The organism is Pseudomonadota bacterium (assembly GCA_018823135.1).
Lineage (GTDB): Bacteria > Desulfobacterota > Desulfobulbia > Desulfobulbales > CALZHT01 > JAHJJF01.
This window is the reverse complement of record JAHJJF010000041.1, coordinates 1-57,671: the sequence shown is the minus strand read 5'-3', so window position 1 is coordinate 57,671 and position 57,671 is coordinate 1. Positions and strand designations below refer to the sequence as shown.

The following is a 57,671-nucleotide window of genomic DNA, read 5'->3' as shown; positions in this document are numbered from 1 at the left end:
AAAACCTGTACGGCCCAGTCGACAACCCCTTCAGCCAGGACAAGGCACTGATCACCGTCAACAATATTACCGTTTCTGCGGATATCGATCTGCTGACTTGAAACCATTGACACCACCATCATTGAAACCAGCGCGGTGATTAACAGCACGGTGATCAGCGCAACACCGCGCTTATTTGCCAATGATCCACTCAAAGAAACCATTTCAGCCGCCACTCTCTGGATTTCCGGCACTGCCGGAGCCAACGGAACTTCCATCACCCGAGGCTATGAGAAAAATCCTTTTAAGCTCTCCCCAACCCCCAACATCCACTGCTATTGCCACCGCCCCCGGCAACATGGCTCTTTGCTGGACGATTGAAATTGAAGCGCTTACAGCCGGAGGCCAGACCTCATGCCAGCTGTCGGCACGGAAGAAACTGACTTGAAAGGCATCAACTCCCTCCAGGACAACCCTTTCAATCGCAGCAGTATCCTGAACCCGGTCAAGTACCGGCCAGTGATAGCGGATTAAATTATTTTCCCGGATACCATAGGCGACTCTCTGCAGATTACTCCGTGCACTGCCGGTTGGATTTCGCCAGCCGTTGCGGGTGAATTCCAGAACCGGCTCAACCGAGTCGCCGCGTAAAAGCATGGCGGGCTGAAACTCTCCCAATTCATCACGGATCGAACGAGATACCGCCTGTTCAACATCCCTTTCCATAATACTGAAAGCTCGCTGCAATTGGGCGAGTCGCGCTGATTCACCGGCGACCGCCACCCTGGTATCAATAATTGAATTGAGCCCACCGTAGGCAATCGTCGCAAGCACAGCAAAAACAGCAAATGCAACCAGGAGCTCAAGAAGTGTAAAACCCTTGTTATCCATAACTCAACTTTCTGACTTGCTTTATCATATTATAATTACAAGACAATCCAATTTTTTCAGTCAGAATTCAGGAGTCAGCATTCAGAAAAAATGAAAAAAAATCAGTTATTCTGACTCCTGAATTCTGGCTCCTGGCTTCTACAAGAAATAAATAAATAAATGACAACACCCTCTTAAAACCACAGAAATTCAGTAACATATAATAACTCGGAACGTTGAGCAATAATCATGTACTTGGCCGTCCGATAAAAAGGTTTAACACGGCCAGGGGCGATTTCAGCGCCTCAGGCCGGCCTACGACTATGGCCGCCCGGCGCATATCAGGGTCAGGGGTCTCGACCACGGTTACCTGCCACTGCCAGCTATTATCGGCAAAATTCACTTCTCCAGCGGTTACTCCGGGGGCAATCCAGCTTTTTGCCAGACGCAGATCAGCTGCCTTATTCATTGCAACCCAGTGGGCAAGGGTTCTGTCCCTGAGATACGCTGCGTTGGTAACCGAAGTGCCGCTGCTTTTTAGCGCCGCCGCCATGATGATACTGAGAATTGCCAGTGCAACCAGTATTTCCAGCAGGGTAAAGGCCTTATCTGATCGGCTGATTTCTCGCATTAGCCTGAATATTTCACGAGTTGAGATCGCTGAAGATCCGCGAAAAAGACCTTTTCACTATAATAGTTTATGTGGAAAGATCGATGACAAAGGAGATTCAGCGATATCGGCTCGCCCTTGAGGTGAATAATTTCGATTAAATAACCTCTATCCTGTCCTGCACAATTTGTTTTTTCAAACATTAAACCATTCCAACACATGTCATGAAATATTCAGGCTGTCGCCTCACCGCACAAGTTGGTTCAAATCGAGAATCGGCAATAAAATGGCCAGGACAATACCCAGAACGATCAAGCCCATCACCAGAATCAAAACCGGTTCAAAAATACCCATTGCCGCGGCAATCAGGGTCTCAATTTCCCGTTCCTGGGCATGGGCCGCACGCTCAAGCATTTCTTCAAGATTGGCGCTGGCCTCGCCGCTGGCAATCAGATGAATGGTTATGGGCGGGAAATAGCCGCTTTTAGCCAATGTGCGATGCAGACTCTCGCCTTCCCGCACCCGGCCTGCGGCCTCTTCAACTGCCCGCCGCATCGGGAGGTTGCCGATCACCTGCGCCGACAATCGCATGCCTTCAAGCACTGAAACTCCGCTTGCGGTAAGAATACTGAATGACCGCGCAAAACGGGCGGCGTTGAGTATCTTGACAAATCTTGAAACCATGGGGGTTGCCAACTGCAGGCGGTGGAACCTGAAAAGCACTTTCTCATTGCGCAACAGTATCTTGATTCCCACCGCGGCGACAATAAATAAGACCAGACATAACAGTCCGTAACTTTTAACAAAACCACTTGTGGCGATCAACCAGCGGGTCAAAACGGGCAATTCCTGACCGACATTTTCAAAAACCGAAACAACCTGCGGCACCACATAGGCAAGGAGAGCGCTCACCACCAGGACAGCAACCACGGTCAAAAAAGCCGGATACAACAGGGCAAGCATGGTTTTCTGCCTGATCTGCTGCCTGAATTCGGTATAGTCGGCAAGCCTTTCAAAAACAACGTCCAGATGCCCGGCCTGCTCGCCTGCCTCAACTGTGGCGCAATACAATGCCGGAAAAATCGAAGGAAAATCCGCAAATGCCCGCGCAAGAGTATACCCTTCAAGAATCTTTGAGCGTACAGCGGCAATCACACTTTTAATCCGCGCCTTGTCAGTCTGATCGACCACAGCTCGCAAGGCCTCTTCCAAAACGGTTCCTGAGCGGACAAGGGTTGCAAGCTGCCTGGTGACGAGAGCAAGGTCTGTAGGGCTGATACTTCTGCCGCGCATGATACTCTTTGATTGTCGGGTTTCGCCTCCAGAGACCCCTTCAACGCTTACCGGCGACAATCCTTTATCCCGCAACAACTGCCTTACCTGACGGGCGGTATCGCCCTCAAGCACCCCTTTTTTCAGGCGTCCGGAAGTATCAAGCGCTGAATACTCAAAAGCCCCCATGATTCACCACTCCGGCAATGCCGGAATTAAAAATTGACAGTTGATAATTGTAAATTACCGCAGTTGAGGTCTTAGCCGTTGCGCTATTCTTCACGAAAATCCTCACGAGTTACCCTGACTACTTCCTCAATGCTCGTATCACCATCAAGTATCCGGCGCAGGCCGTCCCCCCGAATACTCCCCGTCTTGGTTCGTGCATAAGCCTCCATTTCATGCTCCCCTGCCCCGGCATGAATCATCTGCCGGAGGGTGTCATCCACTTGAACCAGTTCATAGATTCCCGTACGCCCGCTGTATCCCTGATTATTGCAGTGATCACAACCAGCCGTCTTAAAAATTTCCGGCGGCGCTTCCTTTGCAAAACCCAGGGCCATACATTCACTGGCCGTCGGTTGATAGGGCACCCGGCAATCCCGGCAGAGAAGCCGCACAAGTCTCTGAGCAAGAATACCCACCAGGGTGGATGAAAGAAGGAAGGGCTCAACCCCCATATCTCTGAGACGGGTCACCGCCCCCACCGCTGTATTGGTATGAAGTGTGGAAAAAACAAGATGCCCGGTCAAGCTTGCCTGCACGGCGATCTCCGCAGTTTCAAGATCGCGGATCTCGCCGATCATCACCACATCCGGATCCTGACGAAGAATGGCCCGCAAGCCACGGGCAAAGGTCATATTAACTTTGGTGCTCACCTGAGTCTGACCGATGCCGTCAAGATAATATTCGATGGGATCCTCAACGGTCATGATATTGCGGCTTTTGTCATTCAACCGGGTCACAGCCGCATACAATGTCGTTGTTTTTCCGGAGCCGGTTGGCCCGGTTACCAGAATAATTCCGTTAGGCCTGTGGATAATCACATCCATGCGCGACATGGTTTCCGCCGCCATGCCAAGCTGACCCAGATCCAGGCGTCCGGCCTGTTTATCCAGAAGCCGCAACACGACCCGCTCCCCATGGCCGCCGGGAATTGTCGACACCCGCACATCAACCGGTCGGCCGGCAATCCGCAAAGAGATCCGTCCATCCTGGGGAAGACGCTTCTCAGCAATATCCAACCGCGCCATAACCTTGATCCGCGAAACAATCAAAGGCGCCAATACCTTTGAAGGTTGGAGAATTTCGCGTAAAACCCCATCAACCCGAAACCTGATTCTCAGACGATTTTCAAAGGGTTCAACGTGAATATCCGAGGCGTTTTCTTTCACCGCTTCGGTAAGCAGACCATTAATAAGTCGGATTATCGGCGCATCGTCTTCGCTTTCAAGGAGGTCTTCGGGTTCGGACAACTGCTGGGCAATGCTGTGCAGATCAATATCTTCGCCAAGATCATCGGCGATCTGCATGGTATCGCTGGAACCGCTCTCATACACCCGCTGCAGGAGTGCCTCAAAGGCGTCGACGCTCACCACCTGAAGATCAAGAGGCCGGTTCAATCGCCGCCTGATTTCAATCACCGGCAAGGAATTTATTTTTTCCCGACAAACCACGGTTACCCTTCCGTCTTTTTCCCCGGACACAACCACTCCATTGCGCCTGGCAAAAGAAAAAGGCAATTGTGCGGCAAAATGAACATTTTCACTGGGCATCGACATTCTGTCCTGATTCCTCAAGCAACTGATCATCGGTATGATGTGCTGATCCTTCAAGCTCAGGAAGCACCGGCACAACCTCCCCGGGCATTAAGTTGACACCGTCTTCCTGGAACTCCTGCTGGCGGCGTCTCATATAATCGTATCTGTCAAAGGTGATTCGACTGCTGGTTTCCTCATCCTTCAAGATCACCGGCCGCAAAAAAACCATGAGATTCTTTTTTTCATGCTTTGAATAGGAATAGCGGAACAGGGCGCCGATAAACGGGATATCTCCCAGCAATGGCACCTTGACAACATTTTCCTGAACATCATCACTGATCAGGCCCCCCAATACCAGAATCTTACCGTCTTCTACAATCACCGTTGTTTTGATCGAGCGGGTATCAGTGCTCTGCAGGCCGGTGGATGCGGCGCTCTGAATAACCTTTGAAACTTCCTGCTCAAGCTCAAGGCGGACGGTATTCCCCTCGTTGATCTGCGGTTTGATTTTGAGTTTCACCCCGACATCCTTGCGCTCATAGGTGGTAAAAGGATTCTGGGGATTATTGTTGCCGGTGGAGGTATAACTCCCGGTGGCAAAAGGAACGTTCTCGCCGACAATAATCTCCGCTTCCTGATTATCAAGGGTCACCAGGGTCGGCGTCGAAAGGATATTCGTATCGCCGTCGGAAGACAAGGCGCTGATCAATCCCCCGAGATTAAGGATCTCAGTGCCGAAAATAGTGGTGGTGCCATTAAAAAATCCCAGGTTGAAGCCCCCTGAAAGCCCAAGGGGGTTGACGGCAAGGGAATTAATTCCGGAACCGGGGTTATTGGGATTTGGGTTTGTAAAATCAGTGCCGCCGATAAACCCTGAGCCATCCGTACCTGCTGTGGAACGCCATTGAACGCCAAGATCAGCGGTTTTGCCCGTGGTGACTTCCGCCACCACCGCCTCGATTAACACCTGCGGTCTGCGGATATCAAGTTTGTGGACAATAGACAGAAGGGTTTTCATCGCGGTTTGCTGGGCGGTTATTATCAAGGAATTTGTCGCTTCATCAGCCTGAATGATAACATCAGCCCTTCCTCCCCTTGCCGCGCCTTTGACATTGGGCTGCCCCCCCTGCTGCTCGGTTTTCATACCGCTCAAGATCGGCATCAGGTCTTTTGCCTGGGCATAACGCAGAAATACCACCTGGGTATCTCCCTCGGTTGCAACCGGCGTATCCAGATGGGCAATCAACACCTTGGCCCGCAGAATAAGCCTTTCCGCACCGCTCAACAGAATGCTGTTGGTCCGCTCATCAGCTATGAGGCGAATCTGTTGCGCCTCTGCATTTCCTTTCTGGGCCTTGACGTCAAGCCCTTCAACAACCGATACAACATCACGGGCATCGGCATGCTGCAACTTGACGACCTCGAGCTCCGCTGTCTTGCCCTGGTCGATTTTTGTTATAATTTCAACAAGTCGTTTAACATTCGCCGCATTATCAGAAATGATGATGGTATTGCTATCCTGGTGGGCGGCAAGATAACTCTTGGGATTCATCAATGGACGGAGGATGGGCACTAACTTGTCGGACTCAACAAATTCAAGCCGATGCAAAAAGGTGATGAATTTATCACTTTCAAGAGTTTCGCCCTCGTTGATGATTGGCGAATTATCCTGCTTTGCCTGGTCGTGGGGGATTATCTTGACAATCTGACCGGCCTCGATGGCTGAAAAATTATGGACCTGAAGAATGGAAAGAAATACACCGTACACTTCATCAGCCGACATCGCCTGAGAGGACACAATGGTCACCTTACCCTTGACCCCCGGGTCAAGGATGAAATTCTTTCCGGTGATCTTTGCAACGCTTTTGATTATCGTTCGGATATCCACGTCATGAAAATTAAAGATCATTTCTTCATCAGCCGCAGGTTCAGCAGCATGAACGCCGCCGGGAGACAAAAAAACCACCAATAGCATCGTCACCAATAAAAATTTCATCCGTTCCATAAAAAGACTCATTAAATTTTGTCGGTCTCGTAAAAAGCCACGAGACGGACGTTATGGGGGGTATAACTTATTGAAATCACTATCCCGTAACTTGTCGCTTTCGACTTTTTACGGCGCCATTAAATTTTGGTTAATTGCATCTGAATGCGTGTTGAAAATAATCAAACACTTTTATACGTAATTATTCTATTCGTTAAGGCTGTAGACTGAAGGACGATAGTTTTTTCAATAATATGAAATAAGTCGTTTAAAATTTCCCTCTATCACCCCTATTTCATATCCTTGTAGACTAAACGCATACAGTCTAAAAACAATTACCGAACGCTCACGAACATAACGCTTCAGTCAAATCGGTTAAAAGATGGCTAATTAACGGAGTATACCAGATCCTTTTTCTCACCATTTCTTTCAATTACCAGCCTGATTTCTGATGCGTCACGTATCTTCTGGTAAGCGGTAAGCCCTCGATGGGCATCAATCAGACTGATACCGTTCACCTCAATGAGCGCGTCTCCCGGCTTAAGCCCCATGCTTGTCAATAAGCTGCTGCCTTTTGCCGAAACAAGCTTATAGCCTTTCTGTCTGCCCCCTTCTTTATAGACATCCAGGCCCACTTCCTTGGCCAGGGAAGGAATATCGGCAAGACGTCCCTTGAAATATTGCTCGTCGATGTCCCAGTGCATGCCGTCACCCCGGTTTCGCACCCCGGCACCGGCTGAAGCAACGCTTGCGGTCTTCACGGACGGCGAGCCCTGGTCATCCTCTTCTTCAAGAAGCAGTGTCTCAAGTTTTCCGGAACGCAGAAGAATTACCCTGTCGAAGTAAATTTCCTTAACTTCGGCGTTTCCCGGAACATTGTCGCCCAACGCATAGATGCCATCTTCATCCTTGCCGCTCTTGCTATTGATGAATGCCAGAGCCATCTTCATGTCCGAGGCGCCGATCACTCCCTTGAGAACAAGACTGAGCGTTGTCTTGGGGATATCTTCCTGGGCTTTTTCCTGAGGGGCAGAAGATACTCGCTGCGCCTGCCCGAAAAGAGGCAACACGGCTTTCCTGATTTGCGAAGATACTGTTTTCTCGGAATCTTTCATGCCGAAATCCGTTGGCAAAGTTTGGGGGATAAAACGAGATTTGCCGGTGGAACTAACAATTTTCCAGGTGAGCTCAGCGGCTGGTTTGGCGGCAGCGGCAAGCAGAACAATCACCAGAGAGGCGCGGACAATGACCATTGCCCTCCCCTCGGTGGAGAAAAATTTGGTTATCCTGCTGAAAGTGTTTGCCGTATCCAAGTTTATTCTCCAAAATTGACTCTCTAATACTACAAGAGCCACTGTTCAATAAATCGCCCCCAGCTCTGTCGACTACAGGATAACCGTTTTTCGTATGTAGTTGACAATTTCATCCGGATCATCCATGAGAGAAAATATCAACAGATCCTCCTGGTCGATACTTCCCGCGCTGAGCATCTTTTCCTTGATCCATTCGATCAGACCCGACCAGAATTCGGTACCCACCAGAATTATCGGAAACCCCTTGATCCGCTTGGTCTGCATAAGGGTGATCGCCTCAAAAAGTTCATCCAGGGTGCCGAATCCGCCGGGCATGCAGATAAAAGCCATGGCATATTTGATGAACATTACCTTCCGAACAAAAAAGTATTTGAAATCAAGGGGGAGATTGGCATAAGGATTCGGCTCCTGCTCAAAGGGCAGATTTATATTGAGGCCGATGGAGATGCCGTTTTTGGCGGCGGCTCCTTTGTTGGCGGCCTGCATTATCCCGGGCCCCCCCCCGGTTATTACCGCATACCCCGCCTCGGCCAAGCCTTCGGCAACCGTTGTTGCAAGCTTATAATACGGATTATCCGCAGAAGTCCGAGCCGAGCCGAATATGGATACTGCCGGTCGGTTAATACTCGACAACGCATCAAAACCGTCAACAAACTCGGACAGAATCCGGAAAAGTCGCCAGGAATCCCCGACAGAGAAGCTATCCAGCCGGTATTGTTGCCTTTCATCAATAGAGCCGTTTCCAGGCCATGTTTTCTTCATTATCTATAACTCCTTTTCCTGCCCATCGGTTATTTAATTTAAATCCCAACCATTATTTTGAAATCTCAACGGCTTGCTGCAGGTCGTCTCAATCGTCGTGCCCTTGTGTTGCTCGAACATATCGAACCAGGTATTACCTGTTCCAAATCCATTAAGGGCTGATACAATCATACCCCATTCTGCATTCAAATTCCCGCATCAGGCCTTGGCCAACTTCTTTAAAGATTGTTTCGCCTGTTTATGCGCAGGATCAAGCCTCAGGACTTTCATAAACATTTTTTGTGCTTTACTGTGCTGCCCGGATTTTCGATACACTTCACCAAGCACGACAGATGCTTCAATGTTTTTTCGATGCAGCCTGAGACTTTCCTTGAGAGACTCTTTGGCATCTATTGTATTTCCCTGGTGGAACTGAATTTTGCCGAGACGATACCAGTATTCCCAACGACTGCTGTCAAGCTCAACCGCCTGCCTAGAGAGTGCCGTGGCGATTTCAGCGCCTTGTTTTTCCAGATCGTATAGTTCACCGAGCAGACTCAATGCAGATGCGTCCCTTGGATTATGATTGCAAGCCCTCTGGAGGCTTGCCATGGCTTTTTTATTCTTGCCTGAAGCCATATAAGCCTCGCCGAGATAACGATGCAGCGCGCCGCGACCGACATCCCGTCCGCTTCCGGTATTGCCCTTGCCTTCCCCCTGCTTGAGCACCATGACCGCTTCATCATACCTTTTGCTCTGACAATACAGCCTGCCAAGCTGCAGGATTAAATCAAAGTTATGAGGATCAACCTTGTAGGCTCTTTCAAAATAGGGAATTACCGCATCATTCCGGTTCAATGCCAGCAGAGCCAGCCCCATGTTAAAAAGGGCCATGAAATCATCATTATCTTTTCCAAGGGCTTTTTCAAAATAAGGAATCGCATCTCGATAACGATTCATCTGCGCCCAGGTAACCCCCATGCTGTTCAAAAGATTGACATTGTCCGGGTCAACTTCAAGACCTTTCTTATACTCTTTGGCAGCTGCGGCAAGGTCCCCTTCATTATAGTAAATATCGCCGCTGATATTCAGACTTATGCCATCAAAAACCGTCACTGTGTCGGGCCCGAAAAAATTGGTGTGGAGCAATGCCTTTCTGGCATTAAGCAGCATCTCCGACTTTCTGAAATCATGGTCCGGGAAAAGCGCCACGCCCATGGAAAAGCTGCCCATGTCTTTTCCAAGTTTTTTCTTGAATGATTGTATCCAGTCAAGGGCTCGTTGCTGGTCGGCACCGGCAATAAAAACAAATGCTTCGCGGGGGTTGACCGGCACCAGGGGAGTATCAATGAGCAAGGAACGAACCCGGCCGGAAAATTGTGCGCCTTCAGCATCCTGATCCTGCTGGAGTAAAATGACCGCAAACGCATCAACCCCCGGCAATAGCTTCCGGAAATATGCCGTAACCCTGGCCGGCAAAGGCTTTAAAGGATGCTGTTCAGCATTGATAAGCGCCGAAGAGCTGCAAAGCCCATAAGGACCCCGCTTTCTCGCGGTTTCAAGGGCATGCCAGGCCTGTTCGACAACTCCGGCGGCATCTTTTCCCTCATGCATGGTTTGATCATTGACCGGTGCAAGGCCTATTCGGATCCGGGGAAAGTTCTCCCTTTTCAACCAGTTGAGCACTGCATTTCCTACCTTGATAGCCCCTTCGGAATCAAGCTCTTCCCATATGAGGCCGAACACCCCAGACCCCAGGTGGTGGAGTGCCACCCTGTCCTCAAGAGAACCAAGGCACGATGCCGCTCTTGCAATATATTGCCTGGCCTGATCGGCATCCTTTATGGCTGGACAGATTTCGATCAAGGCCAGCACAAATCCATGCATCCCAGCATTGGTCGGGCCGGAACCTTCCACCATCCGGCAGGTCAATTCCTCCAGGAGATGGCGTTTATTCAGCAACCCGGTAAGAGGATCAAGGGAAAGCTGTTTCCCGAACTCAAATTCCCGGGAGATAAAACGGCTCCTTTCAAGAAGCCACGGACCGTCTGCCTCCAGCACCTTACTGCTGCAATCACCCAGAACTGCCGTGGCAATAAGCTCGTCAACGCGCCATATGGGAAGATACAGCACGCCATTCTCGCCAATACAGGGAATCCGTCTTTTCTGAACCGACTTGACTCCCGGGGGAAGGGGCGCTGATTCATCAACATTTACCGGAATGAAATCCACCCGGCTGCAGGACAGAAAATACTTGATGGTTTCAGAAAATACTCTTTTGAACCGGTTCAGATCTTCAATGGATATCCGGCCGTTTTGAGCAAACAAAGGGGATGTCATTATTTCGCAACTCCGAACACTTCGCAGATAGCCGTGCCGAGATCGGCAACTTCTTTATCAGCCACAGTCCGCATATCCAGCAGGTAACGGTCTTCTTCCACCCGCCCGATAACCGGTATTTCACGCTTCCGGAACAGCTTCTCAAGAGAATTTATGGTAATCTTCAGTGGATTCAATGAAACAGCACAACTTGCCAATGGCTGCTCCGGCAATGCACCGCCGCCAACCCTTGATTCGGTTTCAACAATTTCCACATCACATTTTGATTTAACTGACTTCTTGATTTTTTCCACAAGCTTACGGGCCCGGGCCTGAATCTTTTCAAGGGGCATGGATAGCATTGCCAGGGTGGGGATGGTTTCCAGGGCTTTCTGTTCATCAAGATACAATCGCAGAATGGCTTCAAGGGCCGCCAGTGTAAACTTGTCAATGCGCAGCGCCCGATTCATGGGATTTTTCTTCACCCGCTCAATCACCTGTTTTTTGCCGAGAATAATTCCTGCCTGGGGTCCGCCCAGAAGCTTATCTCCACTGAAAGTAACAACATCAACCCCGGCTTTCACGGTTTCCTGCACCGTGGGCTCTTTATCGAGCCCGAAACGCGACAGATCAACAAAACAGCCGCTGCCCAGATCCTCCATGACCGGAATCCCATGTTGTCCTCCAAGCCCGACAAGCTCTGCAAGATCCACTTCCCTGGTAAAGCCGATAATTTTAAAATTGCTGGTATGGACTTTGAGAAGCAGCGCGGTTTCTCCAGTAATTGCCGTTTCGTAATCCTTGAGATGCGTGCGGTTGGTGGCCCCCACCTCAACGAGTCTCGCACCGCTCTTCGCCATCACGTCCGGAATCCTGAAAGAACCACCGATTTCAACAAGCTGACCGCGGGAGACGATCACCTCACGGCCCGCGGCCATGGTCTCAAGCACCAACAGGACTGCAGCGGCATTGTTATTGACCACCAGGGCCGCCTCGGCACCGGTGAGCTCGCAGAGCAATTCCTCAACCAGGCTGTACCGGCTGCCACGCTTACCGGTTTTCAGATCATACTCCAGATTAGAATACCCGGCACCGACCCTGAGAATGCTTTCCATGGCTATATCAGGAAGCACGGATCGGCCCAGGTTGGTATGTACCACGACTCCGGTGGCATTGATGACTTTTACAAAATTCGGCGCAAGTTTCTGTTTGAGTAATTTGTTAAACAGGGGAACCAGGGCTTTCCGGGAAAGATCGATCTTTTTTACAGGTTTTCCGGCCAGAATGGCCCGGCGTTTTTCATCAAGAACTTCACGTACAGCTTTCTTGATCAATAATAATGGCGTCTCGGGGGGATTTCCCACCCATTGCAGAAATTCATCAACCTTAGGAATTGAACGCAGTAATTCTTTGTTTTTATTATCTTTTCCCAAAACAGACTTCACCTTGCCAGCCATTCTCGCCTCATCGTCTATGGTAAATGTCGCAGCATTTTAACGGAAAACAACAGAAAAGACCATAACCTACTGAAAAGACTTACCGTTTTTCACGGAAAGTGTCAAGGAAGGGGATGAAAATAGGCTGATGAAATCAGACAGCCAGGCGGAGGATCTCGGCAATTACTCCGGGTGTATAGACATCATCAATTCCCCAACGTCTTGCAAGAGTGTTGGCGTTTTCAGCAATGCTGTCAATATCGCTGGCCGGGATACCTGCATCATCAAGACGTATGGGAGCGCCGATCTTCTCAAACCAGTCCTCAAGGGCATCAATGCCTTGTTCCCCGGTTTCAAGGCCGAATATTTCCTGTGCAAAACGACGGAATTTATCGCGTTTCAGCGGCTGGTACCATCGCATCCAGGCCGGAATAACGATTGCCAGCCCCGCACCGTGGGCAATATTAAACATGGCACTCAAGGCATGTTCGATCATATGATTCGGAAAACTGTACGCACCGATGCCTGCCGGCGGCAAACCGTTCAAAGCAAGGGTCGCGGCCCACATGAACTCTGCGCGGGCATTATAGTTATCAGGTTCCCTGGCAATAACATTCTGAGTGTCGATCACCGTCCTGATAATGTTTTCCACCAATCTGTCCTGAATGGCCGGCCCGCCGAGTCTGGAGGTGAAATATCCCTCTATCACATGGGCGATGGCATCAACCGCGCCGTAAGCAGAATACTCAGGTGAGACGGAAAAGGTCAGTTCCGGGTTGAGAATAGAAACTTTTGGGTAAACATGGGCAGAGCCGATATTATACTTTTGTTGTGTCTCTTCACGGGTGATCACGGCATTACCATTCATTTCACTGCCGGTGGCCGCCAGAGTAAGGATTGTGAAAACCGGCAAGGCCCTGGTGACTTGCTCACCGATAAAATACTCCCATACGTCCTTATCCGAAACCGCGCCCACGGCGATCGCCTTGCTTTCATCGATCACCGAGCCGCCACCCACAGCAAGCACCGCCTGGACCTTCGCTTGCATGGCAAGCCTTACTCCCCGGTGCGTATGTGAAAGAATCGGGTTTGATGAGACCCCGGAAAATTCCGTAAAATGTATACCGCTCTGATTAAGGCTTTCAACAACCCGGTCATACAGCCCGGATGCCTTTATCGAAGATTTACCGAAAACAAAAAGAACCTTGCTGATGCCAGCGTTTTTCAGCTCACTGCCGATCTGTACTTCAGTGTTACGTCCGAAAATTATTTTTGTGGGATTATGGAAGGTAAAATCATACATTTTTCGCCTCCTTAAATTAACTTTGAACTCTAAACAAAAGGGACAACTATTCACAAGCGCAGGGGAAATGCCGACACTGACCATGAGCAAGATCATCTCCCGGGGAAACACCAAGTGTAACAATCAATAAGGAACCATGTCCTTCTTAATTTACACAACGCCAAAGCAAATAATACAAGGAGAAATTTCAGATACAACACATTTCAGTCGCTGATCCCGATGAGCTTTAATAGCCTCTTTCACAAATAAAGCTTAAACAAATCGCCTTTTACCGCTAACAATCCAGAGGGTCGATTCACGCTTTTATTTGATTTTTCAAATTGATGAGGAGGATCATCCCAAAATCATGGCACTGACCTGTACTTTTGGTTTTCAGAATCAATGAATGCTTGCGTGGAATAAATTAGATTGATAGGTGGCATAAGTTGAAAGCTTCCAATCCCCTTTCAGAACCCCTCATATCGCAAATCAAAATATTATCGTTTTTCGCATTTCCTGACAAATTAGTTCGTGTTTCCGGAATTGTATTCCAGGCGCACTAGTTCATCATGAAATACTAATACTCCTAACCACTTAATTTTGTTTAAATAAAAATTTATTGCCCCTGGAAGCTGCAATTGGCACATAATTTGCTAACACTTTATATGCTTTGAAATATTTTAGTTAATTCTGTAATTGCTAAATAATCACATCAAGAAAGGAGGAAAAGTGAAAAAGAAACTTTTAGCAGGATTGGTAACAGGGCTGTTCTTATCGGTTGCAGGTGTTGCAAGTGCTGTACCCCTGGCAGTAAATGCCTACACACCCTTGTCTGGCACAACGGTAGGGGTTAATCCAAACTTAGCAGGAACTATTATTGTTGATGATTTGGTCGAATTTTCCTTTTCTGGTTATGGCGGTACTGTTTCAGGTGATGTCCAGTTCCGAGTTGTTCGAGCTATCGACAATACGTATGATTTTTATTGGCGTGTCTTTAATGATAGTGACTCCGCTGGTGCAATTGGTGATTTTCGTATTGGTAATTTTATTACATCTATTTATGACGCAGATTTTCGAATTGATGGCCTTGGTGATATTGGCCCGAATTACGCATATCTTTTTGGTGACCCATTTCCTGGGTATGTGAACTTTAGTTTTAGTGCAGGATTGCAGGCAGGTATGAATTCTAAGTTTTTCTTTTTAGATACTGACGCAACTTCTTTTGATCGAACTTTAATATATGATCTTACAACCGTGGGGCAAAGCGAGCATTCAGATAGATACTCCTTAGGTTATGCACCCTCGGCCTCAGTCCCAGAACCAGCTACTATGCTTCTCTTCAGCACTGGGTTAGTCGGCCTTGCTGGCTTAAGAAGAAAGAAAAAGTAACTCCCTCTCCATCTGCAGATTTTAGGAAGGCAGGGCCAGCAACGGCGCTGCCTTTTTTGCGTTCCAATAACTGCTATCATCCTAAAAAAGCCCTGGCAACCACCGGGGCTTTCATTTTCAATATAAATGTGCATATCCGAGGTGTCAGAATTTATCCAAGCCTTCTATTATTAGTGTCAGATTGATTTTGCATTTTCATACTTAATGCACTCCCCTAACCTTATTTACCGCCAATTGTCTTGAAAGATACGAGCCCGTCAGTGCATCGATATTCGCAGTGAGCTCCTCAAGCCGCAATTCTTTTTCGATCCGGTCGTTGATATCCATATTTTCGTCTATCATAATCTGCACCTGCAACCGCCTTCTTTCAAAATATATCCGGGTTACTTCATTGAGCACATCGTCCCGCAGTTGGACCATCAGCCGCGACCTCGTATCAATGGAAGTCTGATCGCTGCTCCAGATAATATCGCCAAGATCCCATGAAAGCGAAACCGACCAGCCACTGTCAGTGCCTTCGGTAGTATCGTCGTCTGTATATTTCTCGGATGAAGTGCTGTAAAAATAAGTGCTGGTTTGAAAATCTTCATTTTCATCATATGCCACCCGCAATTCCGGCAGCCATGCCTTGCGGGCCGCGGCTTTTCTCCAGTGGTTGATTTTATCCGGACTCACCTCCGCATATTGAATCGCCGCATCCCTGATTTCCTCAATAGAAGGTTCCTGCGCAAATCTGTTCAAGATCTCTCTGGTGGTCAACTGTCGTTTCTTACTTTCAGCATAATCAACTTTGGGGACTGCTTTAAAGACCCCTTTTCCAGTGGCCGCCCAAAGGATTTGATTGGTATTCCAGTTACCCGATAAAGTGGCCAGAAAATTAATATCCCTGGCAATCATGCCTTCATAAAGCTCATCCCATTTATCTTTCTTTCTGGAGTAAATAAAAACACCCTTGTCGGTTGCGGCATACAAATTACTTCCATCAGGACTTAATACGATATGACGGATATCAGGGCTTGTCAGGCCTATACCGCTCATCATTTTCCACTCAAAGCCGCCATTATCACTCTTTAAAAGCCCATTGGCGGTACCCACATAAACAGCTCGTTCTTTTGAATTATCAACCACCACCCCACGAAAAAATGATTTTTCTGCGTCTTGCCCTGTATATGCCGAACCATTTTCATCAAAAACCATTTCATCCAGATCATAACCTTCCTGGTCAAGGAGATTCGATACAGTCGTTTCTTCCTTTGAGGAATACATTCCATAGGTTCGGACCCATGAAACTCCGCTATCCACACTTTTATAAATTCCTTTGTCGGTAGCGCCAAACAGATTGTTTGCCTCCACAGGGTCAAAGACAATTGAAAACACACATATATCATGGGGCAGATTCCGGCTTCTCTGCCAATTTTCACCGCGATTACTTGAAAAATATACACCTGATCTTGTGCCGATCAGCAATTCATCTTCATCCTGAGCATTTATAGCTATGGACAGAACAGACTTCTGCTGCTCAGCCAATCCATCATAAATTTTTTCCCACCCGGCTCCGGCATCTCTGCTTGCATATAACCCTTGGTCCGCGCCCACATAAATATGGTTTGCATTGCCCGGCGCAAGTGAGACAGCATGTATACTATTTTCGGTCCCTCTGAATGACAGGATCTCAACCCAATCCTCTCCAGCGTTTATAGTTTTATAAATTGCCTTTGCAGAGCCTACATATACCTGGTCAGGATTCTTCGGGTTTATGGCAACCGTGCTTACCTCAAGCTCCCTGATGCCGTTGTTAACCGGTTGCCAACGGGTATCGCCAATATCCTCCATTGCAAATGCCGGATCATTCACACATGTAAATACACATACCCAAAAAGCAGTAATAATCGCCAACCTGCCCATAATTCGCTCCTGTATTGGTTAGAGTTTTATACTCTGCGTCGTCGGCCTTTTTTCATGGATTTGGAGGCACGATCCTTTCGCAGAACCGCAAAAAATCCTGCTTGCCCCATAAAAAAGGCGCAGTAATCCGCCGCAAGAAAATTGCAATACTATTCTTTAACGTCTAAGGGGGTGATTCATGAATGCGTTAGAGTCGCAGAAAACCTAACAACTATTTTGGGAGATGTAAACAGCTTTTTTTTGATAGATAAAAAATTATTCTATCTCAATTTCTGAATAAAAAAAACGGGGTCACCATTCCGGACTTGGTTTTCAACTCCTGCCAGAAAGAATGGATGTCCCCGTTTTGCATGCCCTCGGCAATAAACGCTCTATTTCCTCACTACATATGCAGCAATTTTGTCTGCGGCATTTCTGTTCAGCGCCTGGGCGCAATAGGTGCCGCCCTTGGTGGAACCCTGGGAATCATCCCATGCAAGAACGATTTTACCATTTGAGTCGACCAGATCATAATGGACGCTTAAAATATCAGCACCTGCCATCATGCCACCCAACATCCGGGCGCCCTTGGGGATCATCTTATGTTTGGTGATTGAAATTTTAAGGAGAAGACTGTTGCCGGCGCCGGTGAAAGCCTTTTCATCCTGGATCTGGGCCGAGTTAAAGCCTTTTTTATTAAGGGTCTGAACCAGATTTCTATCCATCCAGTCCAGATTCCGCTGCAAGAGGTCAACCTGATCGTCACTGAGTCCGGTGGTGTCCGCTCCCAGGGAAAGCACGGCAATATCACTTGATGCGCCGGCAGGCAACGCTACTCTTTTTGTTCCTCCGCCGCACCCGGCCATAAAACCTATAAGTAATAGGGTCGACAGTATCAGTACAAAACGTTTCATTGCTTTCTCCTTGATGTGATTTTGATCCCCGTTATCGGAACAATTCCTTACTTATCCCCGTCCAAAAAACCTGAGTGGCAAAAACGGATTATCCTCCATAAGCCGGCTTCTATTAAACCCTTGAGCAGTAACTCTTTCAAGCAAAAATCTGTTTACTCAAAAATATCCTTAAGAAAATCCGTAAACCGTTTCCAGGATTTTTTATCGGCATCTTCACGATAGCCTATGGAGCCGAATACAGTAAAGGCGTGGGGCGCTCCGCCGTAAGTAATCATCTCGTACGGGACATATTTTGCCTCCATTTCCCTGGCAAGATCGGCAAACTGATCCATGGTGATATTTGTGTCAGCGCTGCCGTGCATGATCAGCAGCTTGCCCTTGGTTTTGGTGTAGTCCTGCCCTTCCGGAGTTTGCAAGCCGCCATGAAAGGTGACAAAGCCCTTGAGGTCTGCTCCTGACCTGGCAAGCTCAAGCACCGCAGCACCTCCAAAGCAGTATCCCATTGCCACGGCATTAAGCGAATCAGCTCCAAGGGATTGGGCCATTTTCAATGCCACCTGCATCAGAAAAAGCATTTTCTCCCGGTCTTTATAAAGCTCACCGGTGTGCTGGCGTTTATCTTCAATTGTGGTGGGGCGGACGCCGGCGCCGAACAGATCAGCGGCAAAAACCGCATACCCGAGACCCGCAAGCATCTCGGCCCGTTTCACTTCATATTCGGTGAGCCCGTCCCAGTCGTGGATAAGCAGCACCAACGGCGCTTTTGGAGACGGGCTGACAAAATATCCTTCATAGGGTTGCCCGTTAACCTCGTAGGAAACTGTCTTGCCAGCGGCCCATGCATTGGATGAAACAGCCAGTATCAATAAAAACGCCAATATATATTTCATATATCCTTCCTCCTTTTAATAATTCTCCGGCAAATCCGGTTAGACAATGAACAAATAATAGCTGTATTTTCCTGATATTGCTGGGGGAATGATTGTCATGTCAAGGATAATCATCTGAGACCTTCTTCTCTGCTGACTAGCCCTGATATTTCACGAGATGAGCTGGTTGAAGATTCGAGGTTCAATGGGAATTGCTATACTCATGCATGCAAGGCCCTTTGAACCGGAGGAGATTCAGCCTGATCGACTCGCCCACCGGGTGAGTATGCATAAAAGAAAAGTTTGATATCAATGGTCCAAAATGTACTTTCTGGAAAGGCAACGCATCACTCAATAAACCTTTTAAATTCAGAAAGTTATGCAATATATCCATCTCACTAATGAACTATTTGGGCTAGATTGTTCAACCATTATAACACCAGGACAGTTAACCAAATATTGAAAAAAAACAAGCTGGTTTTGTTTTGCGCAAATCAACTCGAGAGGATGATATCTGCAAGCACTGCAAGGGCGGAGAAAATGAAGATGAAGAGATAATTATAATTTTCCCGGGATTTACGGATGGAGGACAACAGATAGATGACAACGTCACGGTCCTGGTCATCCAGACAGGAGTTTTCCTGTAACTTCTCGATGAGCCCGAACTGCTCGATGGCCTTCTTTCTTTTTTCGGATATGACATACCGGTAGAAAAAAAAGAAAATATAGCCGATCACTCCCACATACCACAGGGGCCGGAAGAGCGCCGGATCAAAATGATTCACCACGATCAGCGCCCGGAAAGCAATTGCCGAGAGAACGCCGATGCAAAAAAACAGGTTGATGACCCATTTGGCCAAGGTATGCGGGGTATGTGAATTATTCACGATTATTTCCTAAATTGAGCGATTGTTGAGCTTGCTGAAGATGTGCGGAAGCCCCTGTTTCGCTAGACTATGGTATGCGAAACAGTTGCTGAAAGATAGCGCAGACTTCGAAGCAGATTCAGTAAAAGCAACTGTCGCATTGAAGTCAAAATTCTTCGATCCGCTGCCTGAACCATCGTATAAGATGATCTTTGATCTCATCCATCTTCAGATGATAAATACTTTCCGGAAACAACAGCTCGGCAACCCCGGAATCAAAAATCCGCCGCACCTCATATTCGTCATGGGAGACGTCCCGCTGGTACATATAATTGAGATACGACTCATGGGTATGAACAATGAACTCCACCCGCATGCCCCCCAACCGTGCAAAAAACTTGAACATCGGCGTGCTTGACGAACTGCCGATACTGGAACTGTTATACCGTGAGCCGGTGAGGGTATTTGACACCTCCTCAAGGGTCATCAGCGACCCTGCCCTGCTGGCGCTTCGGGTCAGATGTTTCTGGAAATTCTTCACGTCCATCACTGATTCCACCACGCCCATAAGCCCCAGTTCGTCGTCAACGGCGACGGCCGGATTTTCCTCACCCTTGCGCAGAAGTTTCAATACCTTGGCCTCCGGTGGTTTTTTTCTGATCGACACATAGATCGGCACTTCCAGGCCGTTCATCCGGAATCTCCGGCGCTTGATCATGGTGAGCTTCTGGCCGGATTTGAGTTTTATGTTCCGGCGATCTTCCTGGCCGATGACCTTCACGCTGGTACAGGAAAAATCATCCTTATCATGTTCACTCAGAAGAAAAGCAATTTCCAGCTGGCCGATAAGCAGATCCTTGCTCCAGACATGATCATTTAAGAATTCGAGAAACTGGGCGAATTTCTGCTCCACATCGGTTTCTCTTTCCCGCTGGTCAATGGAACCTGCAAGGGTAAGGAGGATGAGCTTGCGCTTGGCCTCAAACCGCGCCTTCTTGTGATACCGCCGGTCAAAGATGATCAACAGCAACTGCGCCGGGCTGTTGATCACATCTATTTCATTGGTCATCTCGATATAGGAGGAATAATTGGACAGCACCTTGCCCTTGAGATAACGGACCACCGCATCGGCAATCCGGGAATAGCTGTTCACCTTGGAAACAATTTCCCTTTCATTGCCTTCAAGACCGAACATATTGCCAAGCATCCGGTAGGCGCGGCTCTCAACTTCACGCCGTTTTTTTTGATCAGGGATCAGCTCCTTTATCTCCTGGAAGGAATGAACATCCAGAAGCTCATAGATTTGATTGCGGACGATACGGTACTTGGTGAGCATGTCGGCCGCCTGCAGTGTTCTGACCCAGGTTTTGGTTTCCCGGGAAAACGGCGCCGACAGCGGCGGCAGGAGGCCGGTTGCAAAGGGCCCACCCTGCTCAAGCATGGAAAATATATTGTCCTTATGGTTCTGTGGCATGGCAACCGCCTTTCTTGAAAATTTATGAAGCCAATGACTGGAATATATTAAACCACCCGCTATCAGAGAAGTCTGATAAAATTATTAAACAGGATATCAAAATCCTGCTCCATATTTTTTTCAAGTAATTTTGCCATGGACAGGATCATTGTCGGATTCACCTCTCTGTCCGGTGCCGAAAAAATCCACTGACGATCTTTTTCAAGCCATAACGCGATGTCTTTTCTGCTTGCCGAATGATTATCAAATTGAAGACCAATAATATGCGGCCGGCCGGGAACCGATATCGCTTCAACCTGGCACTCTTCGGAGGTAATGAGAATTGAAATGTTTTTACGCACCGGGGTTTTAACGGATTGACCGTGCCATTTGAATAATGGAAATTCCACCGGCAGATTCTGAAAAACCGGGTGCTCGCGACCGTCGTGGGTCAAATGCCCCTGGGTATAGCCGATGCTTGTGCAAAAATTAGGCCCAACTTCCGCCCCAAGCACATGGGCCAGCAGTTGATGCCCCAGACAGAATCCCAGATACGGCATATCCAGGTCAAGGGCCTTGCGAATAACTGTTTTTTCCTGAACCAGAAAGGGATACATCTCTTCCTGGTCAACATTCGGCCCGCCGCCGAGAACTATCAGCGCGCTATACTCTGAAAAATTATCAGGAACGGGCTGCTCCCATATTCTGACGATATCATGACTGATTCCGTGTTTGTCAAGACAACGCAGCAGGAACTTTCCAGGACCTTCCCATTCCATGTGTTGAAACATCAGAAATTTTTTCATTGTTCACTCCACTCTCAGATGGAATCTGCAAACAAAACCGGGGAGACCGGGATTGCCGGCCTCCCCGCTTCCAGGAAGAACGAAGGGGGGAGGTCTCCCTGGCCCGGACATTTCATGAGTAATTTCGATTTATTATTGCAACTTACTGACTTGTTGTTCTTTTTTATTACATAACCTTATGTTTCTGAAAGTACAATTTTGCCAATGGTGCCTTTCTCTTCTTATTTGTAATTACTCACCCGAAGGGCGAGCCGATATCGCTGAATCTCCTTTGTCATCAGCCTTTACACATAAACAATTATAGTGAAAAGGCTTCTTTCGCGGATATTCAGCGATCTCAACTCGTGAAAAATCCGAGCTAGAAGGCAAAGCTTGCGGAAATTCCGCCGTAGATGAAACTGTCGTCACCGTCGCTGTCCTGTAGAAGCGTCTCAGCCTCGCTGGAAAGCGCCATGGAGTAATATACCTGTGGCGTGACCGTCACATACTCGCCCAGAGGAATAGTCACTGAGGCTGAAATCAGCCCGTCCAGGAGATCGCTGTACTTGCCCCCGGTGCTGTCGGCATAATCGGCTTCATCATCGGAAAGCAGATACCCGGCATGTGCTCCGAGGTCCAGGGAGATATCCTTGGCAATTTCAAAGGAATGGGAAACCGCCAGCAGAATGTAATAACTCGGAAACGTATCAAAATCCTTATAAACGGTCAGCGCCGGGCTGAGTATTGTATCAATGCTCACTCCGGCGTACACTTCCTGAGTATCAGTGCCTTCGATGGCATAGTAAATATACCCCAATGAGTAACCGAGTTTTCCCGCTGATCCATCATAGGATATGGTCATATCGGTCTCATTGAATTCCTGGGAGTCGGCTGCCGTATTGTCCGTATCAAGATTTCCCCAGAGATTGAATGCAAATCCTTTATAACCGACAGTCATCGACGGCTGAATGACCATATTGTCGTCACTCAATGCAAATCCTCTCCAGACATATTTGCTGTAAATACCAACGGTAAGATCTGCTTCCGGTTTGTCTTCTGCCGCGGCTATTCCGTTTGAGAGAAGTAAAGCGGCAAGTCCAAGGCTTATTGTTCCTAAAGTTCTTTTCATCATTTTGTTCATGTCCTTTCTCCTAAAATTGTATTTTGTTTTGTATGTTTTTTATTAAAGGGAGGCAGCCGCAGCCGCCTCCCGACGATCACTCTTACATATTCTTGTGTACCTGGAAATCAGGGTATGCATCAGCACCATGTTCTGCCCGATCAACACCCATCATCTCTTCTTCTTCACTGATTCTGAGACCGATTGTCATATCGATCAATTTGAACAGAATGAATGCCGCGCCAAAGGACCAGACAAATGCCGCGCCTATTCCTATTGCCTGTACTCCGATGATTTTAGCGGTTGTACCGCCCATGTTAAAGAGTCCGGCAGCCAGGGTTCCCCAGGCACCGCATACTCCGTGTACCGATACTGCACCCACCGGATCATCCACATGAATCCGATCAAAGAAAACCACTGATAAGACAACTATCACCCCGGCGATGGCACCGATAGCCAGAGAACTCGTAGGGCTGACATTTGCGCATCCGGCAGTGATACCGACCAGACCGGCCAAGGCACCGTTCAAGCTCATACCGACATCAGGCTTCTTGAACATAATCCAGGAGGTTATCATCGCCAGCACTGCACCGGCCGCAGCAGCAAGGTTGGTATTTACAAATATCATGGCGATATCTTTAGTTGCAGCGGTGGTGGATCCGGGATTGAATCCGAACCAGCCAAACCAGAGGATAAAAACACCCAGGGCGGCCATGGGAATATTATGACCGGGGATAGCCTTGACCTTACCGTCTTTGCCGTATTTGCCCAGACGAGGTCCAAGAACGAGAGTCCCGGCAAGGGCTGCCCAGCCACCGATGGAATGCACCACCGTTGATCCGGCAAAGTCGATAAATCCTAGTCCTTCAAGCCAGCCGTTGCCGTTTAAAAGACTGCCCCATGCCCAACTGCCGAATACCGGGTAAATTAGAGCGCAAAGCACCGCACTGTATACAAGGTAGCCGACAAACTTGGTGCGCTCGGCAACCGCTCCGGAAACTATGGTCGCAGCTGTTGCAGCGAATACACATTGAAACATCCAGAAAGCAAGGACCCAGGGGTCACCGCCCGGCGTCCAGTCACTTAAGAAAAATCCCGTGGTGCCGAACCAGCCGGTCTTGGTTGTTCCGAACATGATTCCGAAACCGATGGCCCAGAAGAAAATTGAGCCCATGGAAAAATCCATCAGATTCTTCATCATGATATTCACCGCACTTTTCGCCCTGGTAAAACCGGATTCCACCATGGCAAAACCGGCCTGCATAAAAAAGACCAGTGCAGCGGCGATCAGAGTCCATACATAATCGGCATGGGTCTGTACCAGGCTGATGGCATCCGCATTTGATGCGATGGTTGGCGGATCCTCACCGGCAATAGCTAGAACCGGCAGGACCAAAAATAACGCTGTTAATACAATTTTTTTCATGACGAACCTCCAAAATATTCATTATGTCCTGCGTTGTTAGATAGCATCTTTACCTTTTTCACCGGTGCGGATCCGGCAAACGGAGTCAACCGGCAATACAAATATTTTGCCGTCGCCGATTTTACCGGTACCCACACTCTTAAGAATCGCCTCGACAACTCTTTCAACCATCTCCGAACCAACAACAATTTCGACTTTTACCTTGGGAACAAAATCAATGACATATTCCGCGCCACGATAAATTTCCGTATGCCCCTTTTGTCGACCAAACCCCTTGACCTCTGTGACCGTCATGCCCTGTACGCCGAGTTCGTGCATCGCCTCCTTCAAATCGTCCAGCTTGAACGGCTTGATAATCGCCTCTATTTTTTTCATTGTGCACCTCCTGTAAAAATTTATATTTACAATCGCCCGTTATCAATCAGCGTGCCCTTTGCAATACTTGTATATCAATAAGCGTGCCACCTTTTGCCAAACACCGCCGAGACAACGCTAACATGACGTAAATACTGGAATAATTACCTGTCATGAAAGTTATTCACAGACGAAACCAACACCAGGCCTAATGACATTATTGCAAAATTGTAAATATATAACTTGCAATAATGTCACATTTTCCGCGTATCAATGTCGGGTTATTAGGCGTCGGATAATATGGAAGGGAAACTCAACTTTTTATGCGTACTGAAAAATAAGATTCACTAATAACGGCCACCTGCTATGATTAAGGACATCAATGGCAGGAATAATCAGAACACCACGGGGAGAAACCATGGCAAATTACGATTTTGATATCGGGGTGATCGGCGGCGGCGCGGCAGGCCTCACCGTCACTGCCGGCGCAGCGCAACTGGGCGCCAAAACCCTGCTCATCGAACGCGAAAAAAAACTCGGAGGCGATTGCCTGCATTACGGCTGCGTGCCAAGCAAAACCCTGATCAAAACCGCGTCGGTGTATCATCAGCTGAAAAACCTCCACAAATACGGCCTGCCGCAGATGGAATACAAACCCGTGGACTTCAGAGATGTGTCCAAAAGGATCCGCTCGGTAATCGACACGATTCAACAGCATGATTCAGTTGAACGTTTTTGTAAGCTCGGCGCCAAAGTGGAATTCGGTCAGGCGGCATTCATTGATGAGCACTCGGTTCAGGTCAACGGCAAAAGATATTCCGCGGACAAATGGGTTATTGCCAGCGGCTCATCCCCTGCCGTCCCTCCAGTGGAAGGCCTTGACAAAATCGCCTTTCTTACCAACAAGGAAATCTTCTATCTTGACACCCTCCCCAGATCGTTGATTGTGCTCGGGGCCGGGCCCATCGCCATTGAGATGGCCCAGGCCTTTAACCGTTTGGGGGCAGAGGTACATGTGATTCAGCGCAGCGACCAGATCCTCAGCAAGGAAGACAAGGATATGGCGGACATCTCAAGGGCCGTGCTGCAAGAAGAGGGTGTAATCTTTCATCTCAACGCCGCCGTCCAGAAGGCCGGGGAGACCAACGGTCTGAAAAAAATCACCTATAAGGATGCTGACGGGAATGTTGTGACGATTCAAGCAGAAGAACTTCTTGTCGCCCTGGGCAGGAGCCCAAACATCCGGGATATGGGGCTCGATTCCATCGGAGTTGAATACGACGGCAAAGGCATAAAGGTCGATAAACGCTTGCGGACCAACCATAAACATATCTATGCCGCCGGCGACATCAACGGCATGTTTCAATTCACTCATGCAGCGGGCTATGAAGGCGGTATAGTGGTATCAAATGCTGTTTTCCGCCTGCCCCGCAAAGTCAATTATACCTGGATGCCCTGGTGCACATACATGGACCCGGAGCTTGCCTCCATCGGCATGAACGAGAAAGCCGCCCAGGCCGCAGGAATCAAATATTCCGTGTGGATGGAAGAATTTAAAGACAACGACAGAAGTCTTGCCCAGGGAGAAAGAGTCGGCAAAATAAAATTATTGCTCAATGACAGCAACAAACCCATTGGGGTTCAGATTCTCGGTCCCCATGCCGGAGAATTGTTAAGCGAATGGGTGGCGATCCTCAACGGCGGGGTCAGACTTTCAACCATTGCCTCGGCAATCCATCCGTATCCAACCCTGGGTGAGATCAACAAACGGGTAGCCGGTGCATACTTTTCAAAAAAACTCTTTTCGAAAAAGGTGCGCAAAGCCCTGTCATTCTTTTTTAATCTCAAGGGCCGGGCCTGTGAGTTGTGAGACGTGATAGTGCTGAGTGCTGAGTGCTGAGTGCTGAGTGCTGAGTGCTGAGTGCTGAGTGCTGAGTGCTGAGTGACGGATAGTACAAAATTGATTATAGTTGTCAACAGATAGTCCATCGTTATAAACTGTTTTTTACTCTTTACTCATAACTCAGCTCTCAGCACTCATAACTATACATAATGCCTGTTTTCCAGCTCACTGATTCACCGTTTTTTCCGCCACCGCATCTTGCCCGCGAAGACGGCCTGATTGCTGTGGGAGGCGACCTTTCACCAGAACGGATCCTCGTCGCCTACCAGATGGGGATTTTCCCTTGGTATTCCCAAGGAGAACCCATTCTCTGGTGGGCCCCCGATCCTCGCCTGGTGCTCTTTCCGGATGAACTGCGGATTTCAAAAAGGCTTGCCAGGACTATCCGCAAAAAGCCATTCCGGATCACCATGGATTCCGCCTTCCGGCAGGTTATTGAATCCTGTGCAAAGTTTCCCCGCCCCGGCCAGGAAGAGGCCGGCACCTGGATTGTTGAAGAGATGATTGAGGCATATTGCACCCTGCACGACCTTGGCTTTGCCCATTCCGTTGAGTGCTGGGACGGCGATGAACTTGTCGGCGGCCTGTACGGATTGGCAATCGGCGCCATATATTATGGCGAATCCATGTTCAGCAAGGCAAGCGACGCATCAAAAATCGGCATGGCCTTTCTGGTGGAAAAACTGGCCGGTTGGGGATTTGAAATGATCGACTGCCAGATAGCAACAGATCACCTCAAAAGAATGGGGGCACGGGAAATTCCCGCGGATGATTTCTACGACAGACTCAACATTGCCTTAAGCAAACCAACAAGGCAGGGCAAATGGGGATGAGGGGCTGATGCAACACAGCTTAATTGCTGAAATACTGGCTAAAGTCCATACCAATGACTTGCCGGCCTTATCCGAGCATGCAAATGAAATCCGTTCGCTGACTCAAAATCAGCACGCAACCACTGCTTCCTTGGTTTCGGTATTTATGAAGGATTTCGCCCTGGCATGCAGAATTCTGCGAACCGCCAACTCGCCCTATTACAAACGTCCGGCACCCCTGGCTTCCGTATCCATTGCCGTCAACTCTCTCGGGCACGAGGACCTGAAGACCCTTGCCACAAACACCATGGTCCTTGAAGAATATGTCAAAGCCGGCATGGAACAGGACCTGGCCCTTGAAACCATTACTTTATCGCTGGTCAGCGCCACCCTCGCCAAACAAATCTGCACGGAGGCCAAAATACCGATCAACCCGGAAGAAGCCTTTATAAGTACGATGCTCCGCGACCTGGGTAAGGTGACGGTTCTTCTGTACTTCCCGGAAAGCTATCATGAGATTTCTCAAATGATTGCCAGGGGCGCATCCGAAACCGATGCCGCCTGGGTTGCCTTAAGAGGGATGACCTTGTCACGACTGGGAATGGAAATCGCCCGCTCCTGGCATTTCCCGGAACACGTTGTTCAGGCAATTAATGATAAAAAGCTGAAAATTGAACAGGCCGGCAGTGAAGCATATTACCACAACAACCTGGCGGCCTTTTGTAATGAATTTGTCCTGGCGGTCCGCAGAAATCAGAACGCAAACAAAATTCTCGGCGATTACCGAGATCTGCTCAAACTTGACAAGGAAGAAGCCCTGCACTGTCTCAACAAAAGCCTGGAGTCCACCAAAAATGCATCCGACACCTATCGCCTGGCGCTGCGCAATATCCAGATCCAAAGCGCCGTGAACCTGCTGCTCAAGACCGCTTCATCAGGTTCAATAAAGATATCAAGAGATATGCTGCCGGCTAAAAATGGCAGACCCCGCGACAAAGCAGACCACCAATTACCGGACACAACATTTATCGACACCCCCTATGATCTACAGCCCGATTCGCTGAACGATTACCTGTATCTTTTCCGTAAAGGCTGTTTTAAAAAATTCGACCTGAAACAATCGCTGATAATGCTTCTCACCGGCATGCACCGAGGCCTCCAGGCCGACCGGGTCATCATCATGCAGCTTGTTGCCGGGCAGGAAAAAGGCAAAATACTCACCGGCGGCCTGGGCCTTGGAGAATATCCGGCTGGAAAACTGGTTGTTTTTGATGAGAATCCGGCCGAATCCCGCCATGTTGTAATCCAATCCTTAAAAGACGGCAAAGACCGAATTTTCGCATCCGAACAAACCGCTGACCAATTCCCCAGGAACCTCGCGTCACTGGTCAAGGGTCGCAAATGTTATTTCATGCCGCTGATGACCGAGAAGCGTCCGGTGGGACTGATCTATCTAGACATAAAGGGCGACCGGAAACCGCTTTCCAAAAACCAGTTTGAAGGGCTGCAGTTCTGCCGCGATCTCATGGTTCAGGCCATACATAAAGACAAAAGAACCTTTACAAATCTTATTACCCTGAAAACATGAAAAAGATGCCAATTTAAAAAAGAGATAATCAATTCTGTACCCTGGGATCTCTCACCTTGGGGAATTTTTTGTTGATGACATTCCAGTATCATAAAAGTAGTAGTGAATGGAGAACATCCATTCACACTAATAATTGCAACTGACTTCTTCGCGGAAAACCACACCACTATGCCAAATGAAACCCCAAAAAGTTTATTACAACCAGAAAAGCTCCTTTATGCTTTGGAAGCCAGTGAAATGGGCCTATGGGAAGTCAACATTCAGACCGGCAAAGGAAATGTTGATAAACGATGTGCGGAAATGCTCGGGTACCAGCTTGATGAAATCGATTCAAGCATGGAATTCTGGAATGAAATAGTTCATCCGGAAGATAAAGATCGTATTCTTAAAGAATTGGAAGCCTACTTAAGTGACAAAGCAGAATCATACAGCTCGGAATATCGTCTGCTCACAAAAGAAGGCCACTGGAAATGGGTTCTGGACAAGGGGAAAATCATTGATTGGGATGAAGACGGAAAGCCATTAATACTTGTCGGCACCCATAGAGACATTCAGGAAAGGAAAACCGCAGAAGAAAGTCTGATCCAGGAAAAGAATAAGCTGGAGGCGGTTATTGCGGCTTTGGGTGACGGCCTCACCGTCCAGGACAGGAACTTCAAAATTCTCTACCAGAACGCAATCCAGAAAGAGCGGCAGGGAGAGCACGTAGGAGATTATTGCTATACCGCCTATCAGGGTAAAAATGAGGTCTGTGACGGATGCCTTGTTGCCAAATGCTTTGACGACGGGCAGGTTCACCGAAGAGAGACTTCTGCAACTACTCATGAAGGGAAAGACATATTCATGGAGGTCTCAGCAAGCCCGGTAAGGGATTCGCAGGGCAAGATCTTTGCGGCTGTTGAAACAGTGAGAGATATTACCCAGAGGAAAGCCCTGGAAGCACAATTGCAGCAATCCCAAAAACTGGAGGCAATCGGAACCTTGGCCGGGGGCATAGCCCATGATTTCAACAATATCCTGGCTGCCATTTTTGGATACGCAGAACTGGTTCAATCAAACCTGTCAAAAGACAGCGAGCTCTGGGCATTCCAGGAAGAGGTGATTAAGGCCAGTCATCGCGCCAAAGAACTGGTTAAACAGATTCTTGCATTCAGCCGCAAAGAAAATCAGGAATTAAAACCGTTACAATTATCCGGGATAATACAAGAATCCCTGAAAATGCTGCGAGCTTCAATCCCCACTACAATTGAGATTAAAGAGGACATAAATTCTCAAGCTGGGATAATCCTTGCCGATCCGACACAAATTCATCAAGTCATCATGAATCTTTGTACAAATGCCTATCATGCAATGAGAGAAACCGGCGGTGTTCTGTCCATAGGCTTAGACAAAACAGATATTGATGAGATGAGTCGGTTCAAGATACCTCCTGGATCATATGTCTGGTTAACAGTGAGTGACACCGGACATGGAATGAACAAACAGATACAGGAGCGGATTTTCGATCCTTATTATACAACAAAGCAAACAGGGGAAGGAACCGGCCTTGGTTTAGCTGTGGTTCATGGCATTATCACCAGCTATGGTGGCCATATCAAAGTAAACAGTGCTCCACAAAAAGGTACTTCCTTCAATGTCTTTCTGCCATGGATTGACTTACCTTCCTATGACCAGGAGGATCAGACGACAGACATCCTACCTCACGGAAACGAGCGGATTCTTGTTGTTGATGATGAGGAGACAATTGCCACTCTTGAAGAACGAATCCTTAACGGCCTTGGCTATCAGGTTACCAGCACAACAAGCAGTGAAAAAGCCCTGCAAATATTCTCATCCTCACCTCATGAATTTGATTTAATTATTACCGACATGACTATGCCGGCAATCAACGGCGCGGAATTGTCTGGAAAAATACTTGCTCTTCGTCCCGACATTCCTATTCTCCTCTGCACAGGATATAGCGACCTGATCGACCATGAAAAAGCCAGTACTCTTGGTATCAGCAGGTTACTCATGAAACCTGTAGCAAGAAAAGAACTGGCAGGGGTTGTGAGAGAAATCCTTGATAAATAATCGCTTTCAAACTTCCTGTTGTATTTTCTAGAATTAATCATATAATTTTTTATTGAGGCCTTGAATTACTCGTAACAACACAAAAAATACTTATATTCCGGAGGAACAAATAATGGAAAAATTGTATGGATTCAGAAAGCTACTGAACATGATTGTTGTATTGGCTTTTATCTTCTCCCCGTTATCAGTTCTGGCTGATGAATCGGAAAGCACCAAAACAGGGGTGGTGAAAGAAACCGGTTTAACAGGATTTATTCTCGTGGCAACCGGTGAAACCGACGGAATCAAGTATAATCCCGGGCGCGAGACTGTATACGATCCTGCTGATTACCGGCCACAGACAGGAGATACGGTTACGGTCAATTTCTATAAAAAGGCGATGCGTGATGGCAGAACGATTCTTGCCGTATCCGATTTGAAGCTCGTCAAAAAAGACCCGAATCGCAAGGAGTTGAGCAATCCGGCAACCGGCACCATAACAGAGGTTGGAAGAAAAAGAATTGAATTCGAATTCCCGGAGACCGGGCAAATCATTGCCATGGATAAAAAAAGGGGTATGCAATCCGTCCCTGATGGCTGGGTGCCCTCTCCCGGCGAAAAGGTCAATGTCACGTACGAACAAGTGCCGTCGCGTTTTACCGGCGGGATGGTTTACGTCATAACGGCGATTGAAAAAGTTCAATAGAATTTTCGGGAAAGAAAAACCCGCTGTCGATCATCTCGGCAGCGGGTTAAATTTTTCTGGAGTTCTGCGATAAAACTCAAATATGCCTTGTCGTTCTCTAAACAAAAAAGGGTTGGCCGCCTCTTTTAAGACTTGATGTATCCTTCGCCGAAATCAGGATTTCCAACCCACTGATCTGCTGATCAGGCCGTCTTTTCCTACCACCAGACACTCACAGCCGGGCTGACCGTTGATGAAACTTACCCCGGCGCTGGGCTGCATGACGAAAACGCTGGTCGATAAAGCATCGGCATCCATTACCGTTCCGGCCTTGACCGTTACACTGGCAGACAATTCAGGTGAAAGACCGGTGCGGCTGTTAACGATATGGTGGAACATCTTCTCGCGATCGTAGAAGATCTCGTAGTTTCCGGAAGTGGCAATGGCCCCGCTGGTCATCCGGATCAAATCCGGGTATTCTTTCTGCTTGGCCGGGTCCTGGATGGCCACAGTCCATGGCTTGCCATTGGCGGCAGCCCCGCTGGTTCTAATATCCCCGCCAGCGTTGATCAGGTGATTGGCTACCCCCTTTCCCGCCAGGATTTCCGAAGCCCGGTCAACTATATAGCCCTTGGCGATGCCATCGAGGGTGATGCCCATGTTTTCACGCTCAAAGCGGATATTGCCTCCCTCAAAACGCAGATGCTCAGCACCAACTCCCTGCAAAACGGCCTGCACTTCCGCCTCGGCCGGACTGTGCCCTGATTTGAAACTATCCTTATAGAGATCGACCAGTGGTTTCACGGTAACATCAAAAGCGCCATTGGTCTGGCGATTGTAATAGATCGACCTGGCCACCAGTTCAAGAACCTCCTGGGGGGCCGAGTTCAGGTAGCCGACACTGTTGAGGTCGCTGACCGGCGAACTGCTTTCATAGCGACTAAGAATCCGGCTCAAACGATCCATCTCTTCAAAGGCCAGGCCGATGGCGTTCTCGGCTTCATCCCGGGAGGAATGAATAGCGGTCATTGACACATAGGTCCCCATCGCCAGTCCGGTCCTGGAGACTTTATATTCCTTCTTGCCGAAGAGAACCGCCTCGGCCTGCGCAACCGACAACAGGCTAGCGGTAGCAGCCCCGAGTCCGAGGAGGCCGGAAAGTTTCAGGAAGGATCTTCTCTTCTCGTCACAGGTTGCTTGGTTCTTTGTCGAAATCTTCATCATCTTCCTCTTGTGGAAATAAAATAACCAATTTGGGTGAACTTGAAAAGATCCACCATTCCGATCTGGATGGCTATGATGCCATCTTAAGGCCAACGGCTTTTCTGGAGATCACCTGGCGGCCATCATATTTTCTGAATATCTTGCGGGGGCATTTCGCCACACATATTTCTTCACAACTTGCGCCGTACTCGAGGCATTTCTGGTTATCGATCCTGATGATGCCGCCGTCTGAGCTGACTGCCTCGGCCGGACAGACCTTGACACATTTCTGACAGGAAATGCAGCCGACCCCACAGACCTTCATAACATTCTTGCCAAGATCTTTGGTGCTGCAAGGCACAAACACTCTCGCCGCCAGAGACATCAGTTCAATCACCTTTTTGGGACAGGCTTTCACGCAGATCCCGCAACTCACGCATTTATCCGGATTGATCACTGGAAAGCTCTCGACCATGGTGATGGCGTCAAAGGGGCAGACCTGGGCGCACTCACCAAGGCCGATGCATGAATAGTTACAGGCGGACGGACCACCGAAACCGAGATTGGCAGCCGTACATGAAGCAAAACCGATATATTCATGCTTATGGCTGACCCGCCCTTCGATCCGTGAACAGCGGACCGTGGCGATCATGTCTTCCATTGCCGCCATCTTCTTGCCGGTAAGATCGGCAACCCGCGCGGCAACCTTCTCCTTGCCGGGAAAGCAGAGATTGGGCGGCACTTCCGGGTCGTTGACCACCGCAAGGGCATAGCCCTCGCAGCCGGCATAACCACAACCGCCGCACTGAGCCCCGGCCAGAGACTCGAGCACCTCTTCGACCAGAGGATTGACCTCCACGGCAAATTTGTGAGCCGCCATGGCCAGACCGATGCCGAAGAAAAGCCCGATACAAACGAGCATCGCAACACCGCCCAGGGCTATTTTAACTAATACTGGATCCATATTTCACCTGCTTGCAACCTACTAAAAAAGTGACAGCCCGGAAAAACCGAGGAAAGCCAGGGCAAACTGCCCGGCTACGACAAAGGCGATCGGGATGCCCTTGAAGGTCGGGGGAATATTGGCGAACTCCATCCGCTCGCGCACCGAACTCATCAGGTAAAGGGCCAGCAGAAAACCGCCGCCCGCCCCAAGAGAGAGCATCAAAGACTCAAAGAAATTATATTCATAATCGGCCAGGATCAGCGGCACTGCAATAATGATACAGTTGGCGATGACCAGGACCAGATAAACCCCGAAGGCGTTAAAGAGGATCGGGTTGACCTTGCGGAGAATGGTATCGACCGCCTGGACGGTAAGGGATACCAGGCCGATGAAGACGACGATCTGCAGGAAATCAAGATGGAACGGCTTCATGACAAACTGATAGAAGAACCAGCTCATGATCGCGCTGACCACAATAACGAAGGTAAAGGTAAGCCCCATGCCCTTGGCCGTGTCCTTACGTTTGGAGGTCCCGAAAAATACACAGAGGCCGAGATATTTGGTGAAAACAAAGTTGTTGATCAGCAATGCCCCGATCAGAATGGAGAGCAGGTAGCCGATATAGGACTTGCTGACCTTGAACGATTCAACGGTCGGGCCAATATCACGCACCGAAACAATATGGGTCTGGGTAGTATTGAGCGGCTCGGTAAAAACCAGAGTCGCCGAGCGGGCATCTTCACTGACCAATACCTTCTCAAGGTTAAGACGAATATCCGGGTCCGGCTCTTCGTAAACGATGTAATTGGCCGGATCAGCAGCGGCAGCAGGATTTACCGCAGCTGAGAAGCTGACGATGATCTCGTTCTCGTCTCCGAAGCTCTTGCCGCTGATCAGTTCCGCCTGAGCCATTGCCGGCAGGACAAGCAAAAGCAGCAGAGCTGCCAGCGATCTTTTAATTATGGTCATGGTCTTCATATCTCAACCCTTTTTTCTCTGGCTCGTTTATAAACGATCTCGATATAGTTGAAAAATGCCATCATCAGACCGACAACAAAAAAACCGGCAAATGGCAGGACAAAGAACAACAGAGGTTTGAAACCGAGGACATCATAGCCCAGCAAAGTACCGAGACCGAGCAGCTCCCGGACAAAACCGAGGGCCATCATTCCGAACAGAAAGCCAAATCCCATGCCGAGACCATCCCAGAAGGAAGCGGTCACACTCTCCTTGCAGGCAAACATCTCAAGCCGCATGGTGATAATGGCGAAGGCGACGATCAGCTTCACGAAGATACCCATCTTGGCGTACGCTTCAGGGAGGTAGGCGGCCAGCACCATGTCGATGATCGTCACCCAGGTGGCAATAGTCAGGGTATAGGTGGGGATCCTGATGCGCGGATGAATCAGGTCCTTGATCAGGGAAATGGTGACGCTGGAAAAGACCTGAACAAAGAGCACGGCAATGCCGAGCAGAAAGCCGTTCATCACCGTCGTGCTGATCCCGACCGCCGGGCACATCGAGAGAACCAGCCGAAAGATCGGGTTCTCGTTTAATATGCCGCTTATTACCAGCTGGAAATTTGATTTGTCAGTAGCCACAATACTCCTCCGGGAAAATCACCGTCCCCTCAAAAGGGGACCGCTATCTGCTGTTTGTCGAGAACCCGGTCAAGGACCGACATCCGGTAAGCGAATTTTTTAACGATGCCTTTGACGCCGTTGGTCACCGACCGGCTGGAGATGGTGGCGCCGGTCAGGGCGTAGATATCCTTGTCACTGTAAAGGGCCCTGATCCTGGCGACCTCTGCCTCGTTTAAGCCGTTCTTGTCAGCCTCAAGAGCCTGCTGATACTCATCCGGTAGAGGTAGCTTCGCCACCTTGATCTTCTTGATGGTCGCGAAGTCTTTGCCGGTGAACTGGCCCTTGAAATAATCCTGGACTATCTCGCCGCCAAGACCGGGATCCTCTTCGTGCTCCATGATCTCAAGACCCATAACGGCAAAATCCTGATCGACGGCCAGAATCACCTTGATGAAGGTCTTGAAACCGGTAAACTCACCGGGCAGCAGGTAGGCCTGCCGCTTGCCGCCGTTGGTCACCACAATAGTCTGATCGGCAAAACGGATCGACTTGCCGGGGCCGAGCGCCGCTATAATAGCGGTATCACGGTCACCGCCCTTGAGCACCTGCTCTTCGGAAATGGCCACCGGATGCCGGCTCAGGAATCTACCGTCCAGACCAATGTTGACAAAGGTAAAACCATTATTCGCCGGCAGCAGATATGCCACCGACAGATTCTCGCCTTCGGATACCACATAACGATAGATCTCGTGAAGCGCCATGGCCTGCGGGGCCGGATTGCTTTTTGAATAACCAAGAAGGCTGAGCATCACCCGCTGCTCATTTTTATGCTCGTTATCCTGCTTGGCCTTATTGGTCAGCACAAAACCGCCACCCATGATCACCCCGGCGACCAGACAGGTGACGGTCAGCCGGAAAACTATGGTGAGAATATCTTTCATTTCTCACCTCCCTGCAGGGGAAGCGGCGGCGCGAAACGCTGGGGTTTGAACCAGTTATCGAAAACCGAACTTACCGGATTCATCAGAAGGATCGCATAACAGATCCCCTCTGGATAGCCGCCCTTGAGACGGATCAGCACAGTAAGAACCCCGATACCAATCCCATAAATCAGCTGACCCTTCTTGTTGGTCGGACAGGTAACATAATCATTGGCCATGAAAAAAGCACCCAGCAGGATACCACCGGAAAGAACGGCCAGGATCGGATCGCCACTAAACAGGGTCTCGCCGCCGAAAGCCCAGGACAGCAGGGCTACACTGCCGATAACCGAAACCGGAATATGCCAGGTGATATAACCACGATAAAGCAGATAGAGGCCGCCAAGAACGATCAGCAGACCGGAAGTCTCGCCGATACAGCCGGGACGCCAGCCCAGAAAAAAATCGGTGTAGAAATTGGGCGCCGCGCCATACTGGGCGGTGAAGGCGGCCATTCCCTGTTCCTTGATAAGGGCCAGTGGCGTGGCAGTTGTGATAGCATCAAGCGGCGTGCCAAGATAGGAAAAGATCGCCATATCCTGCAGCGGCGGTAGCCAGGCCGAAGTCATGGCGACCGGGAAGGTGGCAACCATAAAAGCCCGGGCCAGCAAGGCCGGATTAAAGATATTGTAGCCGATCCCGCCCAGCAGATGTTTGCCGATGTAGATCGCCATTACGGCGCCCAGTACCGGCAGCAGATAGTTAACTCCGGGCGGGATCACAAAAGCGATCAGCATGCCGGTGATCACCGCACTGCCATCCCGGACCGTGATCTTGCGGCCAAGGCATTTCTGGCTGATAGCTTCAACCGCCACACAGCTGATCACGCTCACCACGGTGATGATCAGGGTCTGAATCCCGAAAATGAACACCGACAGAACTAGAGGCGGTACCAGGCAGGCCACCACGGTCCACATGATCTTCTCAACCGACTCGTTGCTCCGAACGTGGGGGGAAACGGAAACCTTCCATAATCCCCTCAGCAAAGTCTGGGGCTGATTATCCGATTCTTGCTGTTTAATGACTCTTCTCCTTAAAGACAGATGATATTTAGTGCTTCGCTTTCATTTTAGCCAGCCGGATAAACTGCACCAGCGGCCGTTTGGCCGGGCAGACATAGGCGCAGCAACCACACTCGAAACACTCAAAAACCCCGAACTGGCCGGTACCCTCGGGCCTGCCGGCTTCGACATGAATGGCTATTTCCTTGGGCTCAAGCCCCATCGGGCAAGCCTCCAGGCACCAACCGCAGCGAATGCACTGGGAATGCGGACTGGTATCGATCTCTTCCTCGCTGAGGAACAGGATTGATGAAGTAGTCTTGGTAACCGGAATATCAAGGGACGATACGGCGAAACCCATCATCGGGCCGCCCATGATGATCTTGGAAAGTTCAGGGGTGACTCCGCCGAGATAATCAACGATATCGCTGATCCTGGTCCCGACCTTCACCCTTAGATTGGCCGGCCGCTTGATGCCCTTGCCGGAGATGGTGACGATTTTTTCGTAAAGGGGTTTGCCGAGTACGATCGCGTCATAGATGGCCTTGGTGGTGCTGACGTTGTGGACCACCACTCCGACCGCCGAAGGCAGGGCGAAAGCCGGGACCTTGCGGCCGGTCAGGGTCTGGATCAGCTGTTTCTCGGAGCCTTGCGGATACTTGACCTGCAGGGTCTGGACAGATATCTGATATTCAGTGGTCGCAGCCGCCGCAGCCGCCGCAGTCATTCTCTTGATCGCTTCCGGCTTGTTGTTCTCGATCCCGATCAGGCATTTTTTGATGCCAAGGATTTTCAGGATTATCTTGGCGCCCTCAACGATCTCGGCCCCGGCTTCAAGCATCTGCCGGTAATCGGCCGTGATATAGGGCTCACATTCAGCGCCGTTTAAGATCAGGGTATCAACCGGATTATTCGGCGGAGGATTCAGTTTGACATGGGTCGGAAAACCGGCTCCACCAACCCCGACGATGCCGGCACCATGGACTTTTTTGAGCAACTCTTCAGCGCTTAAAGGTTGCCAGTCGCTTTTTTCGTATTGGCGGGGAAAAGCATCCGGGTCTGTTTTAATGGTAATGGATGGAGCGCTGACCCGCATGGGATGTGCGGACATTCCAAAAGACTTGATGGTGCCGGCAGCCGGCGCATGCAGCGGGACACCAAGACCCTTGACCACCTCACCGATCATGGCGCCTTCTGCAACGTGATCCTTGAGCAGAACAGTCGGAGTGCAGGGAGCACCGATATGCTGACCGAGGATGATCTCCAGTTCAGCAGAAACAACCATCTCCTCAACCGGGAGATCGGCAGTCAGTTCTTTTGCTTCCGGCGGATGCACCCCGCCTTTGGGAAATGTCAGTAAAGATTCCATAGATCAACTTAGGAGGTCCGCCGATAATAACGACGGCGGACAGGTTTAGTCAGATTTTTTTTCCCGCGCCTTATACCGGAGAAAACCCCATCCTGGCGGGCCGGCAAGACCAATTCTTGAGCCGGCAAAATAACACTATTAAACATATAATGGTAGGTCAATAAAATATCTAAAAACCAAACTGGTTTTTTCAGCATTAGGTAAAATTCAAGTTCCGCCGGTGATCCACCAATCAGGCTTCCGCTCTCCTGCCTACAGACTCCCGCAATTTATTGATCCGGTCGTCCATTTCGGTAAAATTGAAAAACCTCTCATACTCTATCATCCCGGCCAGGGCTCGGGAACCGACCTTTACCCCGGTCTCCTCCAAGGTCGCGGCCGGATTAAGCCCACCGATAACGATCGCCCCGATCCGGCCTTCATTGACCGGCACCTCCAGCAACGGTTGCCCCGGCCAACCGATCAGCATAAAACCACCAAGACCAGCCTTTTCCAGTTTGCCGTTGAGCTTAAGCACATGAGCGCGACTGTCGGCCGGAAGCTCACGAAAACCCACGCCGATCCGGCCGTTGCCGCTCTCGATCGCCCCCAGCACATTGGTCATCCCGCCCTTGATAAAAATCTCCAGGGGGTCAAGACTGGTTCCTTCATATTTGATGATCTCCACGAATCTTGCCGGCTTACCGCCACGTATTTCAAGGAGTCCGCCAAATTTCGAATGGGCCGGCACGCCCTGCGCCAGCAAAACCCCGTTCAAAGTAATGGAACAGACCGTCGCCATCCCGATCATCCCCGGCGGAACCTCAATCCCTCCCGGTCGCTCCCCCGGCCCGAACAGGGCCATCATCCTGCCCAATCCATAACCGCTTGCATACACTCGCTGGATCTGTCCGACCAACCTGTGCAACAGATCAGCATCAACGATACTGATATTAGCAATGACCGTCCCGCTCTTTCTGGCCAGATCAAAACTCATTCTGTAGGTCAATTGGTCTATCCGACCCGAAAGAAAACCTACCTTGTCAAAAACCCTGGCGGAACCCAGCTCATTCCGGCCGAATTCGGTGATCTTCCTGCCCCGTTTGCCTAAATTTTCTGTAAGCCCCCTGCTGTCCAGTTCCTTGCAATAATGCCGGGTCGTCCTCTCGCTGACTTCAAATCCCATGGTCTTGAGGCTCTCCGTCAACCTTGAACTGGTCAAGGGAGAATCCGATTTTTCCAACAGACGCAAGATAGCCAGTTCCTTCTTTTCAATTTTTTCGTTCATAAAATGAGATTTGATTACTGGCAATATTGCCACAAAAAGTACCACAGTAAAATCAAAACGGCCAAGGAGTAACGCCTGCACAAATGTCCGGCAACCGTTTAATACTTTGCCGAAAGCCCAAACCTAAAGCCAATATCGACGCATAGCAGACAACAATTTCCGGCAAAACTGCCGCTCCGCAAACAACAACTCGAGAACAACCTCGCCACACCCTTTGAAAGTACGGGGAAATAGTTATTGAAAAACCAAATCGACCTGCTATATTGGCAAGTCGTTGCCACCATAACACAAAATAAACTGGCCAACAACAACTAGTGCATATAAAAGTATTTACATTTTCGATAAATGTATAGCAATATGACAACAACACCCCCAAATTTATGGTTATGCAACATGCCTGCAACGATTTTTTTAGGCGGAACCCAAACCAGGGACACATTTTGCGTTTCGCTTGCGTACCCGGTTGCCTCGAACATAATTTATCTTTTCACCAAAAAAACAAGGAATAAAACATGACCAAAAACGACATCCTTAAAATCGTTAAAGAGCAGAACGTCAAGATTATCAGGCTGCAGTTCGTCGATGTCCTGGGCCACATGAAAAACATCGCCCTCCCGATCAGTCAGATAGAAAAAGCCCTGGACGGCAAAATGATGTTCGATGGTTCGTCCATCGACGGTTTCGCCAGAATCGAAGAATCCGATATGTACCTGTCCCCCGACTATGACACTTTTGTATTACTCCCTTGGAGGAACAAAGAAGGCAAAGCCGCCGCCCGGATTATCTGTGATATCCACAAAACCGATGGCACCCCCTTTGAAGGCTGTCCGAGGGTGAACCTGAAAAGGGTCCTGGCCGAAGCCAAAAAAATGGGTTACACCATGAATGTCGGCACCGAGGCCGAATTCTTTCTCTTCAACCGCAATCCGGACGGCACCTCCAGCACGGTCACTAACGATGTCGCCGGGTACTTCAGTGTCGACCCGGAAGACACCGGCATCGACTGCCGCCGCGAGATCATCGAGACCCTGGAGATCATGGGCTTCGAGATTGAGGCCTCCCATCACGAGGTTGCTGAAGGCCAGCACGAGGTCAACTTCAAGTATGCCGATGCCCTGACCTGCGCCGACAACACCATTACCTTTAAATGGGTCGTCAAAACCATCGCCAGAAAATACAACCTGCACGCGACCTTCATGCCCAAACCGGTTTTCGGTATCAATGGTTCCGGCATGCACACCAACCAGTCCCTGTTCGATCTCAAAGGCAACAACGCTTTCTTCGATCCCAAAGGCAAACTTCAGCTCAGCAAAACCGCCTACCAGTACATCGCCGGCCTGAGCAAACATGCTCGTGGCTTTGCGGCGATTACCAACCCGCTGGTCAACTCCTACAAGCGGCTGGTTCCCGGCTACGAAGCTCCGGTTTACATAGCCTGGTCCGCCTCCAACCGGAGTTCCCTGATAAGGATCCCCGCCTCCCGCGGCATGGGAACCAGACTCGAACTCCGCTGCCCGGATCCTGCCTGCAACCCTTACCTCGCTTTTGCCATGATGCTGAACTCCGGTCTCGACGGGATCAAGAACAACCTGACCCCGCCTCCCTCGACTGATGTCAATATTTACCACATGACCACCAACCAGATGCGACGCGCCAACATCAAGAGCTTGCCGGCGTCCCTGCTTGAAGCCTTGGACGAACTCAAGAAAAACAAACTCACCAGGGCAACCCTCGGAGATCATATTTTTGAGAAGTATGTGATCAGCAAAGAGAAAGAATGGGATTCTTTCCGGATTTCCGTAACCGACTGGGAGCTCAAAAACTACCTGAACATCTACTAAACAAGCATTAGCCAATATAAAAAATTTACAACCCTTGAAAGGAGAAAGTCATGCAGAGCGTAAAAGAATTTATGGCTGGAGTTATTCGTAAAAACCCCGGTGAACTGGAATTTCACCAGGCGGTTGAAGAAGTGCTTCAATCGGTTACCCCGTATTTGAAAAAAAACCCCCAATATGCGAAAGCTAAAGTTTTAGACAGAATGATTATCCCGGAACGGACTGTTATTTTCAGGGTACCCTGGATTGATGACAAACAAGAGGTTCAAGTAAATACCGGGTACCGAATTGAGATGAACAGCGCTATCGGTCCTTATAAAGGTGGGTTGCGGTTCCACCCCAGCGTCAACCTTGGCATCCTTAAATTTCTGGCATTTGAACAGGTATTCAAAAACAGCCTGACCACGTTACCGATGGGCGGCGGCAAAGGCGGCTCTGATTTCGATCCTAAGGGGAAATCAGACATGGAGGTCATGAAATTCTGCCAGAGTTTCATGTCCGAACTTTTCAGGCATATCGGTGCAAACACGGATGTCCCGGCCGGCGATATAGGCGTTGGATCACGCGAGATTGGCTACATGTTCGGTCAGTACAAAAAACTCAAAAACGAGTTTACCGGCGTACTTACCGGCAAGGGTGTTAACTGGGGCGGCAGCCTGATCCGACCCGAAGCCACAGGTTACGGCTGCGTTTATTTTGTCCATGAAATGCTGAAAACCAGGGGACAAGATTTTGGCGGAAAAGTATGCACAGTATCAGGTTCCGGTAATGTGGCGCAGTATACCGTTGAAAAACTTCTCGAACTTGGCGCCAAGGTGGTAACGCTGTCTGACTCTAACGGTTTTATCCATAAACCCGATGGTCTGACCGAAAAAGACCTCCAGTATGTAATTGAACTTAAAAATGTTAAACGCGGCCGGATCAGTGAATGTGCCAAGGCTCTCAAGGGCTGCAAATATATCGAAGGGAAAAGGCCGTGGAGTGTTCCATGCGATATCGCCTTCCCCAGCGCCACCCAGAATGAAATTGACGAAAAAGACGCACAAACTCTGGTCAAGAACGGTTGTTTAGCCATCGGCGAAGGTGCAAACATGCCGACAGTACCGGATGGCGTTAAAGTATTCCAGAAAGCCAAAATCCTGTATGCTCCCGGCAAGGCCGCCAATGCCGGCGGTGTTTCAACATCCGGACTCGAGATGAGCCAGAACAGCATCAGAAGCGCCTGGACCCGCGAAGAAGTTGACCAGAAACTTCGCCAGATCAAGATAAATATTCACGAGAGCTGCGTAAAGTACGGTAAACAGAAAGACGGCTATATCAATTATGTAGACGGTGCCAATATCGCAGGTTTTGTGAAGGTGGCGGATGCCATGCTTGACCAGGGAGTCGTGTAAACTTCTTACAGAAACCGGCTTGAACAATTGAAACAACCATCCTGCCACTTGCGTGGCAGGATGGTTGTTTTTGATGTTTTATGTCTTCCTTAACAATAACGCTATTGCTAACAACCTTTTAAAACCATGGTTACAATTACAAAAGAACTGCTTTTCAGTTCCGGAATCGAGGCTCTTGACGAGATCCTGCAGGGGATACTCCCTGGTGACAATGTTGTCTGGCAGGTTGATGCCATCGAGGATCAGCTTCCATTCGTACACTCGTTCTGCAGATGCGTCCATCTCGACGGGAAAAAACTGGTGTATTTCAGATTCGCATCCCATGGTCCGCTCGTGCCGGAGGAATTTAAAGCTGAAGTGCACACCCTGAATCCCAAGGCCGGGTTCGAACAATTCATCACTAAAATCCTGAACGTAATCAACGAGAGTGGCAAGGGCGCCTGCTACGTGTTTGACTGCCTGTCTACGCTGGCAGTGGATTGGTACAGCGACCGGGTTCTTGGTAATTTTTTCAAACTGGCCTGTCCCTATCTGTACTCGGCACAAACGGTTGCATACTTCGCATTGTTGCGAAATTCACACACGCCTCACTCAATCAATGCTATCCACTCAACGGCCCAAATCGTCCTCGACTTGTACAGAATTAAAGAAAAAGACTACATCCTGCCCTTGAAAGTAAAGGGGCGCCATACACCCACCATGTATATGTTTCATGCCCTGGAGAGAGGCAATCTCAACCCGGTTACCAGTAGTACCACAGTTTCTGAAATACTGGCCAATATACCACAAGCATGGATTGACAGCAGCCTGGCTCATCACGACACCTGGACAGAGATTCTGAATGAGGCACAGGCGGCGTGCGCAACGCATGACAAACGAAATTCTACAAAACACAAGGCTATCCGTAAACAACTGATAAAAATGATGATCACTCGCGACAAGACAGTCTCACAACTGTGCGAGGATCATTTTGAACTTTCCGATCTTGTATCCATCGGCAAACGCATGATCGGCACCGGCTTCATTGGTGGGAAATCGACCGGAATGCTTCTGGCCCGGGCTATCCTGAAAAAAAACGACCCAAAATGGGAGGAACGCCTGGAGGTTCACGACTCTTTTTTTATCGGCTCCGACGTCTTCTATTCATTTGTGATCAATAACAAATGCTGGTGGGAACGACACCAGATGAAAATGTCAGATGCCCCTTATGCTGACGCTGAAAAAATCAGGGAGAAACTCCTGCGCGGAAAATTCCCGAGGGATATAGTCGCCCAGTTCAAGGAAATACTGAACTATTTTGGCCAATCACCATTAATTGTGCGTTCCAGCAGCCTACTGGAAGATGCGTATGGCAATGCGTTTTCCGGTAAATACAAAAGCATTTTCTGTGTAAACCAGGGAACCCCTAGTGAACGACTGGAACAGTTCAAGGATGCAGTGCGCGTGGTCTACGCAAGTTCGATGAGCCGTGATGTCCTGACCTACCGCTCGCACCGGGGACTGTGGAACCGATACGAGGAAATGGGCCTGCTGGTGCAGAGAGTGTCCGGCGATTTCTATGGCAACTTCTACCTGCCGCAGCTCGCCGGAGTAGGTTACTCATTCAACCCCTTTGTCTGGGACCCGGAGATTGATCCATCAGAAGGGGTTCTGCGACTGGTCTTTGGCCTGGGCACCCGTGCCGTGGACAGGCATGATGACGATTACACCCGGATTGTGGCGCTCAATGCCCCTCTGAAACGTCCGGAAGTCAGCAAGGATGATGTCCACAGGTACAGCCAGCATACTGTTGATGTTCTTAACCTGAAAAACAACACCATCGAGAGCACAGGATTTGAAACCGTTGCCAAATCAACCCCCGGACTTCCCCTTGAACTCTTTGCGGTGCGTGATAACGAAATGGAAAATCGGGCCCGGAAATACAATATTCAAAACGTGTTTTCCTGGATGCTGACCTTCAAAAATGTCTTCACCAAGACAGCTTTGATTGACGACATGAGGGATATGCTCAGCACTATTGCCAGGGCCTATGAATATCCGGTTGATATAGAGTTCGCCGTAAACTTCTCCAGTGATAATTCCTACCGGATCAACCTTCTGCAGTGCAGGCCATTTCAGGTCAAGATAGAAACAGGAGCTGCGAAACTCCCTAAAAACATTAAGGGAATAGATACTTTTCTCAAGAGCTCGGGACCAATCATAGGGCAGGCAGTTGCCAGGAAAATTGACCGAATCGTCTACATTATACCGGCAAAATACAGCAGACTGACGACTTCAGAACGTTTTTCGGTGGCCAGGCTGATCGGTGATTTAACCAACGAACTTCCTGGCGGCAAAAACACCATGATGGTCGGACCGGGACGCTGGGGCAGCAAAATGCCGGAGCTGGGTATTCCCGTTTCCTTCAGTGACATCAGAAACACCTCGGTTCTCTGTGAACTTGTCACCATGCATGAAAACCTGACTCCCGACATTTCTCTCGGCACCCATTTTTTTAATGACATTGTCGAAATGGGAATTGTCTATATGGGTATCTATCCGAATGATGACAGATACACATTTAATGAAAAACTGCTTCTGCAGGGATCTAATCTCCTGTCAAAAGTGTATAAAAAAGCAGACCGTATTGCCGAGGCAATTCATGTTGTAGATATTGATGATGCCGTAACAACGGTATTTGTCCACGCAAATACCGTCAACCAGGAGGGCATTGTTTTCCAGACAAACCATTCAAAAACCTGAGTAGTACCAATTACCATCGTAATATTTCTTTACGATTACAATCCATGGAGTGACCAATATGTGCCGATTAGCGTTAAAAACTGCAACCACCCCATTTTCCCCGTACTGTGTCCTGCAGGCAATGGAGACCATGCAGGAAGGATATGACGGCAGCGGACTGGGTCTGCTGCTTCGAGGTGTCGAATTCAAGGATTTTTCTTATCGAAGTCCTGACCCGATACTTTCGGGTGTCGCGCATACAGAAGAAGCATTGAACCGTCTCGACCAGTATATGCTGCAAAAAAAAGGTTTTACAAAAAAATATGAACACGAGTTTCAAGTTGATCTCTCAGAGATAGCGGCCACAGACCGCTATAAATATTTCACCCGCGTTTATCAGATACCAAGGCACTGGAATGCCTACAGCAAGGAGCTTATCGAACATGAATTGATGATGACCAGCCTTCATTTAAGAAAGGATGGCGCAGACCATGGCGAGGATCTCTCCATTTTTTCCTTCTGGCCGGATGTGGTCATGATCAAGGAAATAGATTGGCCCCTTGCGGTGGGCAGAGCTCTTTCTCTCGATGACGGCAGGATCAAAGCACGTGTAATCATGGCTCAGGGGCGACAGAACACCAATTATGGTGTCAACCTGCACGCCTGTCACCCTTTTTTCCTGCAGGGCATCGCCACCATGACAAACGGTGAAAACACAGCCTTCCTGCCAATCAAGGAATGGCTTGAAGGCCGGGATTTTCCGGGATATACCGGCTATCAATCTGATTCCGAGGTTTTTGCCCATATCCTGCATTATGTGATCAGGCAGCTGAAACTACCGCTGCAGACTTATAAACATGTAATTACGCCACTCAATAACAAAGAACTGGCAGCACACCCCCAGGGCGAGTTTCTCCGCGGCCTGCGCGATGTCTGCCGCCGCCTGATCATCGACGGCCCCAACGCCGTGATCGGCACCTTGCCTGACGAAACCTGCCTCCTGGTGATGGATGCCAAAAAGATGCGCCCCGCTACAGTAGGTGGCAAGCCCGGCGAATGGGCCATCGCCTCCGAGATGTGCGGAGTCGATGCCCTGGTCCCAGATCGGGATCGTTCGAAAGATTTTCAGCCCATGCGTGAACACACGATTATTATTCCTCCCGACAGACAGGAGCTAGAGATATGGTCCCAATTCGATCAGTTACCTCAGACCCAGGCAGCCTGAGCCCCAACGACCTGCCCTGGATCATTGAGCACAATGAAGACAGGTGTACCCTTTGCGGAAAATGTGCTGCCGTCTGCCCGGTCAACACCTTAAAACTTTCCTATATGCGCAAGCGGATGCCGAAGATTGTTCTCTCATCCAGCGAGCGGGGCAGTTCATACAAAACCTTCGTCGGCATCCGCCAGAACACCGATGTCGGCCAACGCTGCATCGGCTGTGGCTCATGTGCGATGGTCTGTCCCAACGCGGCGATCCACCCGATCCACAACAAGACCGATCGCTACCGGTTTCAGAATACCAAGAAAGGTGAGGCACCCACCCGTGGCGGCCGCCGCAACGAACCGGGTCCCAGTCTGCTGGATCAGATCTCTTTCAACCGGATATCAATGCTCACCGACCCGGCGCTCGATGCCGGCCGCCATGAGTTTTCCTTAAACACCCTGCTTGGCCGGGTACTGCCGCCTGAAGAATTTATCCGCCGCCAAACCACCGGCGAGTGGACCCCGCCAATCCGGGAAATCTTCCCGTTCATCATCGGCTCCATGTCTTTCGGAGCCCTGTCGCCGAATATGTGGCTGGGCCTTCTGCAGGGTGTTGCCTATTGTAATGAAGTGCTTGGTATTCCGGTAGTCATGGCCACCGGTGAGGGCGGCTGCCCACCATGGGTTTTGAAAAGCCCCTTTCTGAAATACATCATCCTGCAGATCGCCTCCGGTTATTTCGGTTGGGACGAAATCATCCGTGCCATTCCGGAGATGCAATGTGATCCGGCCGCCATCGAGATCAAATACGGTCAGGGCGCCAAGCCCGGTGATGGCGGCCTGTTGATGTGGTACAAGGTCAGCAAGCTGATTGCCCGTCTTCGTGGCGTTCCGGAAGGGGTTGATTTGCCTTCGCCGCCGGTCCACCAGACCCTTTACTCCATTGAAGAGTCGGTCATGAAGATGATCCAGACCATGTCGATGGCCTTTAACTTCAAGGTGCCAGTTTATCCGAAAATCTCCGGTTCCAACTCCGCCAAATCGGTTTTGAACAACCTGGTTAGAAACCCCTATGCCTCTGCACTGATGATCGACGGGATTGACGGCGGTACCGGCGCGGCCTACAACATCAGTATGGATGCCACCGGGCACCCGATCGCTTCCAATTTACGAGAGTGTTACCTGGACCTCTGTGCCCAGGGCAAACAGAACGAAATTCCACTGTTCGCAGCCGGTGGGGTCGGCAAAAACGGCAATGTCACCCAAAATGGTATGGCCCTGATCATGCTCGGCGCCAGCGGCGTGCATATGGGTAAATACATCATGCAGTCTGCCGCCGGCTGCCTGGGCAACGAACAAAACCGTTGTAACGCCTGTAATCTCGGGATCTGCCCGAAAGGTATCACCAGCCAGAACCCGAAAATCTACCGTCGCCTCGACCCGGATCGGGTTGCCGAGCGCGTGGCTGAGACCTTTATGTCCATCAAGACCGAGATGAAGAAAGTCATGGCGCCACTTGGTCGGTCACAAAGTCTGCCAATCGGCATGTCCGATGCCTTGGGTATCGGCAACAAGGATGCGGCTGAGCGTTTGAACATCAGATACGTGTGTTAAGAGGAACATGATATGAGTAAAGCATTAATAGTAAAAGGGCTTGATGAAAACGGCCAGCGTATCAGCTCCAAAGACTTCGAAGAGTTGATCCAGAAGGCCTTTGCCAAATCAAACAACCTGAAGCTTGAAACATATGGTCAGCACAATGTAGCCGGCCGGCTTAAAAGCGATGGCAAGCCGGTATATATCGAGATCAACGGCCCTTGTGGCCAGCGCCTCGGCAGTATGGGTATGCCCGGCACCAAGATCGTCTGCAACAATTCAGCCTCCGACGATGTCGGTTACCTGAATATCGGCGCAGAGATCACCATCAAGGGTGATGCCACCAATGGCGTCTGCAACGCCATGGCCGAAGGTAAGGTCTATATCGGCGGTTCCATCGGCGCCCGTGGCCTGACCATGACCAAATGGAATCCAGAATACAAAAAACCCGAGCTCTGGGTCCTTGGCTCGGTGGGTGACACCTTTGCTGAATTCAACTGCGGCGGCATCGGCATTATCTGCGGCATTGAGGCGAAAAACCCGCACAACGTTCTCGGTTACCGCCCCTGTGTCGGAATGGTGGGCGGCGAAATCTACTACCGCGGCAAAACCGATGATTCATACTCACGAACCAATGTCAAAGATATGGAACCGGATGACAGGCAGTGGCAATGGCTCATGGACAGGATGCCTGGTTATCTTGAAACCATCGGCAGAAAAAATCTCCTGAAAAAGCTTTCCGTGCGCAAGGAATGGAAAGTCTTAAAGGCGATTACTCCCCAGGAAAGGGCCCTGATGTTTTCAGGCCCCATGCCCATGAGCGAGTTCCGGATCAAAGTCTGGGATAAGGCTTTCGGCGGCGACCCACTCCGGGACCTGGCACCGGGTCTTGACCGGAGCCCCATCGGCCTCATCGAAACCGATGAACTGAGGCGGCGAAGACCATTCTGGGCAAATCACGAGTCCTCAGCGCCCTGCACATTTTATTGTCCGGTACACATACCCACCATTGACCGGTTACGCCTTATCCGTGACGGAAAAATGGATGAGGCCTATGAAATGATCCTCCGGCATACGCCGCTGCCCGGTTCCGTTTGCGGCGCTATCTGCCCGAATCTCTGCATGGAAAACTGCTCACGGCAAACCATTGATTCAAGCATTAATGTGGCCATGCTCGGCCGTTCGGTAAAGGACGTCCCTGCCCCCAAAGTTGCGAAAAGCCTGAATAAAAAGGTGGCGATCATCGGCGGCGGACCTGCCGGAATGAACGCTGCCTGGCAACTTGCCCAGGCCGGCGTTGAAGCACATATTTTTGAAAAGGATGACAAGCTCGGCGGTAAACTTGCCCAGGTTATTCCCTGGGACAGGCTGCCCAAGGCAACCTGGGATGCGGAAATCGACCGCTTCCTCAATATGCCAAATATAAAAGTGCATTTCGGCGTCACCATGACAAAATCGAAATTCACCGATCTCAAGAAAAAATATGATTATGTAATTATCGGCGTGGGAACCCATGAGCCCCGCAGAATTCCGTTCCCGGGTCACGAAAAAGTTATCACCGCCCTTGATTTTCTCAAATCAGCTAAATCCGACAACCCCATTAAAGTCGGCAAAAAAGTAGTTATCATCGGCGCCGGCAATGTAGGGTGCGACGTTGCCTGTGATGCCTATAAACTCGGGGCGGAACAAGTGACCCTGGTTGACATCCAGAAGCCTCTTGCATTCGGCAAGGAGAAAGCTGCAGCCGAGGCGCTGGGCGCCACTTTCCGCTGGCCGGTTATGACCAAAGAGGTAACCGACAAGGGACTGGTCACCTCCACCGGTGAATTGATTCCGGCGGATACCGTGCTCATTTCCATCGGCGATATCCCAGCCCTTTCATTTCTATCGGAGAAAATTGAGACCATCTTCGTTGGCGGCGCCCAGTGGATCAAGGCTAATGAGGCCGGCCAGACCTCGGATGAAAAAATCTTTGCAGTGGGCGATGTTGAACGTCCAGGCCTTGCAACCAATGCACTTGGCAGCGGTAAAAAAGCCGCAGCCTTCATCATTGCAACCATCAGGGGCGAAAAGTGGAAGCCCTTTGATAAAAAAGTCATTAATCTCAAGAATCTTACCCTGGAGCACTATTGCCCTGAACCCTCTTCAAACTCCGTCGAAGCCGAAGCGGACCGCTGCTTGAGTTGCGGAAAATGCCGTGACTGTCATCTCTGCGAAACCATCTGCCCGACAAACGCCATTTCCCGCCGTGAGGTTCCAACCGATGTCGGCTATGAATATTCATCCGATGCCGGCAAATGCATTGCCTGCGGATTCTGTCGCGACACCTGCCCTTGCGGCATCTGGGTCATGCAGCCCTTTTAATAACTACCCAGAAAATATTCATACAAACGCCAGCCTGAGACTGAGAATCGGGCTGGCGTTTGTTTATTTGTGAGCCCGCAGACTTCCACTCCCCGCCCCCCCCAATCCTGACAACAACGTTACCCGGCACAAGCATCTTGTTATTCAAGAGAATACTGGCCTTTTGCCGATTTTTTTTTTACTATAGGATCATTATTAAGGTGTGATCTGCACATTCATGGTAAAAATTGTTCTATATGCTTGATTACAAACTAAAAAAAGAATCCACAAAAGTTTGGCATTATGCCTTGGCTATGGCTTTAGGCTGGTCGATAATTGTTGTCGCGTCTCTTGTCTGGAATCTGAAACTGTACACCGCGGAAAACCTGCAGATTGCCTTGAATGTTGCCCGCACCCATCTTGAAAAAGACCTCCTCTACCGAAAATGGAACACCCAGCACGGCGGCGTATACGTTCCAATCACCACCAAAACACCCCCCAACCCCTATATGGATGACCAGCCCAACCGGGACATCAAAACCTCAGACGGCCAAAGCCTTACCCTGATGAATCCTGCCTACATGACCCGCCAGGTTTATGAACTGGGCATGGTGAAGCATCAGGTTGACGGACACATTACAAGCCTTAACCCTCTCCGTCCGGAAAACATTGCCGATCCATGGGAAGCGGAAGCACTCAGGGCCTTTGAAGCCGGAGCCAAGGAGTTTCACGCGGTAACAAAATTTAACGACAAAGATGTAATGCGCCTGATGATTCCCTTGCGTACCGAAGAGGATTGCCTGAGTTGTCACGCGGAGCAGGGATACGATGAAGGCGACATCCGCGGCGGGATCAGCGTCACCGTCCCCATGGAACCTTTCTGGACCGCGAAACAACAAACCACCAGAAACATCTGGACTGGGCACGTTCTTTTCTGGCTCCTGGGACTGCTGGGCGCCGGGCTGAATTTCATCAGCCTGAACAAACGCATTGCCGAACGAAAAGATTCAGAAATTGCCCTGGAAAACAGCGAGGCACGCTTCCGGGAACTTTTCGACCGGATGAGCAGCGGCGTTGCGGTCTTTAATGCAATAAATAATGCCGAAGATTTTATTTTTGTGGATATCAATAAGGCCTCTGAACATATCGAAAGACTTTCCCGTGAAGAGGTGATTGGAAAAAGTGTCGTGGAGGTTTTTCCAAGCATCAAAGAATTCGGCCTGTTTGAAGTTCTGCAAAAGGTATGGCGGACTGGTGAGACGGCCCAACACGGCGCTAAGGAGTATAAAGACAACCGAATCAGAGGCTGGCGGGAAAACTTTGTCTACAAACTTCCCTCCGGGGAGGTTGTTTCCATTTACAGAGACATGACCCGGGCCAAGCTTGCTGAAGAAAATCTCCAGCAGGCACAGAAGATGGAGGCCATCGGCACCCTGGCCGGCGGTGTTGCGCACGATTTCAACAATATCCTTACCGCAATTATCGGCTACGCGGAGCTTTCACTGATCAGCACCCCGCAGGAAAGCAATATTCATGGCCATCTTGAAAAAATCGTCAAATCAGGAAAACGCGCCACCGATCTGGTAAAACAAATCCTTACCTTCAGCAGACAGACCGACCAGGAACGAAGGGTGCTGCTTTTACAACCGGCAATAAAAGAAGCGCTCAAGCTGCTCCGGGGAACGCTTCCGACAACCATTGAAATTCATCAGGAGATTGAGACTGACTGCGATCCAGTGCTGGCTGACGTAACCCAGATCCATCAGGTTATCATGAATCTCTGCACCAACGCCTATCATGCCATGCGTGAAAAAGGCGGCGTCCTTTCCGTAAAACTCAAAGAAGTAAAGTTTGACGAGAATCACCCTTCAAAGCATCCGGAACTGGGGCCTGGGAAATATGCGCAGATCTCGGTCAGGGACACCGGGCACGGAATGGATAAAGAGACCTTGTTGCGTATCTTCGATCCTTATTTCACCACTAAAAAACACGGCGAGGGGACAGGCCTGGGGTTGGCCACGGTGCACGGAATAATAAAAAACCATGAAGGTGTTATCGATGTTGTAAGTGCTCCGGATAAAGGAACAACATTTACCTTGTATTTTCCCATTGTCGAAGATAAAAACCGTTACGAGCACATAATAACTTCCAAACCTTCTTTATCAAAAATTGCCGGGAGAATCCTGCTTGTTGATGATGAAGAGTCTATTTCCCAGCTGGGAGAAAAAATCCTTCGCCTGATCGGCTGCAATGTCTCTGCGTTTACCGACAGCCTTGAAGCCTTCGAAGCTTTTAAGGCCGAACCGGATAATTTCGACATTATCATGACCGACCAGACCATGCCCGGACTCACCGGAATCGAACTCTCACGGAAAATCCTTGAGATGCGGCCGGACATCCCGATCATTCTCTGTACAGGCTTCAGCGAAATAGTCAACGAACAGCAAGCCAAGGAACAAGGGGTTGCCGAATTCATCATGAAACCACTGACTATCCATTCCATTACCGAAGCAGTCAGAAGGGCGCAACAGAAAATCAAGGCATAGATGCCGGCACATGATTCACGCCGCACCATCCCTCCTCTGACAACAACGCTATCCAGGATAATTCATGAAATACACCTGAAGCATAGCGGCGATTATATCAGGAAATGCTTATGGCAAAAAACGACGCGGAACTCTTCATCCTCAAGGACGCCGTGGACAATGCCGGTGAAGCCTTCATCACCATTGACAAGGATTCCACTGTCCTGTTTTTCAACAAGGCGGCCGAATCAGTGTTTGGATACAGTCAAAAGGAAGTGCTGGGAAAACCCCTGGCAAATATCCTTGGCCCGGCCTGCCGCGAAGGCCATGAGCATGCGGTCCGCAGATATATCCAGACCGGCCAGGGCAAACTAATCGGCCACACCACAGAATTTCTGGCAATGCGCAAGGGCGGCGAAACGTTTCCCGCAGCGATTTCATTTTCCGTTGCCAGGGTGAATGATGCACTCTACTTTACCGGCATTGTACGGGACCTTTCGGAACAGCAGAACCTGCAGAACAAGTTGATCAACGCCGAAAGACTTGCGGCGTTAGGCCAGACTGTTGCGGAAATCACCCATGAAATAAAAAACCCCCTGACCATAATCGGCGGCTTTGCCAGGCGCCTTGCCAAAAACGAACAGAATGCGCAGAACGCCGAGAAGCTCAATATCATCGTCAGTGAAGTGGACCGGCTAGAAAATCTTCTCAAAGGCCTCAAAACCTACTACACCCCGCAGATCCTCAATTTGAAAAGATTTGATCTCTGCCGGATTATCGACGAGGTCCATGCCCTGGTCTCAGATGAATGCCGGAGCAAGAAAATCGACCTGGAAATAAAACTCCATGACACCTGCATCCTCATCGAAGGGGATGAGGAAAAACTCAAGCAGGTGCTGATCAATGTCGTCAAAAACAGCATTGAAGCATCCGGGGACGGCGGCAAGCTCTCCATAGAAACCAGGTATGTTGAAAACACCGCGGAAATTGCAGTACGCGACTCAGGACCGGGAATCCCTGAAGCAATGAAGAAAAAGATCTTTGAACCTTTTTTCACCACCAAGCAACAGGGAACCGGCCTGGGGCTTGCTGTTTCAAAAAGAATTGTTGAAGGCCATGCCGGAAGCTCTTTTACCATTGAAAGCGAAGAAGGACGGGGGACGGTGGTGAAGATTGCCCTGACTAGATACTAGCCATACCACAATTGAGGCGTCCTTGATTATTCTCCTTGAAAGGGGGTCTCATATTGGGAGGTATTTGAAATATCGAATATTGAACCAGGAATTTCGAATAAAGAAGTGAAGATTATAAATAAAGCTATACGTTACAAGTCAGGAAGGGTTGTCAAAACGGTTCGGGTAAAAAGGAATATCTAAATATTTGTAATTTTCCTTCATCATTCGTCATTCGTCATTCGTCATTCCTTGATCGATATTCTGCGGTTCTATTAATCTTGAATCATCCTGAACAGGTTAAATCATGACAAACGATTCCTGTAATCCTCATAGGAAAACTTGCGGACGATTTCGGTTGTGCCAGATTGAGGATCATAAATCGCGATGGACGGCAATCTCACACCGTTAAAGGTATTGTTCTTGACCATGGTGTAATGGCCCATGTCTTGAAAAACAAGCTTCTGGCCGATTTCCAGGGGCTTGGGAAACGAATAATCGCCGATGACATCGCCGGCCAGGCAGGTCAGGCCGCCCAGCCGAAAGGTATGGTTAAACTCCCCCGGCTTGCCGGCCCCGACAATTTCCGGACGATAGGGCATTTCAAGAACATCCGGCATATGGGCCGCAGCCGACGTATCAAGGATGGCGATATCCATCTCATTCTTTACAATATCCAGCACCCGGGTCACCAGCACCCCGATATTGAGCGCAATGGCTTCCCCCGGTTCAAGATAGACCTGTACCCCGTACTTTTCTGCAAAATCGGTGATCAACCCACAGAGCAGATCAATATCATAATCGGCCCGGGTGATATGATGGCCACCGCCGAAATTCACCCAGTCCATCTGTTTGAGCCAGGGGCCGAATTTTTCCTCAACCGCTGCAAGGGTATTTTGGAGCGCATCGGCATTCTGTTCGCAAAGGGCATGGAAATGCAACCCGGAAATGCCACTCAGCTTATCCGGTTGAAAGTTCTCTCTTGTCACGCCAAGACGTGAGTATCTGCCGCAGGGATTATACAGGTCGGTCTCCACCTCGGAATATTGCGGATTGATACGGATACCGCAGGATATATTTTTTTTGATGCCGGCAACCTTGTCCCTGAAAAATCCCCATTGGGAAAAGGAATTGAAGACGAGATGATCGGCATACCCGGCAATCTCAGCAAACTCCTCTTCCCTGTACGCCGGGACATAGACATGCACCTCACTGCCGAATTCCTCCCGGGCAAGACGCGCCTCGTCCAGCGAACTGGCTGACGCGCCCACAAGATACTTGCTGATCTGCGGGAACAGGCTGAACATGGCAAATCCCTTGAAAGCCAGGAGAATCCTGCAGCCGGTTCGTTTCTGAACCGAATCGATTATCCTGAGGTTTTCCTCCAGCTTGCCGCGATCGCAGACATAACAAGGAGTTGGTATATTATTTAAATCAATCTGCATGGTAACTACATTTCTTTAATCTGCCAGGGAAGGCCATGAATCATGAGCTTGTCCATGAACGGATCAGGATCCAGCTCTTCCACATTAAATACTCCGGGCTTTCGCCATACCCCGTTTACTATGAGCATGGCGCCGATCATCGCCGGCACCCCGGTGGTGTATGATATGGCCTGTGAGCCCACTTCCCGGAAACATTCCTGATGATCACAGACATTATAGATGAATATTTTTTTGGCCTTGCCGTCTTTTTTCCCATCGATAAGGCAGCCGATGCAGGTCTTACCCCTGGTGGAAGCGCCCAGGGACGAGGGTTCGGGCAGCACGGCTTTCAAAAACTGCAGAGGGATAATCTCTTTTCCTTCATAGATAATTGGATCGATCCGGGTCATCCCGACATTCTGCAGCACTTCAAGATGCCGCAGATAATTTTCGGAAAATGTCATCCAGAACCTGATACGTTTCAGGCCCTTGATATTTTTTACCAGGGATTCCAATTCCTCGTGATACATCAGGTAGGCTTCCTTGGGGCCGATTGCCGGAAAATCAAAGGTCTGATGGATTGACAAGGGATCGGTTTCCAGCCATTGACCGTTTTCCCAGTATTTGCCCCTGGCGGTGACTTCACGGATATTTATTTCCGGATTGAAATTGGTGGCAAAGGGATGGCCGTGATCACCGGCATTGGCATCCAGAATATCGATATAATTGATCTCGTCAAAATGATGCTTCCGGGCATAAGCGCAGAAAATATTGGTCACCCCGGGATCAAAGCCGCAGCCGAGAAGCGCCATGAGGCCTTTTTCCCGGAACCGCTCCTGGTAGTCCCACTGCCATTTATAGCAGAACTTGGCCTCGTCCGGCGGCTCATAATTTGCCGTATCCAGATAATCCACCCCGGTGGCAAGGCAGGCATCCATGATCGACAAATCCTGATACGGCAACGCGACATTGACCACCAGTTGGGGCTGATACTGCTTGATCAATTCAATTAACTCAGGGGTGTTGTCCGCATCAATTTGCGCGGTTTTTAATGAACCGCCGACCTGTGCATTTATTTTATCGCACTTATCAACGGTCCTGCTGGCAAGGACTATTTCGTCGAACACCTCAGGAACCTGGGTGCATTTATGGGTGACCACACCGCCGACGCCGCCGGCGCCGATAATCAGAACTTTACTCATTTATTTCACCATAATGACTTGACGTAAAAGGCTCGATCATGCTAGATTCGGGCTGCTTTTAAATTTAGCGGGCCATTAGCTCAATTGGTAGAGCATCTGACTCTTAATCAGCAGGTTCCCGGTTCGAGTCCGGGATGGCCCACCAGAAATTTCTAAAGGGTTGCGATATATATCGCAACCCTTTTTTTATGTCTACTGAAAAGCATTACACACTCGCCCCCCAAATATCACTATT

The 57,671-nt window shown here is 49.5% G+C and carries 44 protein-coding genes and 1 tRNA gene (1 of these 45 running past the window's edge); 15 read left to right on the top strand and 30 right to left on the bottom strand.

Annotated elements, in window-relative coordinates; all coding sequences use genetic code 11:
* The 11 genes from gspK to KKE17_03620 form a co-directional block, all read right to left on the bottom strand.
* Positions 1-245: the beginning of a type II secretion system minor pseudopilin GspK gene (gspK, locus tag KKE17_03670; GenBank protein MBU1709083.1), read on the bottom strand. It extends 748 nt beyond the left edge of the window; 245 of the gene's 993 nt are visible here — the first part of the coding sequence; it begins with the start codon at positions 243-245; its stop codon lies off the left edge, out of view.
* The gene (gene gspJ, locus KKE17_03665) at positions 205-870 is read right to left on the bottom strand and encodes a type II secretion system minor pseudopilin GspJ (GenBank protein MBU1709082.1); all 666 of its coding nucleotides are present in this window, start codon (positions 868-870) and stop codon (positions 205-207) included. Before gspJ ends, gspK begins: the two co-directional genes overlap by 41 nt.
* 226 nt (positions 871-1,096) lie before the next feature.
* Entirely contained in the window at positions 1,097-1,480 is a 384-nt protein-coding gene (gene gspI / locus KKE17_03660; protein ID MBU1709081.1) for a type II secretion system minor pseudopilin GspI, read from the bottom strand.
* Positions 1,481-1,705: 225 nt separating this feature from the next.
* On the bottom strand, positions 1,706-2,920 hold the full coding sequence (gene gspF / locus KKE17_03655) for a type II secretion system inner membrane protein GspF (protein ID MBU1709080.1): 1,215 nt from the start codon (positions 2,918-2,920) through the stop codon (positions 1,706-1,708).
* Positions 2,921-3,003: 83 nt separating this feature from the next.
* Positions 3,004-4,512 (bottom strand): type II secretion system ATPase GspE, encoded by a 1,509-nt coding sequence (gene gspE, locus KKE17_03650; GenBank protein MBU1709079.1) that lies wholly within the window; start codon positions 4,510-4,512, stop codon positions 3,004-3,006.
* Entirely contained in the window at positions 4,496-6,496 is a 2,001-nt protein-coding gene (gene gspD, locus KKE17_03645; GenBank protein MBU1709078.1) for a type II secretion system secretin GspD, read from the bottom strand. The genes gspE and gspD overlap by 17 nt, the downstream gene beginning before the upstream one ends.
* 365 nt (positions 6,497-6,861) lie before the next feature.
* Positions 6,862-7,788, bottom strand: a complete 927-nt coding sequence (locus KKE17_03640) for a hypothetical protein (protein ID MBU1709077.1) — start codon at positions 7,786-7,788, stop codon at positions 6,862-6,864.
* 72 nt (positions 7,789-7,860) lie between these two features.
* A complete protein-coding gene (locus KKE17_03635) occupies positions 7,861-8,550 on the bottom strand; it encodes a TIGR00730 family Rossman fold protein (GenBank protein ID MBU1709076.1) in 690 nt (229 codons plus the stop codon).
* A gap of 198 nt (positions 8,551-8,748) precedes the next feature.
* Complete coding sequence (locus KKE17_03630; GenBank protein MBU1709075.1) at positions 8,749-10,869, bottom strand: tetratricopeptide repeat protein; 2,121 nt, start codon at positions 10,867-10,869, stop codon at positions 8,749-8,751.
* A complete protein-coding gene (gene selA / locus KKE17_03625) occupies positions 10,869-12,305 on the bottom strand; it encodes an L-seryl-tRNA(Sec) selenium transferase (protein MBU1709074.1) in 1,437 nt (478 codons plus the stop codon). The genes KKE17_03630 and selA overlap by 1 nt, the downstream gene beginning before the upstream one ends.
* Positions 12,306-12,438: 133 nt before the next feature.
* Positions 12,439-13,587: an iron-containing alcohol dehydrogenase gene (locus KKE17_03620; GenBank protein ID MBU1709073.1), complete on the bottom strand. Its 1,149-nt coding sequence runs from the start codon at positions 13,585-13,587 to the stop codon at positions 12,439-12,441.
* Positions 13,588-14,295: 708 nt separating this feature from the next.
* Between KKE17_03620 and KKE17_03615 the strand changes: the two genes are divergently transcribed.
* Positions 14,296-14,955 carry a PEP-CTERM sorting domain-containing protein gene (locus KKE17_03615; GenBank protein MBU1709072.1) on the top strand — a complete coding sequence of 220 codons (660 nt, stop codon included), beginning with the start codon at positions 14,296-14,298 and terminating at the stop codon, positions 14,953-14,955.
* Between the two features lie 201 nt (positions 14,956-15,156).
* Here KKE17_03615 and KKE17_03610 read toward each other — a convergent pair whose 3' ends face one another.
* The 9 genes from KKE17_03610 to KKE17_03570 all read right to left on the bottom strand — a co-directional run bounded on the left by KKE17_03610 (position 15,157) and on the right by KKE17_03570 (position 24,647).
* Positions 15,157-16,860: a hypothetical protein gene (locus KKE17_03610; GenBank protein ID MBU1709071.1), complete on the bottom strand. Its 1,704-nt coding sequence runs from the start codon at positions 16,858-16,860 to the stop codon at positions 15,157-15,159.
* 371 nt (positions 16,861-17,231) lie between these two features.
* A complete protein-coding gene (locus tag KKE17_03605) occupies positions 17,232-17,753 on the bottom strand; it encodes a DUF4410 domain-containing protein (protein ID MBU1709070.1) in 522 nt (173 codons plus the stop codon).
* Between the two features lie 152 nt (positions 17,754-17,905).
* Positions 17,906-18,643: a dienelactone hydrolase family protein gene (locus KKE17_03600; protein ID MBU1709069.1), complete on the bottom strand. Its 738-nt coding sequence runs from the start codon at positions 18,641-18,643 to the stop codon at positions 17,906-17,908.
* 473 nt (positions 18,644-19,116) lie between these two features.
* Entirely contained in the window at positions 19,117-19,509 is a 393-nt protein-coding gene (locus tag KKE17_03595; GenBank protein ID MBU1709068.1) for a hypothetical protein, read from the bottom strand.
* 145 nt (positions 19,510-19,654) lie between these two features.
* Positions 19,655-20,962, bottom strand: coding sequence for a hypothetical protein (locus tag KKE17_03590; GenBank protein MBU1709067.1), 1,308 nt, complete (start codon positions 20,960-20,962; stop codon positions 19,655-19,657).
* A 62-nt stretch (positions 20,963-21,024) separates the two neighbouring features.
* Positions 21,025-21,747 carry a type 1 glutamine amidotransferase gene (locus KKE17_03585; protein MBU1709066.1) on the bottom strand — a complete coding sequence of 241 codons (723 nt, stop codon included), beginning with the start codon at positions 21,745-21,747 and terminating at the stop codon, positions 21,025-21,027.
* Between the two features lie 358 nt (positions 21,748-22,105).
* Entirely contained in the window at positions 22,106-22,867 is a 762-nt protein-coding gene (locus KKE17_03580; GenBank protein ID MBU1709065.1) for a hypothetical protein, read from the bottom strand.
* Between the two features lie 82 nt (positions 22,868-22,949).
* Positions 22,950-24,272, bottom strand: a complete 1,323-nt coding sequence (gene amt / locus KKE17_03575; GenBank protein ID MBU1709064.1) for an ammonium transporter — start codon at positions 24,270-24,272, stop codon at positions 22,950-22,952.
* 36 nt (positions 24,273-24,308) lie between these two features.
* Positions 24,309-24,647: a P-II family nitrogen regulator gene (locus KKE17_03570; GenBank protein MBU1709063.1), complete on the bottom strand. Its 339-nt coding sequence runs from the start codon at positions 24,645-24,647 to the stop codon at positions 24,309-24,311.
* A gap of 397 nt (positions 24,648-25,044) precedes the next feature.
* On the opposite strand from KKE17_03570, the gene KKE17_03565 reads away from it, so the two are divergent.
* From KKE17_03565 to KKE17_03545, 5 genes are all read left to right on the top strand, one after another.
* Positions 25,045-26,496 (top strand): FAD-dependent oxidoreductase, encoded by a 1,452-nt coding sequence (locus tag KKE17_03565; protein ID MBU1709062.1) that lies wholly within the window; start codon positions 25,045-25,047, stop codon positions 26,494-26,496.
* Positions 26,497-26,678: 182 nt separating this feature from the next.
* Positions 26,679-27,362: a leucyl/phenylalanyl-tRNA--protein transferase gene (aat, locus tag KKE17_03560; protein MBU1709061.1), complete on the top strand. Its 684-nt coding sequence runs from the start codon at positions 26,679-26,681 to the stop codon at positions 27,360-27,362.
* A gap of 7 nt (positions 27,363-27,369) precedes the next feature.
* Positions 27,370-28,929, top strand: coding sequence for an HDOD domain-containing protein (locus tag KKE17_03555; protein MBU1709060.1), 1,560 nt, complete (start codon positions 27,370-27,372; stop codon positions 28,927-28,929).
* Between the two features lie 237 nt (positions 28,930-29,166).
* Positions 29,167-31,002 carry a PAS domain-containing protein gene (locus tag KKE17_03550; protein MBU1709059.1) on the top strand — a complete coding sequence of 612 codons (1,836 nt, stop codon included), beginning with the start codon at positions 29,167-29,169 and terminating at the stop codon, positions 31,000-31,002.
* Positions 31,003-31,114: 112 nt separating this feature from the next.
* Complete coding sequence (locus tag KKE17_03545; GenBank protein ID MBU1709058.1) at positions 31,115-31,687, top strand: hypothetical protein; 573 nt, start codon at positions 31,115-31,117, stop codon at positions 31,685-31,687.
* A gap of 153 nt (positions 31,688-31,840) precedes the next feature.
* Here KKE17_03545 and KKE17_03540 read toward each other — a convergent pair whose 3' ends face one another.
* From KKE17_03540 to KKE17_03505, 8 genes are all read right to left on the bottom strand, one after another.
* On the bottom strand, positions 31,841-32,887 hold the full coding sequence (locus KKE17_03540) for an FAD:protein FMN transferase (protein MBU1709057.1): 1,047 nt from the start codon (positions 32,885-32,887) through the stop codon (positions 31,841-31,843).
* 73 nt (positions 32,888-32,960) lie between these two features.
* On the bottom strand, positions 32,961-33,833 hold the full coding sequence (locus KKE17_03535; GenBank protein MBU1709056.1) for a Fe-S cluster domain-containing protein: 873 nt from the start codon (positions 33,831-33,833) through the stop codon (positions 32,961-32,963).
* 21 nt (positions 33,834-33,854) lie between these two features.
* Positions 33,855-34,784, bottom strand: a complete 930-nt coding sequence (locus tag KKE17_03530) for an NADH-quinone reductase (protein MBU1709055.1) — start codon at positions 34,782-34,784, stop codon at positions 33,855-33,857.
* A 5-nt stretch (positions 34,785-34,789) separates the two neighbouring features.
* Positions 34,790-35,416, bottom strand: coding sequence for an electron transport complex subunit RsxE (gene rsxE, locus KKE17_03525; GenBank protein MBU1709054.1), 627 nt, complete (start codon positions 35,414-35,416; stop codon positions 34,790-34,792).
* A gap of 29 nt (positions 35,417-35,445) precedes the next feature.
* Entirely contained in the window at positions 35,446-36,339 is an 894-nt protein-coding gene (locus KKE17_03520) for an FMN-binding protein (GenBank protein ID MBU1709053.1), read from the bottom strand.
* Positions 36,336-37,364, bottom strand: a complete 1,029-nt coding sequence (locus KKE17_03515) for an RnfABCDGE type electron transport complex subunit D (protein MBU1709052.1) — start codon at positions 37,362-37,364, stop codon at positions 36,336-36,338. The genes KKE17_03520 and KKE17_03515 overlap by 4 nt, the downstream gene beginning before the upstream one ends.
* A 64-nt stretch (positions 37,365-37,428) precedes the next feature.
* Positions 37,429-38,748, bottom strand: coding sequence for an electron transport complex subunit RsxC (rsxC, locus tag KKE17_03510; GenBank protein MBU1709051.1), 1,320 nt, complete (start codon positions 38,746-38,748; stop codon positions 37,429-37,431).
* A 232-nt stretch (positions 38,749-38,980) separates the two neighbouring features.
* Positions 38,981-40,015, bottom strand: coding sequence for a DUF128 domain-containing protein (locus KKE17_03505; GenBank protein ID MBU1709050.1), 1,035 nt, complete (start codon positions 40,013-40,015; stop codon positions 38,981-38,983).
* A gap of 512 nt (positions 40,016-40,527) precedes the next feature.
* On the opposite strand from KKE17_03505, the gene glnA reads away from it, so the two are divergent.
* From glnA to KKE17_03465, 8 genes are all read left to right on the top strand, one after another.
* Positions 40,528-41,856, top strand: coding sequence for a type I glutamate--ammonia ligase (glnA, locus tag KKE17_03500; GenBank protein ID MBU1709049.1), 1,329 nt, complete (start codon positions 40,528-40,530; stop codon positions 41,854-41,856).
* A 50-nt stretch (positions 41,857-41,906) separates the two neighbouring features.
* Positions 41,907-43,247 (top strand): NADP-specific glutamate dehydrogenase, encoded by a 1,341-nt coding sequence (gene gdhA / locus KKE17_03495; GenBank protein MBU1709048.1) that lies wholly within the window; start codon positions 41,907-41,909, stop codon positions 43,245-43,247.
* Positions 43,248-43,373: 126 nt separating this feature from the next.
* Entirely contained in the window at positions 43,374-45,989 is a 2,616-nt protein-coding gene (locus tag KKE17_03490) for a PEP/pyruvate-binding domain-containing protein (protein MBU1709047.1), read from the top strand.
* 58 nt (positions 45,990-46,047) lie between these two features.
* Positions 46,048-47,193 (top strand): glutamate synthase, encoded by a 1,146-nt coding sequence (locus KKE17_03485; GenBank protein ID MBU1709046.1) that lies wholly within the window; start codon positions 46,048-46,050, stop codon positions 47,191-47,193.
* Positions 47,151-48,788, top strand: a complete 1,638-nt coding sequence (locus KKE17_03480; protein ID MBU1709045.1) for a 4Fe-4S binding protein — start codon at positions 47,151-47,153, stop codon at positions 48,786-48,788. The genes KKE17_03485 and KKE17_03480 overlap by 43 nt, the downstream gene beginning before the upstream one ends.
* A 12-nt stretch (positions 48,789-48,800) precedes the next feature.
* A complete protein-coding gene (locus KKE17_03475; GenBank protein ID MBU1709044.1) occupies positions 48,801-51,134 on the top strand; it encodes an FAD-dependent oxidoreductase in 2,334 nt (777 codons plus the stop codon).
* A 287-nt stretch (positions 51,135-51,421) separates the two neighbouring features.
* Positions 51,422-53,659: a DUF3365 domain-containing protein gene (locus KKE17_03470; GenBank protein ID MBU1709043.1), complete on the top strand. Its 2,238-nt coding sequence runs from the start codon at positions 51,422-51,424 to the stop codon at positions 53,657-53,659.
* Between the two features lie 110 nt (positions 53,660-53,769).
* Positions 53,770-54,831, top strand: coding sequence for a PAS domain S-box protein (locus KKE17_03465; GenBank protein ID MBU1709042.1), 1,062 nt, complete (start codon positions 53,770-53,772; stop codon positions 54,829-54,831).
* A 284-nt stretch (positions 54,832-55,115) separates the two neighbouring features.
* Here KKE17_03465 and nspC read toward each other — a convergent pair whose 3' ends face one another.
* Complete coding sequence (gene nspC, locus KKE17_03460; protein MBU1709041.1) at positions 55,116-56,255, bottom strand: carboxynorspermidine decarboxylase; 1,140 nt, start codon at positions 56,253-56,255, stop codon at positions 55,116-55,118.
* A 5-nt stretch (positions 56,256-56,260) separates the two neighbouring features.
* Entirely contained in the window at positions 56,261-57,436 is a 1,176-nt protein-coding gene (locus tag KKE17_03455) for a saccharopine dehydrogenase family protein (GenBank protein ID MBU1709040.1), read from the bottom strand.
* Positions 57,437-57,505: 69 nt separating this feature from the next.
* On the opposite strand from KKE17_03455, the gene KKE17_03450 reads away from it, so the two are divergent.
* Positions 57,506-57,581, top strand: a tRNA-Lys gene (locus KKE17_03450).
* Positions 57,582-57,671: the final 90 nt, after the last annotated feature.

Excerpts from the sequence above, each read along its gene's own strand:
- KKE17_03530 (MBU1709055.1), bottom strand. The coding sequence starts at position 34,784 with ATGACCATAATTAAAAGATCGCTGGCAGCTCTGCTGCTTTTGCTTGTC.
- KKE17_03585 (MBU1709066.1), bottom strand. The coding sequence starts at position 21,747 with ATGAAAAAATTTCTGATGTTTCAACACATGGAATGGGAAGGTCCTGGA.
- KKE17_03555 (MBU1709060.1), top strand. The coding sequence starts at position 27,370 with ATGCAACACAGCTTAATTGCTGAAATACTGGCTAAAGTCCATACCAAT.
- KKE17_03610 (MBU1709071.1), bottom strand. The coding sequence starts at position 16,860 with ATGGGCAGGTTGGCGATTATTACTGCTTTTTGGGTATGTGTATTTACA.
- KKE17_03540 (MBU1709057.1), bottom strand. The coding sequence starts at position 32,887 with ATGAAGATTTCGACAAAGAACCAAGCAACCTGTGACGAGAAGAGAAGA.
- glnA (MBU1709049.1), top strand. The coding sequence starts at position 40,528 with ATGACCAAAAACGACATCCTTAAAATCGTTAAAGAGCAGAACGTCAAG.
- KKE17_03635 (MBU1709076.1), bottom strand. The coding sequence starts at position 8,550 with ATGAAGAAAACATGGCCTGGAAACGGCTCTATTGATGAAAGGCAACAA.
- KKE17_03520 (MBU1709053.1), bottom strand. The coding sequence starts at position 36,339 with ATGAAAGATATTCTCACCATAGTTTTCCGGCTGACCGTCACCTGTCTG.
- KKE17_03580 (MBU1709065.1), bottom strand. The coding sequence starts at position 22,867 with ATGAACAAAATGATGAAAAGAACTTTAGGAACAATAAGCCTTGGACTT.
- gspI (MBU1709081.1), bottom strand. The coding sequence starts at position 1,480 with ATGCGAGAAATCAGCCGATCAGATAAGGCCTTTACCCTGCTGGAAATA.
- KKE17_03600 (MBU1709069.1), bottom strand. The coding sequence starts at position 18,643 with ATGAAATATATATTGGCGTTTTTATTGATACTGGCTGTTTCATCCAAT.
- gspF (MBU1709080.1), bottom strand. The coding sequence starts at position 2,920 with ATGGGGGCTTTTGAGTATTCAGCGCTTGATACTTCCGGACGCCTGAAA.
- aat (MBU1709061.1), top strand. The coding sequence starts at position 26,679 with ATGCCTGTTTTCCAGCTCACTGATTCACCGTTTTTTCCGCCACCGCAT.
- gspJ (MBU1709082.1), bottom strand. The coding sequence starts at position 870 with ATGGATAACAAGGGTTTTACACTTCTTGAGCTCCTGGTTGCATTTGCT.
- KKE17_03605 (MBU1709070.1), bottom strand. The coding sequence starts at position 17,753 with ATGAAACGTTTTGTACTGATACTGTCGACCCTATTACTTATAGGTTTT.
- KKE17_03475 (MBU1709044.1), top strand. The coding sequence starts at position 48,801 with ATGAGTAAAGCATTAATAGTAAAAGGGCTTGATGAAAACGGCCAGCGT.
- KKE17_03570 (MBU1709063.1), bottom strand. The coding sequence starts at position 24,647 with ATGAAAAAAATAGAGGCGATTATCAAGCCGTTCAAGCTGGACGATTTG.
- KKE17_03465 (MBU1709042.1), top strand. The coding sequence starts at position 53,770 with ATGGCAAAAAACGACGCGGAACTCTTCATCCTCAAGGACGCCGTGGAC.
- nspC (MBU1709041.1), bottom strand. The coding sequence starts at position 56,255 with ATGCAGATTGATTTAAATAATATACCAACTCCTTGTTATGTCTGCGAT.
- KKE17_03545 (MBU1709058.1), top strand. The coding sequence starts at position 31,115 with ATGGAAAAATTGTATGGATTCAGAAAGCTACTGAACATGATTGTTGTA.
- KKE17_03505 (MBU1709050.1), bottom strand. The coding sequence starts at position 40,015 with ATGAACGAAAAAATTGAAAAGAAGGAACTGGCTATCTTGCGTCTGTTG.
- KKE17_03590 (MBU1709067.1), bottom strand. The coding sequence starts at position 20,962 with ATGCCACAGAACCATAAGGACAATATATTTTCCATGCTTGAGCAGGGT.
- KKE17_03535 (MBU1709056.1), bottom strand. The coding sequence starts at position 33,833 with ATGGATCCAGTATTAGTTAAAATAGCCCTGGGCGGTGTTGCGATGCTC.
- KKE17_03490 (MBU1709047.1), top strand. The coding sequence starts at position 43,374 with ATGGTTACAATTACAAAAGAACTGCTTTTCAGTTCCGGAATCGAGGCT.
- rsxC (MBU1709051.1), bottom strand. The coding sequence starts at position 38,748 with ATGGAATCTTTACTGACATTTCCCAAAGGCGGGGTGCATCCGCCGGAA.
- selA (MBU1709074.1), bottom strand. The coding sequence starts at position 12,305 with ATGGCTGGCAAGGTGAAGTCTGTTTTGGGAAAAGATAATAAAAACAAA.
- KKE17_03565 (MBU1709062.1), top strand. The coding sequence starts at position 25,045 with ATGGCAAATTACGATTTTGATATCGGGGTGATCGGCGGCGGCGCGGCA.
- amt (MBU1709064.1), bottom strand. The coding sequence starts at position 24,272 with ATGAAAAAAATTGTATTAACAGCGTTATTTTTGGTCCTGCCGGTTCTA.
- gspD (MBU1709078.1), bottom strand. The coding sequence starts at position 6,496 with ATGGAACGGATGAAATTTTTATTGGTGACGATGCTATTGGTGGTTTTT.
- KKE17_03620 (MBU1709073.1), bottom strand. The coding sequence starts at position 13,587 with ATGTATGATTTTACCTTCCATAATCCCACAAAAATAATTTTCGGACGT.
- KKE17_03630 (MBU1709075.1), bottom strand. The coding sequence starts at position 10,869 with ATGACATCCCCTTTGTTTGCTCAAAACGGCCGGATATCCATTGAAGAT.
- KKE17_03485 (MBU1709046.1), top strand. The coding sequence starts at position 46,048 with ATGTGCCGATTAGCGTTAAAAACTGCAACCACCCCATTTTCCCCGTAC.
- KKE17_03550 (MBU1709059.1), top strand. The coding sequence starts at position 29,167 with ATGGGCCTATGGGAAGTCAACATTCAGACCGGCAAAGGAAATGTTGAT.
- KKE17_03480 (MBU1709045.1), top strand. The coding sequence starts at position 47,151 with ATGGTCCCAATTCGATCAGTTACCTCAGACCCAGGCAGCCTGAGCCCC.
- gspE (MBU1709079.1), bottom strand. The coding sequence starts at position 4,512 with ATGTCGATGCCCAGTGAAAATGTTCATTTTGCCGCACAATTGCCTTTT.
- gdhA (MBU1709048.1), top strand. The coding sequence starts at position 41,907 with ATGCAGAGCGTAAAAGAATTTATGGCTGGAGTTATTCGTAAAAACCCC.
- KKE17_03455 (MBU1709040.1), bottom strand. The coding sequence starts at position 57,436 with ATGAGTAAAGTTCTGATTATCGGCGCCGGCGGCGTCGGCGGTGTGGTC.